Source organism: Thalassobacter sp. HA4-2 (assembly GCF_055693705.1).
Window position 1 is genome coordinate 2,919,904 of the sequence record NZ_JBVFUK010000001.1, and the last position, 56,846, is coordinate 2,976,749.

The window sequence follows — 56,846 nt, forward strand, 5'->3', positions numbered from 1 at the left end:
ATGCCCTCCAGAAAAATGATCACTGGAACCAATCGCAAGAATGCTTGAAAGCCCGGTCTAAACGTGTGCATCTACGGCGCCCTTTAGCTGTGTTTCCTGCACACCAGTGATGCGGGTTTGCACAACCTGCCCCTCGGGCTGGTCGGTGTCAAACACCACCTCGGCGAATTGCGCGGTGCGGCCCATGCGGGGGTTTTCCATCAAGACGTGGTGCGTCTGGCCCAGCTGCGCAGTCAGGTGGCGGGTCACTTGGCGGTCCCCCGCCGCGCGCAGTTGGGCCGCGCGGTCCTTGATCAGGCGGCCATCCACCGGGGGCATCTTGGCGGCGGGCGTGCCCGCGCGCGCGGAATAGGGGAAGACGTGCAGCCATGTCAGATCACATTCCTGCACCAGCGCCAGACTGTCGGCAAAATGCGCCTCCGTCTCGGTCGGGAAGCCCGCGATGATATCGGCCCCAAACGTCATGTCCGGGCGCAGGCGCCGTGCCTCTTGGCAAAAGGCTATGGCGTCCCCGCGCAGGTGTCGCCGCTTCATCCGTTTCAGGATCAGGTCGGCCCCGTGTTGCAGGGACAGATGCAGGTGGGGCATCAGGCGCGGCTGGCCCTCGATGGCCAGCATCAGGTTTTCGTCCACCTCGATGCTGTCGATGGAGCTGATGCGCAGGCGCGGCACATCCGTCAGCTTGAGGATCCGCATGACCAGATCGCCCAGACGCGGGGTGCCGGGCAGATCCGCGCCCCAGCTGGTCAGGTCCACGCCGGTCAGAACGACCTCGTTATAGCCACGTTCCACCAGACGGTTGATCTGATCCACCACCACGCCCGCAGGCACGCTGCGCGAGTTGCCGCGCCCGTAAGGAATGATGCAGAATGTGCAGCGGTGATCGCAGCCGTTTTGCACCTGCACGTAGGCGCGGGACCGGGTGCCAAAGCCGTCGATCAGGTGTCCCGCCGTTTCCGTCACGGACATGATGTCGTCCACCTGCACGGGTTCCGTGCCGCCCGTGGCCAGGCCCCCCCATGTGCCCGCCTGCATCTTTTCGCTGTTGCCGATGACGTGGTCCACCTCTGCCATTTCGGCAAAGCTGTCGGGGTCCGTTTGCGCGGCGCAGCCTGTGACGATGACCCGAGCGTCGGGGTTCTGACGGCGCAGCTTGCGGATGTCCTGGCGGGCCTTGCGCACCGCCTCGGCCGTGACGTTGCAGGTGTTGACCACCACGATGTTGTCCAGGCCTGCGCCTTCGGCCAGTTCCTTCATCGCCTCGGTCTCATAGGCGTTCAGGCGGCAGCCGTGGTTGGAAAAGACGGGCGGTTTATAATTGGCGGTCATAGCCACACCCCGTCGAACACATGGGCCGTGGGGCCGGTCATCCAGACCCCGTCGTCGCGCCAATCAATGTGCAGGGTGCCGCCATCCAGATCAATGCGCACCCGGCGTCCGGTGATCCCACGGCGCGCGGCGGCCACGGCGGTGGCACAGCTGCTGGACCCGGAGGCGAGCGTGACGCCAACCCCCGTTCCCACACCCGCATGCGCAGGTGATCGGGGGCCTTGATGCTGGCGAACTGCACGTTGGTCCGCTCTGGAAACAGGGGGTGGTGTTCGGTGGCGGCGCCGCGCGTGGGCAGGTCGATGGCCTCGGCGTCGGTCACGAAAAAGGTGCAGTGGGGGTTGCCCATGCCCGTGGCCACCGGATCGCCGTCGAGGGGCAGGTGCAGGGTGTCGAGAGGTTCGGTCAGGGGCACATCCGCCCAGTCCAGCAGGGGCTGTCCCATGTTGACGGTGATCTGGTCGTCGTCCGCGCGCAGGGCGTGCAGGACGCCGCGTTCGGTGCGGATGGTCATCGCAGGCGCGGCGTTGTGCCGGAACCAATGCGCCGCGACACAGCGTGTGGCATTGCCGCAGGCCCCTGCCCGGCTGCCGTCGGCGTTCCAGAAATCAAGGCTGATATCCGTATCCGCCCCCGCCCGAATGACCGCCAGCTGGTCAAAGCCCACACCGCGATGCCGGTCCCCCATGGCGCGCGCAAGCCCCGCATCCACGCGCGGACCACAGGCCCGTTCGTCAATAACGACAAAGTCATTGCCCAGCCCGTGCATTTTCATGAAGGGCAGGCCCGTGCGAGTCATTGTGTCCTGCATGGCCCGGATATAGCCGCGCTTGCGACGTTTTGAAAGGTGCCGAGATTTTCCTGCGAATCCGGGTTGACGGGTGGGGGGCCTGACGATACCTACCCGCCCAGTGGGCCGTTAGCTCAGTTGGTAGAGCAACTGACTTTTAATCAGTGGGTCGCAGGTTCGAACCCTGCACGGCTCACCACTAATATCATTATGTCGCACGACAGCAGTTCGTGAGAGTTTGACACAGTTTTCGCACTTTTCGACACTGGGTCGTGAACTTAGGCAGTTTCGAACTGAACCGACCTGGTTCTACCGGAGACTGTTTAGTTGGTATTTCAAGCTGCGATTTTATCTGATTTCAAGGTTTGTTCGTATCGTTCCTCCGCTTCGATTGGCGTGATGTAGCCGAGAGGCTCAAGCAGGCGTTCGCTCTTGAACCAATCGACCCATTGCAGGGTTTCCCATTCGACCTGATCTATGGACCTCCACGGACCCAGCCGATTGATGACTTCGGTTTTGAACAGGCCGATGATTGTTTCGGCCAAGGCGTTGTCATAGATGTCGCCCACGCTGCCGACGGACGGTTCCAGCCCAGCATCGACCAAACGCTCTGTATATTTGATCGGCACGTATTTGGCCGCCGCGATCTGAATGGTGGGACAGTTTCTCAACAGGCCTGCGGGCATGGATTGCTTGTTCCAGTGCATCCAGAACGAACTGTGTGTCCTGCGTCGTCGATGCCTTCCAGCCAACGATGCGGTTGTCCGTATCGGTCTCATGCTGCTTGACCCAAATGCGCAGGCTGTCCCTGCTGCATCCAACCTGTCTCGAGAGATCGACAGGATTGCCGCCGATCTGCTCGCGTAGTCTGTCTCGTGACCCAAAACCAAACGCACCGCTCGCGCGCGCAGTTCATCTGGATAACGTGTTCCGTTCTTTGTCTTTCCCGTGACCCAGTATCCTTGCTTTTGGGTCTCCGGCACACAAGGGGCAGTTCACCCCGTCATAGCCCGTCTTTTTCATACTATTCAGAACGACATGATCCGTGTGTTGGGTGCCAGCATCCGCGCGGCCATCTCGGGTGGCGCGGCGGCTGTTATCCCATCCAGCAAAGCTGTCGGTTCAACGCCTTTGTTTGGCAGGTAGATCGCACATACTTCGACCGTGGCCCCACTTTGCATGATGTTTTGCATCAATCCCTGTGGGCTCATAGCGCGCGGCGCTTGTGGTGCCGTGGCAGAGGCCGGTGCCTCCTTTAGCGCAAGGTCACCAGCTGGTCCGCAAAGTAGGATATGCGCGTTTGATCCCTGCTGCATGGACTGCATGGTGAGCACCATACTCATCAGCTGGGTTTGCGGCTCCCCAGAAGTGAGGATCGTCACGAGGTTCGGGGTATCGTCGGCCTGGGCGACGGAGCTGAGGCCAAGTGCAGTTGTTAATGCGAGTAGAAACGTCTTCATGGGTGTTCTCTCTGATGTAGGGGAAAGGTTGGAGGCGAAACGGCTTAGGCATCGTTGCCGAGGTCCACAGTGCGCAGATACGGGCGGATTTCCTCGAACCCTTGCGGAAACTTCGCCGTCGCCTCTGCATTCGACACAGATGGCGGGATGATCGCGCGGTCGCCGGGCCGCCAATCGGCAGGAAGCGCGACGCCCTTTGCATCACCCGTCTGCAACGCATCGATCACACGCAGGATTTCATCGAAGTTGCGCCCGACACTCATCGGGTAGGTCATCGACAAACGCAGCTTTTTGTGAGGGTCGATGATGAAGACGGACCGAACGGCGGCCGTTTCAGATTCACCGGGATGAAGCATTTCATAAAGCTTCGCGATCTCACAATCCGGGTCTGCAACAATGGGGAACCGCAATGTTGTGTTCTGGGTGTCGTTCACATCCTCGATCCATTTAAGATGCTCACTCACCCCATCAGTGCTGAGGCCAATCGGTTTTACACCGCGTTTGGCAAAGTCTTCGGCCAGTTGTGCTGTACGCCCCATTTCGGTGGTGCAAACGGGCGTAAAATCTGCCGGGTGGCTGAAAAAGAATGCCCAGTCCTCCCCGATCCAGTCGTGAAACGAGATGGGGCCGGTTGTGGTGTCTGCCTTGAAGTCAGGAACAATGTCGCCAAGCAGAAGTGTCATCTTGCTCTCCTTTGGTTGTCTGAGCCTGAATTAGGAGCCGCCCCGCCGGAGTTCAGTGACAATGTCACTCAACGTGCAGAAAGATATACTTACAATATAAGTTTTTGGTAAGGGGATGCTATGAAACTGACGTCTTACACGAATTTCGCCCTGCGGTCCTTGCAGCTGGCCGCACTCAAATCCCCTGAATTGATCCGGGTTGATGATGTCGTCCGCGTCCATGGGTTGGCCCGGCCGCATATCGTCAAGATCGTGCATGAACTCGGCCTTGCGGGCTATGTCGTCACGCAACGGGGCCGCAATGGCGGGTTCCGTCTGGGTAAGCCTGCCGAAGAGATTGTGATTGGCGATGTCGTGCGTTTGACGGAAGGTCCGCTGGACCTTGTTGAGTGCTTCAATCCAGAAAAAAACACCTGTCCGCTGATTGGTGTCTGTAAACTGTCTCGCGCTCTGCAAAAAGCGACACGGGCGTTCATGGACGTCTTGGATGATCTGACGCTCGCCGATATTGCGGCGAACCGGGACGACCTGTTGGGACGCATTGCTCCGCTTGAGGAGGGCATCGTCGCACCGATGCGTAAAGCACGATGATCGCCGATTGGACCGAGCGGTTTCAAGGCACTGCCGCCTTGCCGCGTCCTGTCCGGGATCGACTGTTGAGGGTTGCGCGCACCATCGAAATGCCAAAGGGCGCACAGGTTTTTGGTCCGACGAATATACCAGACAGCCTTTTCTTTCTGTACGATGGCCGCATCCGTGTCTCGCAAAGCTCTGATACGGGCCGGGAGATCGTGCTCTATCGCGTTGACGCCGGTGAAAGTTGCGTTTTGACGACCGCCTGCATGTTGGCCGAAGAGGCATACAACGCGGAGGGCATCGCGGAGACTGATATCACCGCCATCGTTCTGCCAAAGCCCGCGTTTGACAGGCTGGTGGCCGAAGAAGAGGCGTTTCGCAAATTCGTCTTTGCTGCCTATTCCCGGCGGTTGATTGACTTGCTACGTGTCGTGGATGACGTCGCTTTTGGGCATATGGACGTGCGTTTGGCTGAGCGTCTTTTGGATCTGGCGGGCGATTTCAGAGAGATCGCGGCCACACATCAGCAGCTGGCCAGTGAACTGGGCACCGCGCGCGAGGTCATCAGCCGTATCCTGCAGGATTTCCAGAAGCGTGAGATGATCGCGCAATCGCGTGGCCGAATTGCTTTACTGGATAAACCGGCGCTGAAAGAGCTCGCCGCCTCAGCCTGATATTCAGCTTTCTGCATGTTAAGTGACAATGTCACTGAAGCGGAGAAATCAAAGTTATATCTGTTCTTCAAGTTATCAGATTGGAGAATACGATGACCAGCAATGTCGGAACCATTGACCGCATCCTTCGCGCAGGACTTGGCGTTGGATTGCTGTACCTGGCCTTTCTGAGCGGATTGCCCGCTTTTGATGGTGCCATCCTGAAGTATGGCGCAGCGATTGTCGGGGCTGTGATGCTGATCGTTGCAGCAACCCGCGTGTGCCCGATCTACTCGATCTTTGGCTTCAAGACCTGCCGGGCCTAAGACCATGGAAACGGCGTTCACACCTTTCGCGTCCCTGGGGGGCGGCCTGCTCATTGGCCTCGGAGCGGTTCTGCTCATGCTCGGCCTCGGACGTATCTTTGGGGCCACCGGAATCTTGTCTGGTGCAGTATTCGTCGAAAGCCGGGATGAGATGACGTGGCGCTTGGCGTTGATCCTCGGCATGATCCTCGCGCCTGGGCTGATCTTTGCGGTCACGGGCGCGATGCCCGCGCTGACGGTCCCGGTTAGCCCCGCGATGATCATTGTCGGCGGCGTTATTGTCGGCCTTGGCGCAAGCCTGGGATCCGGCTGCACCTCCGGTCATGGGGTCTGCGGCCTATCGCGGCTGTCGCTCCGTTCGCTTGTGGCAGTGCCAACCTTTATGGCGACCGCCGCCATTACCGTTTTGCTGATCCGTCACGTGTTCGGAGCCTAAGATGAAGCACCTTTTTGCACTCCTGACCGGCCTTGTCTTTGGCACAGGCATCGCGATCTCTGGCATGATGGACCCGGCCAAGGTTCTGAACTTCTTTGATATCATCGGGACATGGGACCCCAGCCTGATGTTTGTCATGGGTGGTGCGTTGATCGTGACATTTGTCGGGTATCGGCTGGTTTGGCGCCTGCGCAAACCGCTGTATGGGCAGCGCTTTCAAGTGCCAACTTCGACGCTCATCGACACCAAACTCATCGGCGGATCGGCCCTGTTTGGCATCGGATGGGGCATCGCGGGCTTTTGCCCAGGCGCTGCCATCCCCGCACTTGGGACAGGCCGATGGGAAGTCGCCCTTTTTCTGATTGCCGTGACAGCAGGTTTCTACGTCCGCCGTCTGCTGCCCGCCGCGCCAGACAAGGCCGCGACCTAGACACTAGACTTTGCTTTTGGAGGAAACAGCATGACTTACCCCGTCAATATGGACATCAAGCCAGACGTTCAGGCCTTCTTTGATGAAGCCACGAACACGATCAGCTACATCGTGAAAGACCCATCATCGAACGCCTGCGCCATCGTCGACAGCGTCATGGACATCGACTACGCGGCCGGGCGGATCACCTATGATCATGCAGATGAGCTGATCCGCCGGATCGAGGCGCAGGGCTTGAAGCTGGAATGGATTATCGAGACCCATGTTCACGCCGACCACCTGAGCGCGGCGCCCTACATTCAAGACAAGCTGGGCGGCAAGATTGGCATCGGATCCAAGATCATGGTGGTGCAGGATACCTTCGGCAAAGTCTTCAACGAAGGCACCGAGTTCCAGCGCGACGGTTCCCAATTTGATGCCCTGTTTGAAGACGGTGATACCTATCAGATTGGCAATATGCAGGCCTTCGCGATGTATACGCCCGGCCACACGCCCGCTTGCATGGTACATGTGATGGGTGACGCGGCCTTTGTGGGCGATACCCTGTTTATGCCTGATGGCGGCTCTGCGCGTTGCGACTTCCCAGGTGGCTCAGCAGAAGAGCTTTATGAAAGCATTATGAAAGTCCTGGCATTGCCGGACGAGACACGACTGTTCATGTGCCACGACTACGGCCCCAATGGGCGCGATATCCAGTGGGAGACCACTGTCGGCGATGAGAAAGCGCACAACATCCACGTGGGCGGCGGCAAGACGAAGGAGGAATTCGTTAAGTTCCGCACCGAACGCGATGCGCAGCTGGATATGCCAAAGCTGATCATCCCGTCCTTGCAAGTGAACATGCGCGCGGGCGAGGTGCCGACCGACAAGGACGGCAACCCGATGCTCAAAGTGCCGGTAAACGGACTGTGAGGAGCAGACAGATGGATATCAAGAAAATCACTGACAAGACCTCTGTCTCCCCGCAGATCACAGCTGAGGATATGGCCGAGATCAAGGCTGCAGGATTCCGCGCCATCATTTGCAACCGCCCAGACGGCGAAGGCGCGGATCAGCCAAGTTTCGAAGAAATTGAGGCGGCTGCAAACGCCGCTGGACTCAAAGCGGCATACGTTCCTGTGCAATCGGGGATGGTGCAGGACGCAGATGTCGATGCGTTTGGTACAACGCTTGCCGATCTGCCACGCCCGGTGCTGGCGTATTGCCGGACAGGCACGCGGTCGGCCACGCTTTGGTCCTTTCATGAAAGTAAGAAGCGGCCCATGCCCGAAATCCTCGCGGCGACCAAAGCTGCAGGCTATGACATGAACGGCGTGGCCAGACGGATTGCGAATGGGGGCAAAACCCCAACTGATACCGGCGACGCCCAGTATGACGTGGTGATCGTTGGTGGCGGTGCTGGCGGTGTCTCTGTGGCAGCCAGCCTGCAGTCTCGGAAATCGAACCTGTCGATTGCCATCATCGACCCTGCGGACATTCACTATTACCAGCCTGGCTGGACGATGGTCGGCGGCGGAATCTTTGAGGCGTCTGATACCGCCAAGACCATGGGCTCGCTCATTCCGCGTGGCGTGAAATGGATCAAGTCAGCGGTGGCTGCGTTTGAGCCTGAGAACAACGCGGTCATCCTCGATGGGTGTCGGGTCGTGAAATATGACCGGCTGGTCGTATGCCCTGGTCTAAAGCTCGACTGGGAAGCCGTCGCAGGTCTTGAAGAAACGCTCGGGCGCAATGGCGTGACTTCAAACTATCGCTACGACCTTGCGCCCTACACATGGCAATTGGTGCAAGAGTTGAAAGAAGGCCGTGCGCTCTTCACCCAGCCACCGATGCCTATCAAATGTGCGGGCGCGCCGCAAAAGGCGATGTATCTGTCCGGCGACGCCTGGTTCCGCAACGGGGCGCTTAAAGACATCGACATTCAGTTCATGAATGCCGGCGGCGTGTTGTTTGGTGTGAAAGACTACGTGCCAGCCTTGGAGAAATACGTCGAGAAATACGATGCGACGCTTAACTTTTTCCACAATCTGGTAGCCGTGGATGGCCCTGCAAAAACCGCGACCTTCAAGATCGCCCGGCCGGACACGGATCCCGAGACCGTCACGGTTGATTTCGACATGATGCATGTCTGCCCGCCACAGGTCGCTCCCGACTTCATCCGCGTGTCTCCACTCGCCGATGCAGCAGGTTGGGTTGATGTCGATCAGGCCACGCTGCGCCACAAGAGCTTTGACAACATCTGGTCGCTTGGCGACGTGATGAATGCGCCAAACGCCAAAACAGCTGCTGCGGCGCGCAAGCAGGCACCCACGGTCGCAGACAACATCGTCGCCGACATCGCGGGCCGCTCACCCACAGCTGCCTATGACGGTTACGGGTCCTGCCCGCTGACCGTCGAACGGGGTAAGATCGTGCTGGCGGAGTTTGGCTATGGCGGTGTGCTTAAGCCCAGCTTCCCATCCTTCCTTCTGGACGGAACAAAGCCGACACGATTGGCCTGGTTGCTGAAGGAAAAAATGCTGCCGCCGATCTATTGGAAGGCCATGCTGAAGGGCAAGGAATGGATGGCCAAGCCAGAAAAACTCAAAGTTGCGGCGGAGTAACCCTTGATGACCTGACGCGCGCACGTCCCCTCCCTGTTGCACGCCTCTGGCGGGTGAGCTCATCCGCGAACAGATAAGCTCACCCCCATTTTTTGGATAATACCATGACCCAACTTCTACGCCGCTACATGCCGGTCTTTGACTGGGGGCGCACCTACAACCGCAAAGCGTTTTCCAACGACATGATCGCGGCGGTGATCGTCACGATCATGCTGATTCCGCAAAGCCTCGCCTATGCACTCTTGGCAGGTCTGCCGCCCGAGGCTGGGATCTACGCCTCCATCGCGCCAATCGTGCTCTACGCGCTGTTCGGGACAAGCCGTGCCTTGGCGGTTGGGCCGGTGGCTGTTGTCTCGCTTCTGACGGCTTCGGCCATCGGTCAAGTCGCAGAGCAAGGCACGGCGGGCTATGCGATTGCGGCGCTCACGCTCGCATTTCTATCGGGCGGTTTTCTGGTCTTGATGGGCGTTTTCCGGTTGGGGTTTCTGGCGAATTTCCTCAGCCATCCGGTCATTGCGGGGTTTATCACCGCCTCGGGCATTCTGATCGCGACCAGCCAGTTGAAACACATTCTGGGCGTCTCGGCCCACGGCCACACGCTGCCTGAGATACTGTTGGGCATCGGAACTCACCTGAACGAGGTCAACTGGATTACAGTCATCATTGGTGTGACGGCGACGGCGTTCTTGTTCTGGGTCCGCAAGGGCCTGAAACCGATGCTAAAGCGGCTCGGGGCCTCTGCAACGATGGCTGATATCGCGACCAAGGCGGGGCCTGTGGTCGCCGTCGTTGGCACGACTGTCGCAGTCTGGGCATTCGATCTGGCGGGGCAAGGGGTGAAAATCGTGGGCGAAGTCCCACAAAGCTTGCCGCCCCTGACTTTGCCCGGGTTCTCCCCTGACCTCTTGCAAGCGCTCTTGGTGCCCGCAATCCTGATTTCGATAATCGGCTTTGTTGAATCCGTGTCGGTTGCCCAAACCCTTGCCGCCAAAAAGCGCCAGCGCATCGATCCTGATCAGGAGTTGATTGGTTTGGGGGCTGCGAACCTTGGCGCGGCCTTTACCGGCGGTTACCCAGTGACCGGTGGCTTTGCGCGGTCTGTCGTAAACTTCGACGCAGGTGCGGAAACACCAGCCGCCGGAGCCTTCACCGCCATAGGCCTTGCGATTGCAGCTGTCTCGCTTACACCCTTGGTCTTCTTCCTGCCGAACGCCACACTGGCCGCGACAATCATCGTGGCGGTGCTATCACTGGTCGACCTGTCGATCCTCAAGAAAACATGGGCCTACAGCCGCGCCGATTTTACGGCCGTGGCCGCGACCATCGTGCTGACCCTCACGCTCGGCGTGGAAGTTGGTGTTGCGGCGGGTGTGATTACGTCCGTCCTGCTGCACCTTTACAAGACGTCGCGGCCTCATGTGGCTGAGGTCGGTCGTGTCCCCGGCAGCGAACACTTTCGCAACATTTTGCGCCACGAGGTCGAGACCGACCCGCGCGTGCTTTGCCTGCGGGTGGACGAGAGCCTCTATTTCGTCAATGCGCGTTTTTTGGAAGACCTGATCCAGTCCCGAGTGACCGACGGTTGCGAGATCGATCATGTCGTCCTGATGTTTTCTGCGGTCAATGAGGTGGACTATTCCGCCCTAGAAAGCCTGGAGGCAGTGAACGCGCGCCTTAAGGATATGGATGTCGGCTTGCATCTGTCCGAGGTCAAAGGCCCCGTGATGGATCGTTTGAAGCGGTCGCACCTGATCGATGATCTAAACGGCCAGGTATTCCTGTCACAGAACGACGCATGGACCACCCTGGCAGATCACCCGCGCGCCGCAGCAGAATAGAGCTCAACAAATGACAAAATCATTCGGAGGCCCATTTATGCGCCCTTTCATCCCAAGCAAACTTGAGCATATCGCCTTCGGCTTTCTGTTGTCCTGCTTCATGTCGCTTCTGATTTCTGGCGTGGCAACATTTCTGGCAGTCGGCTTCGCACCAGGTTCTGTAACGAGTTGGCTATCCGCGTGGCTATCATCTTGGGCCATTGCATTTCCTGCAGTCCTCGTTGTCGCACCTATAGTACGACGCATCCTGCGTCGGTTCGTTGTAACGTAAGGTGCTTGATAGAGGGCGAGAGAGTGGCACTTTGCAAGAAGCAAGGCTGTGTGCGGATAAGGTTGATTGGCCCCTCAGTCCGCGTCTGTCTTGATTAAACTGGTTACGGCGAAAACTTAGGTTGGGTTTGGGTGAGGAAGCCCTAGTCGAATGGCAGGTCTGGTGACATGCGCTGAACAGCAGCGATTTGGTTGCCTCAATCGCGAAGAAATACTGCGTCAGCAATAACCGCGCTTGCCCCCGTCCGCTCTTTGGTCATCTAAACAGATGGAACTACGCAGGTGCGACCAATGTCCGCCAATTGCGCTGCAAACGCAGCGATCTGGCACCCAATCGACTGGTCGCTATGGGCCGGACAGAACACCACGATCTGACGGATCTAAGAGGGTGCTGCGACCGATCTAATGGCAGCAACGAGCCCTTGTTGCACTTGTTTGCAAATGCGGCGAATGTCAGGCTTTCTGAGCGCGGGAGATGACGATGACACTGCCACAAGAGATGTCTGGCGTTGTCCTGACGGGTCATGGTGGCTCCGACAGGCTTGAATGGAGAGACGATTTGCCGGTTCCCGTCGCAGGGGACGCGGATGTCATCGTGCGCGTTCGCGCGGCGGGTGTGAACAATACCGACATCAACACACGCACAGCCTGGTATTCGAAAGGGGACGGCGCAGCAGACGACGCGAGCTGGTCTGGTGAGGCGCTGTCCTTTCCGCGCATACAAGGGGCCGATGTTTGCGGAGAAATCATTGCGGTGGGCAAGGCGATTGACGCGGTCCGGATCGGGGAACGCGTTCTGATCGAACCCTGAATACGGGAGGCGGACGGGCGCAGTCTTAAGACACCTTGGTATTTCGGGTCGAAATGTGACGGTGGCTTTGCCCAGTACACACGGGTTGCGGCGCGTCATGCGCACCCGATCAACAGCGGCCTGACGGATATCGAACTCGCATCATTTCCATGTTCCTATTCCACAGCCGAAAATATGCTGACGCGCGCAAATGTCGGTGCGGGCGAGACTGTTCTGGTGACGGGTGCGTCTGGCGGCGTCGGGTCTGCTGCTGTCCAGCTTGCACAGGCGCGCGGTGCGAAAGTCATCGCGCTCACAAGCGCGTCCAAAGCCGAACTACTCAAGGCGTTGGGCGCTGCAAAAACCCTCACGCGGGATGATGACTTTATCGCGGCGTTGGGTGCAAACAGCATCGACGTTGTTGTTGATCTGGTCGCCGGTCCGAAATGGCCGGGACTACTTGATGTGTTGCGCCCGGGCAGGCGGTACTGCGTCGCCGGAGCAATTGGTGGGCCGTTGGTGGAGCTTGATGTTCGCACGCTGTATCTCAAGGATCTGAGCTTTTTCGGCTGTACGGTCTTGGAGCCAGAGGTTTTTTCCAACCTTGTTCAGCGGATTGAGCGTGGAGACATCAAGCCCCTCGTCGCTGCAACATATCCTTTGGCTGATATCGCCGCGGCACAGGAGGCCTTTGGCAATAAAAGCCACGTCGGGAAAATTGTGCTCGAATTGAATTGACCTTCGCGCGTTCAGCAAACCCAACAGCTGACCTTTAGATAAAGGCCCGTAACGGCAACACTGTCCCGCACTGTGTGAATTCGTCGACGCCGTGATTGCGTAGTTGCGGTAAATGGCGGCAAGGGGGCTGCGGACGCCGCATCAAGACTGCATGACCAACGGCGGCACGGCGGCCTTTTACTAACTGAACCTATGAATTGGAGCGCTCCCCATCTGACCAGTGCTTGTTTTAAAGTAGTTTCTTTGCCCGTTTCGCCATTTCGTCAAAAGATACCGGCATCAAGTCCCATTGATCCACGCCAACATTGACCACGTTCCGCGACCCTTTCCACCTATCATGGATATGCCCAAACATCTGCAGGCTACCCTTTCGAGCGCCGTTCCAAGTGATCATTGGATCGTGACAAAGCGTATGCATAAATCCATCTTTGCCGTCCTTGACTTGCGAAATCTCCGCAATGCTGTCCCACGGCAGTGCTTGGGTATGCGCGAAACACGGAAATAGACCGCGATTAGGTACGCTTCTCATAGGCAGCACGTCTATCGCCCACCAGCCCCGCAAAACCATCGTCCAGAATGACCAAAGGCCAATCATCCACTAACAATCAAACCGGCCCACTCAGGTGGGGCTGATGTGTTGGTGTTGGGGCAGCATTTGGCCTTGGACGGACAGGCCTGACAATCGGATTTGAGAGCGCTATCGTTTCGGGCTTTCATGCCAACTGTGTTCCGGGCGGGGGCAGAATAATTGCGCCGGGTATGACCGAGCTCTTTACCTTCGGGACAGATGTATCAGTCATCGTCTTCGTCCCATGTGAAATCAGCGCGAGAGCATGTGCCGTCCTTGCGTTCTGAATTGTCAAAGACAGGAATGAAGGGGAGGATTTGCCGCTTAGCTGTCAACCAAACGAGGTTGTCAGATGACCCGTATACGGTATCGGCAGCGATCCAGTCTGGTTTGATGCCAAAGCACTCTTCTGTACGATCAATCCTTTTGCGCATTGCACGCACGTCTGCCTGCCGGATCGACCTCGAGGCATCCACATCCGCGATGATCCCGTGATCTATGTCGATGAGATAGTTATCCGAATAGGCAAAGAACGCAGGCGCTGTGCGCGCCGCAGACCACTGGCTGGCCGGATCAGCATGGGCGGTAGATTCAGATATGACCTCACTTGCTGCGCCAAAAGCCTCACCATCCAGAGCGTCGAGATACTCACGGGCCGCGCGTGGTGCGTCATTGGGTCTGTATCACGGGCCGCCCAGTCGTCACGGTTGCGCGAATTCTGCTTCTGAACAGCTGCGCTGACCAAACTGGCATCCGAAGGGCGACCGGTGTGGCTGTTAAAAACGGTCAGATGCTGCTCAGATCGACAAACCGATCAATCGACCGCAGCAGGTGCAATAGACGAATTTCGCGAACGGGTGCCTCACAAAACAGCATGCATGCGATCCTTCTGAAAGGCGAGCAGCTCTCAAGCGCGAGTCAGCGTAAACGGATCACTCAGAGCGCAAGGGCGTCCAAGAGGGCGTCCCGTTGGGCTTGCGCCTTGGGGATCGATTTCGTGATCTGCCCGCGTTGCATGATGTGGAAATGGTCGGCGTTACTGTAGGCGAATTCGAAGTTTTGTTCGACAAGTATGATAGCCAGATCGCCCCGGTCGCGCAGGAGGCGAATGGTCCGGCCAATCATCTGGATGATGTTGGGCTGAATTCCCTCGGTCGGTTCATCCAAAAGCAGCACCTTGGGGCGAGCGATGAGAGCGCGGGCAATGGAAAGCTGTTGCTGTTGGCCGCCAGACAAATCACCGCCGCGGCGGGTTTTCATTTCGGCGAGGACAGGGAAAAGGTCGAATATGTCATCGGGAATTTTGTGTTCCGATTTGGGCAGGCAGGCAAAGCCGGTTTCGAGGTTTTCTTCAACGGTCATCAGCGGGAAGATTTCCCGTCCCTGCGGCACATATCCGACACCCGCTTTGGCCGCCAATGCCGCACGGCCCGACGGCAACGCGACGCCGTCAAGCGTGATCGTCCCCCCCGAGAAGGGGTGGCGCCCGGCGATGGCTTTCAGCAGGCTTGTTTTGCCGACCCCGTTTGTGCCCGTCACGCAGGTGACCTGGCCCACAGGCGCGTTCAGGGTGATCCCGTGCAGGATCTGAGATTGCCCGTATTTCAGGTTTAGGTTCTCAATCTCCAGCATCGGTGCGCCCCAAGTATACGTCCACAACAGTTTGGTTCTTGGTAACATGATCCAGCGACCCTTCGGCCAGCACCGATCCTTCGTGGAGCACCGTCACCTTGCAGTTCAGTCGCCGCACGAATTCCATGTCATGTTCCACCACTATCACCGCGCGGGTCTCGGCGGCTTTCTTGAGGATGTCAGTGGTGTGCTCACGTTCATGTGCGGTCATGCCCGCAGCGGGTTCGTCGACCAACAACAAGCGGGGCGATTGCGCGAGCAGCATCCCGATTTCGAGCCATTGTTTCTGCCCATGGCTCAGCTCTCCGGCGGGGCGGGTCAGATGGTCGGTCAGGTTGATTTCGTCGGCAATCTGTTCAATTTGCGCGGCACCTTCGGTGTTCTTGCGATAGAACAGGACCGAGAAGGCACCGCGCGGGTTTTTGAGTGCCATGGCGAGGTTTTCGCGCACGGTTTGCGCCTCGAACACGGTTGGTTTCTGGAACTTGCGCCCGATCCCAAGCATGGCGATCTGGCTTTCTGACATGCCAATAAGAGAGCGGCTATCATCGCCAAACAATATGTAGCCTTCATCCGGTTTTGTCTTACCGGTGATGATGTCCATGAAGGTCGTTTTGCCCGCACCGTTGGGGCCGATCACGGCGCGCAATTCAGGTTCGCCGATCTGTAGGCTGAGGTTCTTGATCGCCTGAAATCCGTCAAAAGACTTGGAGATTCCGGACATTTCCAAAAGCGTACTCATGATTTGCGCACCAGTTTGTCAAAGAGGCCACCGATGCCTTTGGGGGCAAAGAGTGTGACCAGAACGAAGGTCAGGCCAAGCAGCACCAGCCACCAGTCGACCCAGTGGACCGTGTAAAAACCAAGGTTGATACTGGGTGCGCCGCCGCCTGTGAACCAGCTGGATAGAAGCGATACCACTGCCGCACCGATGACTGCGCCGTAAAGCCGACCGCGCCCCCCAATGGCGACCCAGACCGCCAGATAGATCGACGCGATGGGGGCAATTTCGGCCGGATTGATGATGCCCGCTTGTGGGTAATACAGCGCACCTGCGATGCCTGCGACAATAGCCGTGATGGTGAAGACGAAGAGTTTGTAGCTTTCGACATGGTAGCCGAGAAAACGCACGCGGGATTCATCGTCGCGGATGGCTTGGATGATGTTGCCGAGCTTGCTGTCGGTGATCCAGGCAAACAGAAGATACCCCAACGCGAGAGCGAGGGCAGAGCCGAGGAAGAACACGATCGAGATCACATCCTGCCCGCTGTCCGCAAAGCCCGGAATGTTTTGCAAGCCCGAAAGCCCGTTGTTGCCGCGCAGCCCGCTGTCGTTCTGGAACAGGTAAAGGGCGAGGGCCAGCGTCATGGCTTGGGTCAGGATCGACAGATAAACACCCGTGACACGACTGCGAAAGGCCAGCCAGCCAAAGACCAGTGCCAGCAGGCCGGGAATAACAACAACGAAAGCCATTTGGATAAACAGGTTGTCTGCGAAGGACCAGATCAGCGGGAACTCTGACGAGCCAACAACGCCGAATATCTGGTTACCGATGGCGTCGGACACTTCTTGCGGAGTTGGGGGGATGACCTGATTGGCGAGGCTTTGTGTCACGATGATTTCGGTGCGCGCATACATCAGCCACATCCCGATGGCGTAGCCTCCAATGCCGAAGAAGGCGAAGTGACCAAGGCTTAGGATGCCGCAATAGCCCCAGACGACATCCATCGCGATGGCGATCAGACACAGGCACAGGGTCTTGCCCAGCGTCTTAATGAACGAGGTTGAGATCAGGCCTGCGCCAGCCGCTTCGGACATGATCGTGACGACGGCGGTGAACAAGCCCAATGCTGCGAGAAAGTAGAGGACAGACGGATTGCGCCCGATGAATGATTTTCGCTGGCTGTGCGTCTGGGTCATGGATCAATCCGCCGCTGCCCGGCCCTTGGGGGCGACGATGCCCTTTGGCCGGAATTGAATGAACAGGATGATAAAGAGGATCATATAGGTCTGCGCCGCGAGCGTGTTGGACGGGTTCAGCCATTCGATGCCCTTTTGCAGGAACCCGATAAGGCCCGCGCCTGCCAAGGTGCCGAAAACCGAGCCGACACCACCGACCACGACGGTCATGAAACTTTGCACGATGTAATTCGCGCCCATCTCGGACGTTACCTGCGCATAAAGGCCGATGCCCACGCCCGCGACCCCCGCAATGCCGGAGCCCAGACCAAAGGTCATCATGTTGATGCGGTCAGGGTTGATCCCCATTGAGGCGGCCATACCGGGGTTTTGCGTCACCGCGCGGACTTCCAGCCCAAGGCGGGTGCGCTTGAGGATATAGAGCAGCGCAAAGAGGAAGAGGAGCGCCAGCACGAAGATCGCGATGCGGATATAGCTGATCTGGATCACATCAGAGATCACCAGCGCGCCGCCGAGCCACTCCGGTGAGGTCAGCGGGCGGGCTTGCGTGCCAAAGATGTTCTTGGCGATCTGTTGCAGCGCAATCGAGATGCCGAAGGTGGCCAGTAAGGTCTCAAGCGGGCGGTGATAGAGATGCCTGATCACCAACCGCTCCATCGCAACACCCGCACCGAAAGCTATCGCAAAGGCGAGCGGTAGTGCGACAAGCAGCGACACCGTGTAGTCGGGGATGATGAGCTGCACCACGTAGCCTGTGTAGGCGCCCATCATGATGAATTCGCCATGGGCCATGTTGATGACGCCCATTTGCCCGAACGTGATTGCAAGCCCAATCGCCGCGAGAAAATAGATCGAGGCGAGAGACAGCCCGTCGAGCGTTAGATCCACCGTCTGCGCCCAGCCCACCCGCGTTTGAACCGCGTCAAGCGTGGCACGGGCAGCGCTGGTGATGGCGGCGTTATCCTCGTCATAAAGTTCATAGAACACAGCGTTTTGCAGCGCGGTTGCGACGTCATCTTCTGTCACCAGCGGCGGTACGGTGCCATCGCGGGCAAGGGCGCGATAGGCGTCGTCGCGCATGTCTTGGCGGCTCAATTGCGCCAAAGGGATACCGCCGACGCGGCCATCGACGATATTGGCTTCAAGAGCGGCGCGGACCTCATTGGCGGGTACGATCGCGGGGGCAAGACCGGCTTCGACGAGTTTCTCGTAGTTCGCGATCGTGTCGTCCATTGGGTCAAGGATGCGGGCGATGTTGCCCTCCGGCTGGTCGGACGCCACGCCGGTGGTAACGGTAAGAATCTGGTTCAGCACCGCGCGGGCCTCAACGGATGTGTCGGCGGACAGGCTTTCAATCGCGAGGATACGCTCTTCAGGGACATCGCCAAATCGAGCGGTGAGGAAATTGATCAGTTGGACCTTCTGAGCGCGTAGGACTGGGTCGTCTTCGCCTTCAAGCGAGGCCATCAGCGGCTCAAGCTGGCTGGCGTCACTGCGCCGCGCGATACTATCGAGCGCAGCTTGGCGGCGAACAGGATCGGGGTCGGTCAATTGGAACTGCACCAGTGCCGTGCCGATGACGCGCCGCACGCCACCATTGGGCCGAAGTTGGGTGAAACCGTCGGATGACGCGGTGGAATCTTCTCCGGTATCAAAGTCGCGCAAGGACAGCGTGTCTTCATCTTCGGTCGCGATGTAGAACAGGCCGGTTGCGTCGTTCTGCCAGACGCTCCGTTCTATCCATTTCTCAAGAAAATCAGGTACTTGCGGCAGGCCGGAGGCGATCAGGTCGTCCAGCACGACGCTGACAGAATTGCGCGAGGGCTTTGCCACCTCGTCGGCGTGGTTCTGCAAGATCGACTGAAGGTCTTGGGCTGTGGCGAGGCTGACAGACGCCAGCAGCCACATCAGGCTGAGAAGAACACGAACCATAACGAGTGAGGCTTTCGGGCTGGAGGAGTATTCAGAACGATGTCGGGCGCGCACAACGCCGCGCCCGACAATTGGTCTTAGTAGTTCGAGGTCAGCTGAACGCAGGTCTTGGTTTCGGTGTTGTACATACCGCACTCGAGGTCTTTCCAGTCAGAGACCAGCACAGCAGATCCCGGCAGGAAGTCTGTCCAAGCATCGCCCGGGACTTCTTCGGTCTGGCTGATGATATCGAACTGACCTTCGGCGGTGATTTCACCGATCAGCACAGGCTTGGCGAGGTGGTGGTTGGGCAACATGACGGCCGTACCGCCTGTGAGGTTCGGGTATTCCTGCCCGTACATCGCTGCGCGTACCGCATCCACGTCCGTGGTGCCTGCTTCGGTGACCGCGTTCACCCACATGTTGAAGCCAATGTAGTGGGCTTCCATCGGGTCATTGGTCACACGGTCTTCGCCCATGGCTTCTTTCCAGGCGGCGACCCATTCGTCGTTCAACTCGGATTCAGCTGACTGGAAATAGTTCCATGCAGCGAGGTGACCGACGAGGTCGGAGGTATCAAGACCGGAGAGTTCTTCCTCACCAACCGAGAACGCCACGACGGGAATGTCGTCAGCTGAGATACCAGCGGCGGCAAGCTCTTTGTAGAAGCCGATGTTTGCGTCGCCGTTGATGGTCGAAATGACGCCCACCTGAGAGCCGTCTGCGCCCAGCTCAACCACGTCCGCCACAATTGTTGACCAGTCGGAATGACCGAACGGCGTATAGTTGACGAAGATGTTTTCCTGCGGAATGCCCGCATCAAGCAAGTACTGCTCGAGGATGTTGTTGGTGGTTCTGGGGTAGACATAGTCCGTGCCGAGCAGCGCAAATTTCTCGACGCCCAGTTCTTCGAGGAAATAGTCCGTCGCAGGGATTGCCTGCTGGTTTGGGGCGGCGCCAGTGTAGAATACGTTGCGCGAGCTTTCTTCGCCTTCATACTGAACCGGGTAGAACATCAGGCCGTTCAATTCTTCCAGAACCGGCAGCGCGGATTTGCGCGACACGGACGTCCAGGCCCCGAAGATCACGTCCACCTCGGACACGGTCAGCAGCTCACGCGCCTTTTCTGCGAACAAGGGCCAGTCGGACGCGGGATCAACAACAACCGCTTCGATTTCACAACCCAACAGGCCACCGGCGGCATTCTGTTGTGCGATCAGCAGTTCCATCGTGTCCTTCAACGTCGTCTCAGAAATGGCCATCGTGCCGGACAGAGAGTGCAGAACGCCAACCTTGATCGGGTCCCCGCATTCCGCGCTGGCGGCTGAACCAGCGATCATAAGGGCAGCGGCCGCAGTAAGTGTTGTTCTGTTAGAAAATTTCATTTGGGTATCCCCGTTGGGTGTGCGGGAGAGCGGGGCCGACTTGACGAAAGATGTCAAAGGACCAATGCTTTTCCACACAGCGTTTGCTGTAGCTGCGGACGGGTCGGGTTCTGCAAGACTATCCCGTTCGCGGCGCTCCATGCCGAAGCAGCTACAGCCTCAAATTTGAATGACGGACGAACAAGTGCAGAGCTGTGTGAAAATTCCGCATTGCAGCAAATGTGCTTTAAAGATGTGCAATTCGTAGCCTAAACTTTAAAAATTAAGCACTAGACGCAGAAAACATGCTGCGTTCGTATGCTGCAATGCAGCGTTAGCCCCGATTATTTATGTTGGCTTTGGAACCGAAAGACACGTGTCTTCATAGCTTGACCGCTAGAGGACTGCGCCGCCTGCGAGGTTGGTCCTACGACTTCGTGCATTGCCGGACTGACGACTGAAAGGCGTTCCGTACGCTCAACATCATCGATGAAAACAGCCTGGAATGTTTGGCCATCTGTGTGGATCGCAAGCTGAACTCTGGCAACGTCATCGACGTCTTGAGCGATCTGTTCATCCTGCGCGGCGTGCCGTCGTTCATACGATCCGATAACGACCCTGAGTTTGGTGCGAAGGCCGTCTAGGACTGGATCAGGGCCATTGGGGCGAAGACGGCGTACATCGAACCCGGCAGCCCGTGGGAGAACGGGGACTGCAGAAAGCTGCAATGCAAGGATCCGAAATCAGTTCCTGAATGGAGAGATCTTCTACAGCCTGCGCCAAGCCCAAATCTTGATCAAAGCATGGTCCCTCTCGGGACATTGCTGGCGCAATGCCCTGCCGGGCAGTGGGAAACACTACAACACGAAACGCCCCCGCAGTGCTCTGTGCTATCGCCCACCAGCCCCGGAAACCATCGTCCAGATGGGCGAAAGGCCAATCATGCACTAACAATCAAACTGGACCACTCAGGTGCCATATCTGACCAGATGTCACCTTCCTGAACGAGGTCGCGCATAGCCTCGCCAATCCGGGACAGTTCGGCGACACTGAGAAAGCGTTCGCGATTGCGCTCCTTGTTTTTCTTCACATAGCGACAAGGGTTCGTTCCTTGGTCTCGCCACTCCCACATTTCAGCCAGGGTCATTAGCTTGGAAAGCAACGCAACGGCTCGGTTTGCCCGAAATGGCGTCTTGGCTAGTGCACGATGGAAGGCGTCAACGTCTGCGCGAGTTATCTCGGCAATCGGCTTCGTGCCGAGTTTCGGGCCGATCAGGTTCTCATAGTTTGAACAGTAATCGCGGATCGTAAGTGGTTTCTTCTCCTTCAGTTCACCGGCAGCGAACCTCTCCCAAGCATCGTTTAGTAAAGGGGCTTTTCTGAGCGCGAACCGTTGGCCTTGAGGGTCTTCCCCGCGCTTCACGGCGGCAAGTATCTGCTGCGCATGATCCTGAACCTTTTCAAGCCGTATTTCGCCATGGGTGCCAAGTGTGATCCAGCGTTAGGTCACCGATCGCCCCCCACCGTAGGCTCTGTATTTGACGACGTATCGCTTCTTTCCAGAGGGTAGCACTTTGACCCCGAAGCCTGCGAGAGTCTGGTCCCATAAGTAGTAGGGCTTGCCGGCATGTGGCTCGGCCACATCAATTCGTGTCTTCGACAGTTTCATCGAAAGATCCTCATCTTAGTTTTTGGATAGCAACCACGCAGCACCCAACCTGTGTGCTTTTGCATGCTGCTACATAGTAAAACAGTTAGTGAGGAACTTCTAAAATGATATTATTTACAATATCTTATAGGGCCTCTTAGCGTTGTATGGAATAGTGTAGAAATACCCGAAGAACTTACTTTTAATCAGTGGGTCGCAGGTTCGAACCCCGCACGGCTCACCACTGACACCTAGATGACCATTCGCATCACCGGTCGTCGTCCAGAACATCCCAAAATCCGGTGGCATGTCGTGCATCAGTTCGGCGGCGCGGTCGTCCAGCCAATCCAGCTGTTCGTCCCGGGTCCACGTGGTGACGCCTGGCTCAGACGGCAGCTCTCGCTTGGCGCGCTGCATCGCGTGGCGGTACTTGAGCTGGTCGATGGGTGCGTCGGGGATAATCGCATAGACAAACCGACCGCCCATGGCTTTGGCGATATTCTCCATTTGTTTGAGCGACACCGCCCCCTCCAACTCGCTGCGTTCGGCTTGGTAGATGGCGTGGCGGGTCACGCCCTTGCGGCGGGCCACGTGTTCTGCGGACATGCCCATGGCGGTGCGCATCGCAGCGATCCAGCCCTTTTCAGGGATGGTGATCCCGGCCAAGGTCTCGGCGCTGCGGTCCAGCAGGCGGGCGCGTTGTCGTTGGGTCTTAAAGTCCGGCATATGGGTCCTAGGCCAGAGGTTTCGTAAGATATAAATACACATGATTGCGTTTTTGTATATAAATAACTTCACAAATATGTTATCCTGCTTATGTATTACTTGAAAGGACGTCCATGATCGAACTCTTCCTCGCACCTCAATCCCTGCCGTTTGCCGCAGCCCTTGCGGTGACAGGGGTGCTTTTCGTGCTGGAAATCGCCTCTGCCCTGTTGGGGGCAACGGTTTTGGGGTTGGGTGGCGAAGGGCCGGATATCGACGTGGATGCAGATTTCGACCTGACGGGGGACCTGGACCTGGGCGCCTCGGACGTCACCATGGATGCGGCCGAGGCACCCACGGGCGTGCTGTCGTGGATCGGGGCGCGGGATGTGCCATTTCTGATCTGGCTGGTGTCCTTTTTGACCCTGTTCGGCCTTGCGGGCCTGATCCTGCAATCGGTGGCTTCGGGTGCCTTCGGGGCACCCCTGCCGATGCTGGCCGCCAGCCTCGCCGCGATGATTCCCGCCCTTGCCGTCACCCGGGTGATCGCCAATTGGGTCGCCCTGATCATGCCCAAAACAGAAACCAGCGCCATGCGCACCCGGTTTCTGGGCGGCCATTCGGGCACCATCACCCAAGGGTCCGCCCGGCGCGGCAAGCCAGCCGAGGTCAAGATCAAGGACCGCCACGGCAACACCCACTACCTGCGGGTGGAACCCCTGTCCGACGACGCCGTCTTTGACCAAGGCGCGACCGTCACCGTCATTCGCAAACGGGGCGACAAGTTCTTTGTCATCTAGGCCTCTTCCGCTTTTCAAACCAACCAAGGAGTCTCAATGACCTTTACCCCCCTTCTGACCATCGTCGCGATTATCGTCGGCCTTATCCTGTTCATCGGCCTGATCATGGCGCGGCTGTACAAACGGGCCACCCGGGAAACCAGCCTTGTCAAAACAGGCTCGGGTGGGCGCAAGGTGATCATGGACGGCGGTACGATCGTCGTGCCGTTCCTGCATGAAATCGCCCCCGTGAACATGAAGACCCTGCGCCTTGAAGTGGCCCGCGTGAACGAGCAATCCTTGATCACCAAGGACCGGATGCGCGTGGACGTGGGCGTGGAATTCTACGTCTCGGTCAATGCCACGGACGAGGGGATTTCCCGCGCGGCCCAGACCCTTGGGGATCGCACGTTCCATGTGGATCAACTGCGCGAGATGATCGAAGGCAAACTGGTGGACGGTCTGCGCGCCGTGGCGGCACAGATGACCATGGACGAGTTGCATGAGAACCGCGCCAGCTTTGTTCAAGAGGTGCAGAACGCAATCTCCGAGGATCTGTTGAAAAACGGGCTGGAGTTGGAGGCCGTGTCCCTGACCGCGCTGGACCAGACGCCGTTCGAAAGTCTTGACGAGAACAACGCCTTCAACGCCGTGGGTATGCAGAAACTGGCCGCCGTGATCGCCACCTCGCGCAAGCAGCGGGCCGAGATCACCGCCGAGGCCGATGTGTCCGTGGCCCAATCGGAGATGGAGGCGGAAAAGCGCAAGTACCAGATCGAGCGCGAGCAGAAGCAGGCCGAGATCAAGCAGGTGGAAGAAATCCAGACCCTGCAAGCCCAGCAAGAGGCGCAGATCGCCCGCAATCAGGAAGCCTCGGACCGGGCCAAGAACGAGGCGCGGATCGAGCGGGAGCGGGCCGTGCGCGCCGCCGAGATCGAACGCGAGCGGGCCATCCGCGAAGCCGAGATCGCCAAGGAGCGGGAGTTGGAGGTCGCCGATCAGGAACGCCAAATCATCATCGCCCGCAAGTCCGAAGAGGAAAGCCAAGCGCGTGCCTCAGCCGACACCGCCCGGGCCGAAGCCAAGAAAGCCGCAGAGGCGATTGAAACCGCCCGCGCCGTGGCCGAGGCAGAGCGGGCCAAGCAGATCGCCCTGATCGAGGCCGAGAAAGAGGCAGAGCGTCAGGCCACCGCCATCCGCCTGTCCGCCCAAGCCGAGAAGGAGGCCGCCAGCGACCGCGCCGCCGCCCTGCTGGAAGAGGCGCAGGCCGACGCCAACGCGATCACCATCCGCGCCGAGGCGAAAAAGGCCGACTTGCTGGCCACCGCCGAAGGTCAGACCGCCATCGCCAATTCCGAAAACGAGTTGAGCGCCGAAATCATCGCCATGAAGGTCCGCCTTGCGGGGCTAGAGGCGATGCCCGCCATCATTGCCGAAATGGTGAAACCTGCGGAAAAGATCGACTCGATCAAGATCCATCAGGTGACGGGCATGGGCGGCGGCGCACCCGGGTCCTCTGGCGGGGACGGCGGGACACCTGTGAACCAAGCACTGGATTCCGTTTTGGGCATGGCCTTGCAGATGCCCGCGATGCAGGCCTTGGGCAAGGAGTTGGGCATCAGTCTGGAAAACGGTGTGGCGTCCATCGCGGACAATGTCATTGCGGCGGACCCGCCGAAGGTGACGGACCCGTCAGACCAGACCACCCCCAAGGCGTAGGTCGAATTACGATCCCAAGGGCGGCGCCAAACTCTGGCGCCGCTTTATTTCTGTCTGAACCTCGACGCTGGCCACGTCCGTCGCGCCCCCCACGACCTGAACAAGGGTTTGCGCCGCCTTGCGCCCCATGTCCCAGTGCGGCACGGCCACGGTCGTCAGGGCGGGATCGGCCAAGGTCGCCAGTTCCATGTCGTCGAACCCGGTGATCGACACGTCCTGCGGCACGCGCAGGCCCATGTCCTTGGCCGCCCGGATCGCCCCGACGGCCAGCACGTCATTGCCGCATAGCACAACGGTGGGCGGCGTCTCGCCCTGCATGATCTGCCGAAAGGCCCGCGCGCCGGTGTCGATGCCATAGGCCGTCTCGACCAGCACCATATCCGACGGCCCCAGACCCGCGTCCGACATGGCCATGCGCACGCCGTCAATCCGGTCGCGCGCCCGGTCGTTGTTGTCACTGTCCGCCGAGATATAACCCACCCGCCGGTGCCCCATGTCCAGCGCCAGGCGCGCTAGGCCTGCCATGGCGGCCTTGTTGTTGAACCCCACCGACAGGTGCGGCGATCCCGCGTCATAGGCCCAAGAGACCAGCGTGGGGATCTTGCGCTTTTGCAGGAAGGCATAAACCTCGGGCGCGCGGTGATAGCCGATCAGCAACAGGGCATCAGCCCCCCGCGCGGCCAGGGTGTGGATCTGCGCCAGCTCCAGATCCTCGCGGTAGGAAGAGCTTGCGATCAGCAGAGTCAAACCGTGCAGGCCCAACTCCTCCTGAAAGGCTTGGATGCCACGGGCGAAAATCGCATTGTCCATGGTGGGGATGATCGCACCGATTGTGTTGGTGCGCTTGGCCGCAAGGGCCTGGGCGTTGAAATTGGGTGCGTATCCAAGGTCGGTGACGGCGGCCATGACGCGCTTGCGCGTACCTTCGACCACTTGGCCCGGGGAGTTCAGACACCGCGAGACGGTCGCCGTCGAGACGCCCGCGCGACGCGCCACATCGGCCAAGGTTGGAACAGGGGGCAAATCGGTCATGGCCCCTTATAGCGCTGCGGTGCGGCGAATGTAAGCGCTTGCGTGATCAAATGTAAGCGCTTACACCTAATCTCGAATCGCTGTGACAGGCGACGGGAGGACATCGCGAGAAACCGCTGTGCAGGCCTTTGGGTCCTCTCGACACGTGTTTTTGATCGATAGGATAGCGCCCGATGACCAGAGAATACCTGAAGAAAGCCTCTCTTACCCCATCCAGCGGATCGTCCGATGTCCACGACATCGTGCAAGGCATCCTCACCGATATCGAGGCGGGCGGCGACGCCAAGGCGATGGAATACGCGGCCAAGTTCGATCAGTACGACGGCAACGTGATCCTGACGGACGCTGAAATTCAGGCCGCCATCGCGCAGGTCCCCGAAAAGATCAAACGCGACATCGAATTCAGCCACGACAACGTCAAACGCTTTGCCGAGGCGCAGAAGGCCACGTTGGCTCCGGTCGAGGTGGAACTGGTCCCCGGCATGGTGTGCGGCCAAAAGGTGATGCCTGTGAACGCCGCGGGCTGCTACGTGCCCGGCGGGCGCTACAGCCACATCGCCTCCGCGATCATGACAGTGACCACCGCCAAGGTCGCCGGCGTGAACCACATCGTCGCCTGTTCACCCCCCGCCCCGGTGTGGGCGTGCCACCCGCCATCGTCTATGCCGCGCACATCTGCGGCGCGGACAAGATCATGGCTATGGGCGGTGTGCAGGGTGTCGCCGCCATGACCTATGGCCTGTTCGGCCTGCCTGAGGCGAACATCCTTGTGGGTCCCGGCAACCAGTTCGTGGCCGAGGCCAAGCGCATCCTGTTCGGACGGGTCGGCATCGACATGTTCGCAGGCCCCACGGACAGCCTGATCCTTGCGGACGGCACCGCCGACCCGATGATCGTGGCCGCCGACCTCGTGGGACAGGCAGAGCACGGCTACAACTCGCCGGTCTGGCTGGTCACGGATGACCGTGAACTGGCCCAAGAGGTGATGAGCATCGTGCCCACCCTGATTGACGCCCTGCCAGAGTTGAATCGCGACAACGCCGCCGCCGCTTGGCGCGACTATGCCGAGGTGATCGTTTGCGCGGACCGCGAAGAAATGGCCGCAACGTCCGACGAATATGCGCCCGAACACCTGACCGTGCAGGCCGAGGATCTGGATTGGTGGCTGGATCGGTTGTCTTGCTACGGGTCCCTGTTCTTGGGCGAAGAAACGACGGTGGCCTTTGGCGACAAGGCATCGGGCACCAACCACGTTCTGCCCACCAGCCGTGCGGCGACCTACACGGGCGGTCTGTCCGTGCACAAATACATGAAGATCGTCACATGGCAGCGGTCCACACGCGAAGGGGCCAAGCCGATTGCCGAGGCGACGGCGCGCATTTCCCGTCTTGAAGGGATGGAGGGTCACGCCCGCACTGCAGACATCCGATTGGCCAAATACTTCCCCGGCGAAAACTTCGACCTCAGCGCGGAAGAGGGGTGATCCGTGACCACGTGGCAGCCAGATTTGACCGGCCACGTGGCCTTGGTCACGGGGGCCAGTTCTGGCCTTGGGCGGCGCGCGGCGCTGGTGCTGTCGCAATGCGGGGCCTCGGTGGTGGGTGTGGCGCGGCGCACCAAACCCCTCGCCTCCCTGATGAGCGAGGCACCCAGCCCCATGCATGCCCTGCCGTGGGACCTGTCGGATCGCACCGGTCTGACCGATCTTGCGACCCAAGCAGCCGAGCCCTTTGGCGCGCCGGACATCGTAGTCCACGCCGCCGGCATCAACACCCGCGAAATGGCCGACGACATCACACCGGACGGCTGGGACATCACCCTGAACCTCAACCTCGCTGTGCCGTTCTTCCTGTCCCAAGCCCTTGTGCCCGGTATGCGCGCAAAAGGGTGGGGCCGGATCGTCAACTTCGCTTCCCTCCAATCGCACCGCGCCTTCCCGGGCGGATTGTCCTATGGCGCGTCCAAGGGTGGGGTGGCCCAGATGACCCGCGCCATGGCGGAGGCGTGGTCCAAAGACGGGATCATGGTCAACGCCATAGGCCCGGGGTTCTTTCGCACCGAACTGACGGCGGCCGTGTTCAACGACCCAGACCGCGCCGCCCGCAACGCCGCGCAAACCTGCATCGGGCGGAATGGAGAGCCCGAGGACATCGACGGCCCGGTCCTGTTCTTTTGCTCGGACGCTAGCCAATATGTCACTGGCCAGACCTTGATGGTCGACGGGGGGTTTACTGCGAAATGAAGGCACTTGTTTACACCGGGCCCGAGGGTCTTGACTATCGCGACACTGATGACCCTGTGGTGGGCGACCAGCACCTTGTCCGCATCGACAGCGTCGGGATTTGCGGGTCCGACATGCACGCCTATCTGGGCCATGACGACCGCCGCCCCGCCCCCCTGATCCTGGGGCACGAGGCTGCGGGCACAATCGAGGGCGGCCCAAGGGATGGGGAGCGTGTGACGATCAACCCGCTGGTGTCTTGCGGGGTTTGTGACGGCTGCACGTCCGGGCGGGACAACCTGTGCCGCACGCGCCAGATCATCTCGATGCCGCCGCGCCAAGGGGCCTTTGCCCAATACGTGGCCATGCCGGGGTCGAACCTGATCACGGTGCCCGATGGGTTCAGCCTTGAGAAGGCGAGCCTTGCAGAACCCGTGGCCGTCAGTTGGCACGCGATCCGGCTAGGCCTTGCGTCCATGGCCGACGCCCGCCGCGACAGGGCCCTTGTGATCGGGGGCGGGGCCATCGGGGTGGCGGCCGCCGTGTCCCTTATCGCCCAAGGTGTGATGGACGTGACGCTGGTGGAACCCAACGACACCCGCCGCGCCTACCTTGCCCGCACCGCGACCTATAAAGTCGTGGCCGAGGCGCAGGGCGAATTCGACATCACCGTGGATTGCGTGGGATACGATGCCACCCGCGCCACCGCATCAGCCCACACCCGTCCCGGCGGGGTCCTGCTGCACATCGGGTTGGGCGGCGGGACTGCGGGCCTCGATATCCGCCGCATCACCTTGCAGGAAATCACCGTAATCGGCACCTACACCTACACAATGCAGGACTTCAAAGACACCTGTGCGGCCATGTACGCAGGCACCCTTGGCCCGCTGGACTGGACCGACACCCGCGCCCTATCCGACGGTGCGCAGACCTTTGCAGACATCCGGGCGGGCCGCGTGGCCAGCCCCAAGATCATTCTAAAACCATGAACCCGGAGGAGACATCCATGTCCGAAATTCCACACCTGTTGGTCCACGAAAAAGGGGACAACGTCGGCGTTGTCGTCGTAGAGGGGCTGAAAGCGGGCACCGATATGCTGTGCTGCATCACCCATGACAATTCCACGTTCCGCCTGACCGCCAAGCACGACGTGCCCATCGGCCACAAGGTTGCGCTGGTGGACCTGAAGGACGGGGACACGGCCATGAAATACGGCGAAGACATCGGCAAGATCATTGCTGACATCGGCCAAGGCGAACACGTCCACACGCACAACTGCAAAACGAAACGCTGGTAGGGAATTAGACCAATGGGAAATCTGTCCAACATCACCATCCACGGCTACCGTCGTGAAAATGGCCGCGTCGGCGTTCGGAACCACGTTCTGATCCTGCCTGTAGACGACATCTCCAACGCGGCCTGCGAGGCTGTGGCGAACAACGTCAAGGGCACCATGGCGATCCCCCACGCCTATGGCCGCTTGCAGTTTGGCGAAGATCTGGAGCTGCACTTCCGCACCATGATCGGCACCGGGGCCAACCCCAACGTGCACTCGGTCGTTGTGATCGGGATCGAACCCGGCTGGACCAAGCGCATCGCCGACGGCATCCGCAAGACCGGCAAGCAGGTCGCGGAATTCTCGATCGAACAGAAGGGCGATTTTGAAACCATCCGCGCCGCATCTTGGGCCGCCAAGGACTTTGTCCACCAAGCCACCGAAGTGCAGCGCGAGGAATGTTCGATCAACGAGCTGTGGATTTCCACCAAATGCGGCGAGAGCGACACGACCACCGGCCTCGGCTCCTGCCCCACGGTCGGCAACATGTACGACAAGCTGCTGCCCGAAGGGATCACCGGCTTCTTCGGTGAAACCTCCGAGATCACGGGTGCCGAGCACATCTGCCAGAAGCGCGCGATCAACGAAGAGGTCGGCGAGCGTTGGTACAAGATGTGGAAGGCGTATCAGGACGATGTGATCTTCGCGCACCAGACGGATGACTTGTCCGACAGCCAGCCCACCAAGGGCAACATCGAAGGCGGCCTGACCACCATCGAGGAGAAGGCCCTTGGCAACCTCGAAAAGATCGGGCGCACGTCCCGGTACATCGACATTCTGGAACCGGCGGAAATGCCATCCTCGGGCAAGGGTCTGTACTTCATGGACTCGTCTTCGGCGGCTGCGGAATGTGTGACCTTGATGGCCGCTGGTGGCGCCGTGATCCACACCTTCCCCACGGGGCAAGGCAACGTGGTCGGCAACCCCATCGTGCCCGTGATCAAGATCACCGCGAACCCGCGCACCGTGCGCACCATGGGCGAGCATGTGGACGTGGACGTGTCCGGCATCCTGCGGCGCGAGCAGACGATTGACGAGGCAGGCGACGCCCTGATCGAAATGATCCGCCGCACGGCCAACGGGCGCAACACCGCCGCCGAGGCTTTGGGCCACCGGGAATTCTCGATGACCAAGCTCTACCGCTCCGCCTAAGGTGCGGGTAAACCGATTGGGCGTCCCCACGGGGACGCCCTTTTTATGTGCGGGGGATGATGCACCATGACCACCACGAACATCAGCCTGACTGACGCCACCGACCTGATCGCAGCTGCCCTGCGGGCGGGCGGCGTGTCCGAGGCGCAGGCCCGCGCCACCGCCACAGCCCTCGTCGCCGCCGAAGCCGAGGGTCAGGTGGGCCATGGTTTCAGCCGCGTGGCCGATTACGTGGCCCAGGCCAAGTCGGGCAAGGTCAACTCCGCAGCACGGATCACGGTCACGGAACGGGGCCCCGCGTCCCTGTTGATCGACGCCGATTGCGGGTTCGCATATCCAGCGCTGGACGCCGCATTGGACGCGGGCATCCCGCTGGCCCATGCCCAGGGCATCGCCGTAATGGCCATCACGAACTCTCACCATTGCGGGGCGCTGTCGGTACAAGTGGACCGTATCGCGCGGGCCGGTCTGATGGCCCTGATGGTCGCCAACACGCCCAAGGCCATCGCCCCATGGGGGGCTGCTACGCCCGTGTTCGGGACCAACCCCATCGCCTTTGCCGCCCCCCGCGACGGCGACCCGCTGGTCATTGACCTAAGCCTGTCCAAGGTCGCGCGCGGCAAGGTGATGAACGCGAAAAAGTCCGGCAAATCAATACCAGAGGGCTGGGCGCTAGACGCCGACGGCAAGCCGACCACCGATCCAGAGGCAGCCCTTGCCGGCACCATGACCCCCATCGGTGACGCCAAGGGCACCTCGCTGGCCTTGATCGTGGAAATCCTCGCCAGCGTGTTCACAGGGGCCGCCCACAGCCACGAGGCCACGTCCTTCTTTGCCGCCGACGGGGCCGCCCCTCGCGTCGGCCAGACCATCATCGCCATCCGTCCCCACGGGGACAGCGGCGCGCGGCTGGAAGGACTGCTGGGCCTGATCGAAGGGCTGGAGGGCGCGCGCCTGCCCGGCACCCGCCGCCTGTCCGCCATGGCCCGCGCCAAGGCGCAGGGCCTCGACGTGCCCACCGCCTACATCGAACAGGTCAAGGCCTTGGCGGGCGGCTGACTTCGCCCTACCTTCCAGAAAACACTGGGAGAAGACCATGACCTACACACCCCCCAAAGTCTGGACTTGGGATGACGCATCGGGGGGCAGTGGGCCTCCATCAACCGGCCCATTTCCGGGGCGACCCACGACCGGGACCTGCCTGTGGGCGACCACCCGATCCAGCTGTACTCCTTGGGCACGCCCAACGGCCAAAAGGTCACTATCCTATTGGAAGAACTACTAGAATCCGGTGTGACCGAGGCCGAGTACGATGCGTGGTTCGTCAACATCGGGGAAGGCGAACAGTTCGGGTCCGGCTTTGTGGACGTCAACCCAAACTCCAAGATCCCGGCCATGGTGGACCGGTCCGGCGACACCCCCGTGCGCATATTCGAATCCGCCGCCATGATGATGCATCTGGGCGAGCGGTTCGACATGTTCATGGACGGCGGCGCGGGCCGGGCCGAGATGCTGTCGTGGCTGTTCTGGCAGATGGGCAGCGCGCCGTTCGTGGGCGGCGGCTTTGGCCACTTCTTCACCTATGCGCCGGAAAAGTTTGAATACCCCATCAACCGCTATGCCATGGAAACCAAACGACAATTGCACGTTCTGGACGTGCGTCTGGGGCAGTCGGAATATGTGGCGGGACCGAACTATACCATCGCGGATATGGCGATCTGGCCGTGGTACGGGCGCTTCGTTCTGGGCCGGGCCTACCCGGAGTCGGACGTGTTTCTAAGCGTCCATGAATACCAAAACGTGCTGCGATGGGCCGAACAAATGGACGCCCGCCCGGCGGTCAAACGGGGCCAGATCGTGAACCGCAAGGGCGAGGGCCTGCTGCAAGAGCGCCACGCCGCCAGCGATTTCGACGGCCTGATCTAGCCCCCGCGACTCGTGCACGATCCCGCACGAGTCGCCCCAAACCCGTGCAAGGTCCGGCGCAGGTGGGGGTTCAAGCCCGCGCGCGCGACCCCTTCGCAGGCATGGCCAGAAGCAGACCCGTTCGCGCTATGACCAAGCCGGGAAATGTGGTTGGGTGATGGGATGTTTGGTTTAGATTTTACCGATCCAACGACGCTTGGCATCGCGGCCGTCACTGCGGCTGCCGCCGCCGTTCTCGGTCTCTTTCGCGAGACGATCAAAGACGCAGCGGGTGGCTTTCGCGCGCGGCGCAAAAAACGCCATGACAAAATAGCCGCCGAGGAGGCCGCGAAATCCAAACCCCTCCCCGCGTCCGCGCCTTTGGCGGAGGGCGAAGTGCTGGGGCGGGACAAGGCCCTTTCGGACCTGAGCCAAGCCCTCGGCGGGTCCAAGGGGCGCGCCGTGATCCAAGGCCAAGCGGTGGTGTCGGGGACCGGAGGGCTGGGCAAGACGACCCTCGCGCGCGCCTTCATGGCGACGGCCACGGGCTATGACCAGACCCTTTGGATCGACGCGGCACAATCGACCTCTGCCCATGAAGATCTACACGCCGCCGGACGCACGGCCTTTGGCCTGACCATCCCCGAGGGCGCGGGGAAGGACATGGCGCGCCATGTTGCACACGCCATCAGCACCGATACGAACCGCCGCTGGCTGTTGGTCTATGACAACGTGTGGGACGCCTCGGTGCTGGAACACATCATCCCCACAGGCGCGCATGTCGACATCATCCTGACCACCCGGAAGGACGGGTGGCCGGGCTATGCCCCCGTGCCCATCGGCCCCCTGCCCACGCAGGACAGGGACAGCGCGGGGGTGCAACTGCTGTTGCGAGAGGCGGGGGCGCCCGATGACGGGTCCGCCGTGGCCCTTGCGCAGGACCTGGGCGGCCTGCCCCTTGCGCTGAAAATCGCAGGGGCGTTGATCAGGGATACCGGCCGGTCCTATGGCGATTATCGCAGCCGGATGGGACAGATCATCGCCGAAAAAATGCCCATAGGCTATAGAGACTCGCTTGCCGAGGCGGTCAGCCTGTCTTGGGAGGCGCTCGACGAGGACGCCCGCCGCGTGGTGGAAATCTGCGCGTGGTGGGCGGCAGAGGGGTTGGTGCCCGCCTTGATCAGCGACGCGCCGGGGGGCCAATGGTGGGACAAACATGCGGGCGATATCCCGGCAGAGGTCGCGGCCTTGGCACAGGATGCGGCACGGGTCGAAATGGCCTTCGTCGCGGCGCGAAGGTTGAACCTGCTGACGAAAGACGCGGCGGGGGGCTATGCCATGCACCGGATGACCGCCGCAGTGCTTCGCAAAGGCAAGGCGGCAAAGGTTGGATGCGTGGCCGCGGCGATTTTGATGGCGCAGTATCCGGGTGGCAAGAAAAGCGTAACCTTGAGCCAGCAATGGCCAACCTGCCGTCTGCTGACGCCCCATGTCCGCGCCCTGTGGGCTACGGACAACGCGCCACGGACAGAGGCGATGGGGTCTCTGTTGAACCAATCAGGTGCCTTCATGGGATCGCAGGATGATAAGGAAGGGGCCTTGGAGTGCTTGCGTGGCAGTTGGAACGTGAAGCGCGCGCTTCATCGAGAGCATGACCGAGAGTTTGCCCTAGGTGCCGGGAATCTTGGTCAACGGCTTGCAATCGCTGGGGAAGTGGAGGAGGCCATTTCCTTGGTTGCGCAAGCGGTGTGGCTGGACCGCAAGCATCGCCCGGACGGCGAAGACTATCCCACGCGCCTGATGCAGGCGGCGCAGGTGCGGATAGGGCAGGCAGAGCGCGGGGTGCAGGCGGCGTGGCCCAAGGCGGCGCTGCTGATCCGTGTGGCGCAGAAGTTGCGCATCGACCTTTTGCCCGAGGGGCATGCGGGTATCGCCCGTTCTTGGTATGTTGGCGCCTATGTCGCGGGGCAGATGGGGGATGTGACGGGCGAATTGCGCGGGCTTGCAGAGGCCTTGCGTATTTGGCGCGTGGCGATTCCGGGGCAGCGGGAATTGGTGATCTCGCTTTTTGGGTTGGGGGGCCGGTATCTGCGCGTGGGGGCGATGGACCGGGCGCTTCCCCTGTTGGAAGAGGCGCATAGCCTTGCCGCAGATCTGTTCCATGATAATCCGAACCATGAGACACGCCGCAACGCCGCAGACTGGTTGATCAGCGCCTATTTCATTCAAGCTCGGACAACCGGCAACACCGGCCTGTGGGAGGCGAAGGCGATCACGCTGTGCAACGCCTATGGGATCGACGTAGACGCGCGGCGGGACCTCGCCGAAACCTTCCCCACCGCCCCGTTGATGGACCTGTCGGACATCCCCATCGTCTGAGCCAAAAAACTTTCAGATTTCCGGCCCCGGCCCCTTGCGACTCGGGCCCCCCGGGGGTAGGTGACACCCATTGGCGCGGGATGGAGCAGCTTGGTAGCTCGTCAGGCTCATAACCTGAAGGTCGTAGGTTCAAATCCTACTCCCGCAACCAATTCAACAAACGCCCCGTAGTGAAAACTGCGGGGCTTTGTTTGTTTTCAGCCGCCATATCCTTGATCAGCTTGCAGGTGCGGGCCGTTCCCCCGCCAGCGGCCCTGCCTGATGGTGTGACTTGAGCCGACCGTTTGTGCATGGTGCACTCTGTCCCAATGTCTGACTAATTTTGTCAGATTGACATTTCCGACAACTTCACTCAGATTTATGGCACGTCAAGCCACCCGAGTCCACGTTGGGAAGCCCGACAGTACTCATGCGAGGACGTGCCGATGCAGCCGAACCAAGACCCCCGGGGGCGACCCACCGATACAGGCGCGCCACTGCCGACTGCGCGCATTATGCAGGCAGACAGGTTCGAGATTTTGGCCGCGGCGACACAAGCGGAGGACATCTTCTGCGCGTTGTGGCTTGCGGACTGTTTGTGCGAACCGGACCGGGTGTCGCCATGACCGTTCACGCGATGCCGCCCATCCAGACACCCGCGCCCACGACCCGTGCCGCGCGGGATCGCGCGCGATGAGCGCCAAGGGTCATAAATCCGGCGGCGCACCTGTCGGTCTTATCACCGAACTGGAGGGGATCGAGGCTGCATCGGTCCTCTATCTGCGTCTTTGGACCGACGGCCCGGAGGCTCAGGCACAGGTTTGGAATGATTTTGCAACCTGCCTTGGCCCGGATCGGGGGCGAAAGGCGCTGAAGTCGTTTGAGGACCTGTGTTCCCTATGCGCGCGCCATGGGCGTCGTCCGTTGATGCGGCATTCGGTTCGGTGCCGGTGCCTCGGCGCTGACGAGTCCTGCTTTGCCCACTTCATCGCCACGGCGGCAACGGGGCCGCGCGAAGACGCCATGTTGATCGCGACGCTGCTTGTGCGCCCCGACGTGGCCCCGCTGATCGCATCCCTCGCCGCCGATGTCGGCCACGCCTTCATGCGGATGCGGGCAAAGGCCCCCAGAGGCCCCGCAACACGTTCACACGAAACACCAAAAACACTTCACTAAAGGGGCAGACCCATGAAAACCTACCTTCTTACCACGGCCATTGCGCTTGGCCTTGCGGCACCTGCATTGGCGGTTGAAACGACGGACGTGCTGGGCACCTATGCCGACATCGCCACCGCCAACTATGGCGACAGCCTGATCACGGCCCAGCGGTTGCAGGCCGCCGTAAACGCGTTGGTCGCGGACCCCTCCGCCCAGAACCTGACCGCCGCCCGCGCCGCGTGGCTGGCCGCCCGCGTGCCCTATCAACAGACCGAGGTGTTCCGGTTCGGCAATGCCATCGTCGATGACTGGGAAGGCAAGGTGAACGCATGGCCGCTGGATGAGGGGCTGATCGACTACGTCGATGCCTCCTACGGTGGCCCGTCCGACGAAAACGCCTTTGCCGCGCTGAACGTGATCGCCAACCCCACCTTCACACTGTCGGGACAAGAGATCGACGCGACGACCATCACGCCCGCATTGCTGGAAGACACCCTGCAAGAGGCCGATGGCGTCGAAGCCAATGTGGCCACAGGCTACCACGCGATTGAATTCCTGCTGTGGGGCCAGGACCTGAACGGCCACGGCACCGGTGCGGGGGATCGTCCCTGGACCGACTACGCCGTGGGGGACGCCTGTACGAACGGCAATTGTGACCGCCGTGGGGAATACCTGACCGCCGCCACGGACCTGCTGATCTCCGACCTGGAATACATGGCGGGTGCCTGGGCGATCGGCGGCGAGGCCCGCGCCGAACTGATGTCCGACGCCGATGCCGGTCTGTCCGCCATCCTGACGGGCATGGGATCCCTGTCCTATGGGGAAACGGCGGGTGAGCGGATGCGCCTAGGCGTGATGCTGAACGATCCTGAGGAAGAACATTCCTGCTTTGCCGACAACACCCATAACGACCACTATTACAACGGCGTGGGCATCCAGAATGTCTACCTGGGTGAATACATCCGCGTGGACGGCACACTGGTGACGGGGCCGTCCCTGTCTGACCTTGTGGCCAAAACCGACGCGGCCCTGGACACCGAGATGCAAGACAAGCTGGCCGACGCCGTGATGGCCTTGGGCCGTATCAAGATCGCGGCAGAGGCGGGCTTTGCCTATGACCAGATGCTGGAACGGGGCAATGCCGCGGGCGAGGCGCTGATCATGGGCGGCGTCAACGGCTTGATCGACCAGACCCGGTCCATCGAGCGGGTGATTGCCGCCCTTGGCGTGGACGGGGTCGGGATCGAAGGGTCCGATTCCCTCGATGATCCGGACGCCGTCTTCCAATAGGGCCCGGTCGCCAAAAGGGTGCGGCCATCGGCCAAGGCCGCATCCGACCTGAAACCTGATAGGCCCCGGTCCAAAGGGGCTTATTGCCTTGTTAAACACTATTCGAAAGCCGTTGCCATGGCCTCCAAGCCCCTTCTGATCGGTCTTGTCGCCACCACCTGCGCCGTCTCATTTGCCGGTCTTGCGGATACGGCGGACCCGTGGGCGCATCTGTCTGACCCACACCTGAACGTGGTCCCCCGCACAGCCGCAGAGGCCGAACGCATCGCACGCGTGACGGCCCCCACCACCGACTTCGGTCAGGCCCAACGGTTCGAAGAACGCTCTGCCGGGGCGGCAACGGTGCGAGCCCGGCCAGACGCCAACGCCTTTTCGCTGCCCTCTGGCAACATCACGTTCGAGGACGAGTTGGAGTTCAAACTGGGCAACGGGTTGTTCCGCAAACTCTGGGTGTCGTCGCCGTCATCGACCATGGCCTCGGACGGTCTGGGGCCGCTGTTCAACGCCCGGTCCTGCCAGCGGTGCCATATCAAGGACGGACGGGGCCACCCGCCCGAAAACGCCGAGGACAACGCGATTTCCATGTTCCTGCGCGTGTCGATCATGGATCCCGACGGTGTGCCCGATGACGCAAGGCTTGCCGAGATCGCAGACTACATCGCCACCCTGCCCGACCCGACCTATGGTGCGCAATTGCAGGACTTTGCCGTGCAGGGCCATGCGTCCGAATATGCGCTAGGGGTGACCTACGAGGAAGAGGTCGTGACGCTGGCCGATGGCACCGAAGTGTCCCTGCGCCACCCGACCTTTACCGCCGACAGCCTCGGCTATGGCCCCTTGGCCGACGGCGCGATGCTGTCCCCAAGGGTGGCCCCCCAGATGATCGGCCTTGGCCTGCTGGAGGCGATCCCGGCCGCCGATATCCTTGCGGGCGCGGACCCTGATGATCTGGATGGCGACGGCATATCGGGTCGCCCCAACGTCGTCTGGTCCGTCGAATTCGATCAGCCCATGCTGGGCCGCTTTGGCCTGAAGGCGGGCAATCCCACCGTGATGCAGCAATCGGCTGGCGCCTTTGCGGGGGATATCGGTATTTCCAACCCCTTGTTCCCTGCGGGCGCTGGCGAATGCACGGCCAATCAAACCCTGTGTCAGGACGCGATCCACGGAAATGATAAGCCCCGGGGCACCGAGATCGACGCCGTGGGCATGGACCTTGTGACCTTCTACAGCCGCAACCTTGGGGTGCCCGCGCGGCGCGATGTGGATGATCCCCAAGTGCTGCGCGGCAAAGAGGTGTTCTATTCCACAGGCTGCACCGCCTGCCACACGCCCAGTTTCGTCACCCACCGTCTTGAGGATCAGCCCGAACAGAGTTTTCAACTAATCTGGCCCTACACCGACATGCTGTTGCACGACATGGGACCGGGACTGGCCGACAACCGCCCCGAGGCACGGGCCACGGGCCGCGAATGGCGCACCCCGCCCCTGTGGGGCATCGGCCTGACCGAACAGGTCAGCGGCCATACCTATTTCCTGCATGACGGGCGCGCACGGTCCCTGTTGGAGGCGGTGTTGTGGCATGGGGGCGAGGCACAGGCGCAGCGCGACGCGGTGGTGAACATGCCCACCACGGACCGCGCAGCCCTGCTGAAATTCTTGGAGAGCCTATGAGACGTTTCCTACTGGCCCTCACGGTCGCCTGTGCCCCCTGTGCCGCCCTTGCAAACCCGTCCATCCCGGACATCATCGACGGCCATATCCTGCCCCGGTTCGAGGCGCTGGCCTCGACGTCTCAGGCACTTTCGCAAGCAGCGGGGCAGAACTGTGATCCAACCTCCGCAGACCTGCGCACCGCCTATGGTCTGGCCTTCGATGCCTGGGTGTCCGCATCGCACCTGCGATTCGGCCCGACGGAAGTGGAAGATCGCGCCTTCGCCCTCGCCTTCTGGCCCGACAGTCGCGGGGCCACGCCACGGGCGCTGGCCGGGTTGATCGCTGACAAAGACCCCATCGGCCTTGACCCGCAAGCCTACGGCGAAGTGTCCATCGCGGCCCGTGGGTTCCATGCGCTGGAATTCCTGCTGTACGATGATGCATTGATGCAGCCCGGGGCGTACCACTGCGCCCTTGTGCGCACCGTCACCGCCGACATCGCCGCCACGTCCGGGGCGATCCGCGCGGACTGGGACACCTACGCGGACGTCCTGTTGTCCGCAGGCCCGGGCGCCACCTACCGCAGTGACGCCGAAGTCCTGCAAGAGATGCTGCGTGCCTTGACCGCAGGGCTGCAATTCACCCAGGACAGCCGCCTTGGCCGCCCCCTTGGCACCTATGACCGGCCCCGACCCACCCGGGCCGAGGCCCGCAGGTCCGGGCGGTCCCTGCGTCATGTCGCGCTGAGCCTTGGGTCCTTGCAGGACTTGGCAGCGCATCTTGCGGTGGCCGATGCCGCATTGTCAGAAACCCTTGATCGGCAATTCCTAGACGCCCTCGGCAAGCTGGAGGCCCTGGGCGACCCGGTCTTTGCGGGCGTTGCGGACCCACAGGCCCGCCTCCGGGTCGAGGTCATCGGCCAGGCCATTGGGACCATCCGCACCACGGTTCAGACACAGCTTGGCCCGACACTCGGTGTCGCGGCGGGCTTCAATGCACTGGACGGGGACTAAGATGCAGGCGGGGCGACGTCGGTTCATGGCGGGTCTGCTGGCCGCGGGTCTGATCCCCCAACCGACTTGGGCGGATGCCGGATCACCGGCGTTCCTGTCCGCCGCCGCCCTGCCGGATCGCACCTATGTCCTGTGCGGCATTGATGCGAACCTGACTGTCACATTCCAACGCCCCCTTCCCGCCCGTGGCCATGCCGCCGCCGCCCATCCGCACAAGCCCGAAGCGGTGGCCTTTGCCCGGCGGCCGGGCACATTCGCCGTGGTCATCGACTGCGCAACGGGCATTCAAAAGGCGACCCTCGCCGCACCCGCTGGCCGCCACTTCTACGGCCACGGCGCATTCTCTGCGGAGGGTGGCCTGCTCTACACGACCGAGAACGACTACGAGGCAGGGCGCGGACGGATCGGTGTCTGGGACGTCGCGGCAGGCTACCGTCGGATTGACGAGTGGGACAGCGGCGGCATCGGCCCCCATGACATCAAACGCCTGCCAAACTCTGACGTTCTGGTCGTGGCAAACGGTGGCATCGACACGCACCCCGACACGGGCCGCACCAAGCTGAACATCCCCACGATGAAACCGAACCTGTCTTATGTCCAAGATGGCGCTGTCATCGAGGCGGTCGAACTGCCCCCCGAGATGCACAAGAACTCGATTCGGCATCTGGCCGTCTCGCCGGGCGGCGACGTCGCCTTCGGGATGCAGTGGCAGGGGGACGGCGTTGCCCCGGCCCTTGTCGGCCAACATCGCCGTGGGGGCAGGCTCGCCCTGGTGAAAGCCAGCCCAGACCAGTCGCGCGATATGCAGGGATACGTGGGCAGTATTGCTTACGTGGCCGCCGGCAAGGCCATTGCCGTGACATCCCCGCGGGGCGGTCGCGTGCAACTCTATGATGCGACGTCCCGACAAATCACGCAGGAGCGCCGGATCAGGGACGTGTGCGGTGTCGCCGCAACCCGCGACGGGTTCGTGCTGACCTCGGGGACAGGTGGACTGGAGTCCATCACAGGCGCGGCCCCACCCCGCCTGCGCACTGCACCCGTGCAATGGGACAACCACCTCGTGCCTGTTTCGGGTCACGGCTGACAGCCAGTCGACGACACGTGCGGCGATACCGCGTCGGCCATAGCCCCAGTCGCGCGGGTCTGCGTCCTTCACACAATGGACCCTCGGGCGGTGCGCCGCAGGGCGGGGCTAGCCCTTGGTGGTCGTGACCGCCTGCGTCATGGCCGCCATCAAAAGATTGAAATCATTGTTCGGGGTGACAAGATCGAAGCCTTCGTGCAACCGCTGTTTGGCCAGCGCGGCGTTGCCGCAGAAGATACCTGTCGGCACGTTTGCGGCCTTGGCACGGGCAAGGATATGGGCGATCGCGTTTGATGTGGGCCCGGGCGTGATCTCGGCCCCCGGTGCCTGCCCCAGATCCAGCGCCAGATCGTTCGGGCCCACATAGATCATATCGACTCCATCCACCGAGAGGATGTCGTCGATGTTCCCCAGCGCCTCGGCTGTTTCGATCATGGGGATCGCCATGATTTCCCCATTGGCCTTTTCGAAGTAGTCGTTGCCGCCATAAAGCTTGCCGCGCGCCGGGCCAAAGGAGCGGTTGCCATGGGGCGGATAGCGGCAGGCGGCGACCAGGCGTTCGGCCTGGGCACGGGTCGAGATCATCGGGCAGATCACGCCGTAGGCCCCCGCATCCAGAAGGTGCATGATGCCCTCGGGCCCGTCCGAGGGGGCGCGCACCAAGGGCACCGCAGGCGTGGCCGAGATCGCTTGGAACATTGTGACGGCTGTCTCAAACCCGATCATGCCGTGCTGCAAATCAACCGTGACGGCGTCAAACCCCTGATGTCCCGCGCCCTCTGCCAGATAGGGGGACGGGATCGACAGCCACGCATTTACGATAGGCTTTTGCTGCGCCAGCAGGGTGCGTAGTGGGTTGGGTCGCATGGGGTCCTCCGGTGACATGGTCTGTGAATACCTATTCATAACCGTTGAATACGTATTCACAATGGGTATACTCGAATCAGATTCGTGCTTGATCGGGAGGAAAACATGCACAAACGGACATTTTTGGCCGCGACCGCGGCTGCGGCAGCCTTGGCGCTTACGCCCATGGCCGCCACGGCGGACGGACACACCATCGATTACAACCTGCTGCCGGGCAAACCCTTTGAGGGCACAACCCTAAACATCCTGAGCGTTGTGACACCCCAGTTCGACGGGCTGATGCTGCGCGATCAGGAATTCACGGACCTGACCGGGATCGAGACCGAGTGGACGTTCATCCCCTTTGGATCGCTGCAGGAAAAGATCAACGCCGAAGGGATCGCCGCCAATGGCACCTTTGACGTGATCAACTACCTCGACAGCTGGGGCCCGCCCAACGCCCACTGGATCAAGCGTATCGACGATCTGATGGCGCGCGATGGCATTTCCATGGACCGCTATCCGGCTGCCTTCGCGCGGTCTGCGCAGTACGAGGGCGAGACGCTCGGTTTCCCGCTGCGCGCGCACCCGCAGTTGATGTTCTACCGTGCAGACCTGATCGACGAGGCGCCCAAGACGTGGGATGACGTGATCCGCATCGGCAAGGAGTTGAAGGAAACCAACCCTGACGTTGCCCCGCTGGCGCTGTACTACAACAACGACGGCAACCGTCAGAACCTGTTCATCTGGCTGAACTTCCTGTGGGCCGCAGGTGCGGAAATCTTCAACGAAGATGGCACCGCCGCCTGGGCCAAGCCCGAGGGGATTCAGGCCACCAAGGACTATATCGAATTGCACACTGTGCATCAGGTGACCAACCCCAACTCCCTGGCCTTTGTCGAACAGGACGCGCGCCAGTCGTTCATGCAGGGCAATTCCGCGATGATGCCTGTGTGGTGGTGGGCCTATTCGGGCTTCTTCAACCCCGACAGCAGCACGCTGACCAAGGATCAGGTCGCGTTCACTGGCATGCCGTCCTACAATGGCGTGACCAAGACCTACGCGATTTCCATGCCCTTCTCGATCTCGGAGTATTCCCAGAACCAGGACGCGGCTTGGGAATTCCTGAAGTGGCTGTCCAACCCCGAAATGGACAAGGCCAACGCGATCGAGCGTGAAGTGGGCGGCAAGACCATCGTCAACAACGTGGTCACGCATATCTCGTCCCTGCAGGACCCGGATGTGAACGCGGCCAACGATGGTATCCAATCCGCTGCTTGGGACTCGCTGCGGGAATCTGACATCATGCCTCAGATCCCCGAATGGCCCGAGGTCGGTGACCTTCTGTCCGCTGCCATCGCCGAAGCCGCCGCAGGTGGTGACGTCGAAGAGCTGATGACAGCCGCCGCTGATCGCGCGAACCGCGTTCTGCGCCGCGCAGGTCGGATCGAGTAACCACTCCCCCGTCGGGCGCGCGCGCTGTGCGCCCGACACCCCCTTTGCCTGCATATCCCGGAGCCGCGTCATGCGTGACAATACGCTGAAATACGTGTTGGTTTTGCCTGCCATTCTGGTGGTGTTCATGACCGCCATCTGGCCCCTGGCCGAAGCCTTCCGCATGTCCTTTACCGTGGGCCGGTTGAACCGCCCCGGGTCGCTGGATCAATACCTTGGCTGGGAAAACTACGCCTGGGCCATTTTCGATGAGCCCGCCTTTTGGAATTCTGTCTATGTGACGGCGATGTATACGCTGGTCACGGTGGCTTTGACGACGATCCTCGCGCTTGGTCTGGCGCTGTTGTTGGCCCCCGGGGGGCGGCTGCGGTCCGGCGCGCAGGCGCTGTTGATCCTGCCCTTCGCCATGAGCCCCGCGCTGATCGGGGTGTCGTTCCGGTTCATGTTCAACCCCGAGTTTGGCCTGTTCGACGCCTTTTTCGGCGTGATCTTTCCGCCCTTGGCCGATGTCAGCTGGCTGGCCGACCCGCAACTGGCCTTTGCGGTCGTGGTGATGGCGGATGTCTGGGGCTGGATCCCGTTCCTGACGCTGGTGCTGATCGGCGGCCTTGCCTCCGTGCCGCAAGACACGATCGAGGCCGCGCAGGTGGATGGTGCCAGCGGGTGGCGGGTGTTCAAGGACATCACCCTGCCGCAACTGGCCCCTGTGCTGGCCGTGGTCATCATCCTGAAATCCATCTTCAGCCTGAAAACATTTGACCAAGTCTTCATGCTGACCAACGGCGGGCCGGGCACCGCGACCCAGACCCTGTCGCATTACATCTATTTCAACGGGATGAAATACGGGCAGATCGGCTACTCGGCCTCGGTGGCGTGGCTGATGGTGATCCCGATGATCTTTCTGACCTTCGCCTATGCAAAATTCGTCTTTCGGAAGAACACACAATGACCGGCAAGCAAAAAAAGCAACTCTGGGGCGCGCTCCACGTCGTCCTGATCCTACTGGCGATCTTTGTGATGCTGGTCCCGATCATCTGGATCTTTCTGGCGGCATTCAAAGACCTTGTGGACGTCTATCAGTTGAAACTGTTCTTTACGCCCACGCTGGAAAACTTCGTCACCGTGTTCCAGTCGCCCTACAACCTGGGCGACAAACTGTGGAATTCCACCATCGTGGCCTTTGTGACCGTGGCCTTTGCGATCCCGATTGCCACGCTGGCCGCCTATTCATTCAGCCGCTTCACCTTGCGCGGGGAAACCACGATGCTGGTGATCATTCTGGCTACGCAATTCGTGCCGGCGGTGGTGATCATTCTGCCCTTCTTTGTGATGTTCCGCGATCTGGGCCTGTTGGACACGCGCCTTGGCCTGATCCTTGTGAACCTTGCCATCGTGATGCCCTTTGCGATCTGGATGATCAAAGGGTTCATCGACGGCATCCCCCTTGATACCGAAGAGGCCGCGATGGTCGACGGGTCGTCCCGCGTGCAGGTGATCAAGAACATCGTCCTGCCCATGGCGGCGCCCGGCCTTCTGACCTCTGGCATCTTTTGTTTCATCATCGCGTGGAATGAATTCCTGTTCGCGCTGATCCTGACCAACAAGGACGCCGTGACCCTGCCCATCGGCCTTGCGCTGTTCAAGGCCGAGGAAGGGGACCTTTGGAACCTGTTGTCGGCGGCAGGCATCATCATCATGGCCCCGATGTTCGTGCTGGCCCTGATGATCCGCAAATACTTCGTACAAGGCATGACAATGGGAGCTGTTCGATGACATCTAACACTTTGCGCACCTTTGGTGCGACGGAAGCGGTGCGCTAATGGCCGAGATCAAGCTCAACAATCTGACCAAACGCTGGGGCGATTTCGTCGGGGTCAACAACCAATCCCTGCATATCAAGGACGAGGAATTCCTTGTCCTGCTAGGTCCCTCGGGCTGTGGCAAAACCACGACCATGCGCATGATCGCGGGGCTCGAAGACCCCACCGAAGGCGAGATCTGGATCGGCGACCGCATGGTCAACGACGACCTGCCCAAGGACCGCGACATCGCCATGGTGTTCCAGAACTACGGCCTGTACCCGCATATGACGATCTTTGAGAACATCGCCTATCCTTTGCGGGTGCGCGGCGTGCCCAGGGACGAGATTCCCGCCCGCGTCGAAAAAGCCGCCGAGCAGGTGGAACTGACCGAGTTCCTGCACCGCAAGCCCAAGGCCCTGTCGGGCGGCCAACGTCAGCGTGTGGCCCTGGCCCGCGCCATCGTGCGCACACCCAAGGTGTTCTTGATGGATGAGCCGCTGTCCAATCTGGACGCCAAGCTGCGCGTGACCATGCGCGCGGAACTCAAACACCTCAGCCGCGAACTACAGATCACCACCGTCTATGTGACCCACGACCAGATCGAGGCGATGACGCTGGCCGACCGGGTCGCGGTGATGAAACACGGGGTGATCCAGCAGCTGGGCACGCCGGACGAAATCTACAACGATCCGGCGAACCTGTTTGTCGCGGGCTTTATCGGCAGCCCGGCCATGAACCTGATCAACGGGTCGGTGCAGGGTGGCATGTTTGTGACCACGGGCGGCACGCAGCTGGTCAAGGTCAACAGCCCCGACCGCGCCAAGGCAATCCTTGGGGTGCGCGCCGACGACATGTCCGTGCACGAGGCCGGGCAAGGCGACATCGACGTCAAGATCTATGCCTTCGAGAACACCGGCGAGGCGACCCTTTTGACGGTGCAATGGGGCAAGCAGCGCGTGATCGCCAAGGGCGACCGCCACCTGCGGAAGGAACAGGATGATATCGTAGGCATCAAGCTGAACGCAGATCACCTGTATCTGTTCGACCCAGAAACCGAGAACCGCATCAGGATGTGATGGATGACCCCCGCCGCCCCGCCCTATAGACGCGCCTAAGCCATGAGCGCCCCCCGTGTCACCGCCAGCGATGTTGCCCGCGCGGCCGGCGTCAGCCAGCCCACGGTCAGCCGCGTGTTCAACCGTTCGGCTTCGGTGGATCCGGTGAAGGCTGCGCGGGTGCGGGCCGTGGCGCAGGAATTGGGCTATGTGCCGAACTCCGTCGCGCGGTCCTTGAACTCGGGGCGTTCGCACCGGGTGGGGATCGTGCTGGCCTATCTGAAAAACGCCTTCTTCAGCGAGGCGTTGCAACGGTTGTCCAAGGCGCTGAATGCGCAAGGGTATTCGGCCACGGTCTATTTCGCGGGCAATTCCGCGGACGAAGTGGATGCGATCATCAACGATCTGAAGGCGGACCGGGTGGACGGGATCATCGTTGTGTCCACCAGCCTGTCCAACGAATTGGTCAGCCGTGTGCGCGCCTCGGACATCCCTTGCGTGTTGTTCAATCGCGGGCAAATGGACCCGGGCGCTGCCATGGTCACTGCCGCCAATATCGAGGGCGCGCGGGTCGCCACTGAATTCCTGATCGCGGGCGGCCACACCCGGATTGCGCACCTTGCAGGCTGGCGCATGGCGTTGAACGGGTTGGAACGACAGACCGGCTTCCTGACCGCGATGGAGGCTGCGGGACTGGAACCCGTGGCCTGCGTGGATTGCCATTTCCGCCGCAACGTGGCCATGGACGAGACCCGCAAATTGTTCGCGGGCGCTGGCCCCAAACCGGATGCGATCTTTGTGGCCAACGATCACATGGCCTTTGGCGTCATGGAGGCGCTGCGCGAAGAACTGGGCCTGCGCGTGCCGCAGGACGTGTCGGTGGTAGGCTATGATGACGTGCCCATGGCTGCGTGGCGCACCTTTGACCTGACCACGGTGCGGCAACCCTTGGCGCGGATGATCGAGGCCACCATCACCCTTTTGCTGGCCGAAATCGACGACCCGGCCCGCCCGCCTGAGAAAATTGAAATTGCGGGCGAATTGATCGTGCGCGGCTCTGCCCGCCGACCCACCGCCCAGACCTGAGAGGACCGCATCATGACCCAGATCACCCAAGCCCAAGCCGACGCCCGCCATGTGCAGCGCAGCGACTACACCTCCTGCACGGTGGCGTTTATCGACTGCAAAAAACCCGGCTCGCACCTGAAACAGAACTATTCGATCATCGGCCCCGGTGTGACCTCCTCGTCAGAACAGGTCATCAACCTGCCCGAGGCGCATGGGTTTAACATCGGGGCCGCCGCCATGCCCACGGGCATCACCAACAACCTGCACATCCATTTCACCGCCGAGGTGTTCATGGTCTATGACGGGACCTACACCTTCCGCTGGGGGTCGAACGGCGAAAACGAGTTCACCGCAGGTCCCGGAGATATCCTGTCCCTGCCCACTTGGATTTTCCGCGGCTTCACCAATACCGGCGAGGGCGAGGGCTGGGTCTTTACCACGCTGGGCGGGGACAACACCGGGGGCGTGATCTTCCACCCCGATATCATCCGCGAGGCGGCGGACTACGGTCTTTATATCTCCAAAAGCAACATGCTGATCGACACCTCCAAAGGCGATCCCGAACCGACCGAGGATCAATGCATCGCCCCCATGGCCGATGCCGATGTCGCCAAACTGCGCAACTATTCCATGGACGAGATGCGCCAAAGGGTCGTGACCACCGCGGACCGCGATTACCAGCCTGCCTTTGTAGACCGCGATCTGCCCGGCTGCGGGGCCGAGGTTGCCCCTGTGATCGGCTATGGCATCAGCCAGAACCGCAACCACATGGCCGCCATCCGCAACCCCCATGGGTTCTCAATGGATTGGCTGCGCCTGCAGCCGGGGCAAAAAGTGTCTGCCTTCACGCTGGCCGAGAAAATGGTCCTCATCCCGCGCGAGGGCGGCGTGCGCCTGTCCATGAACGACGAGGCCGATGTGACGATTGATCTGGGCGCATGGGACACCTATTCGGTGCCCGCCGATGTGGTGCGCAGCTTTGAGAACACCGGCGATGCGCCGGTCGAGATGCTGGTCATCATCTCTGGCGATCACCAAAAGCGCCCCCAATTCCGCGCCCATGTGATCGAGGCCGCCTATGCCAGCGGTTGGGCGCTGGACGCGCAGGGCTATGCGGCGGATGCCCATCTGGTCCCAAACTACGGCATGGTCGCCGAATAGACGGAGCCTGCGATGCCCGACCTGTCCTCCTCTCGCTGGGCTCTGGTGCCCGGGACCTTGTGCACGCAAGATGTGTTCACACCGATGCTGGGTCACTTGGGTGTGCCCCAAGATCAGCGCCATGTGATCATGCCCGACGCGCCCTGTGTCACGGATTACGACGCGGCCCTGCGCGACGCGGTGCAGGGCGGCGAGATTGTCTGCGGGTTCAGCCTTGGTGCGCTGGTTCTGGCCCATAACCTTGGGGCCTTGGCGCAGGCGCGGGCGGTTGTCCTGTTGGCCAGCAATCCCTTGCCCGATCCGGCTGAGAATCGTGCGCGTCGCGAAGCGGTGCGCGACCGCGTTTTGTCAGGGGCCGCAGGGGATTGGGTGACCGAAAACTGGGCCGCCATGTCCACCGATGACAGTCCCGCGTTGCGCGAACGGGTCATCGCCATGGCCCGGGCCACAACGCCCCTGATACCAGCGCAAACCGAACTGGCGGCCTCGCGCCCCGGTGCGCAGGACGATCTGGAACGCAGCGCGCTGCCCTTGGTGTTTGTCACCGGGGCAGAGGATCGCCTGACGCCGCCCCATCTTGTGGCCGGTATCGCCGACCGCGCCCCCCGCGCGACGCTGCAGGTTCTGGAAGGCTTAGGACACTTTGCACTGCTTGAACAACCGGGTCGGGTCGCGGCGGCGATCCGGTCGGGCTTGGCTGCGGTATTGGACCCCCCTCAGACAAAGGCCATCGCATGACCCTTCAGACGATTCCCGACACCCTGTTGGCCCTGCTGCAATCGGTGGACACGCCCACGGTGTGCAACGCCATCGAGGTTGCGCAGGGCAAGCGTGGGTTCAACCGATTTACCCGGGGCACCATGTTCCATTCGCGCCCCGGCACGCCTGCGATGGTGGGCCGGGCGCGCACCGCGCAGATTGCCGGTCTGGCCCCCCCGACCGAAAGCGATGCGGTGATCAAGGCCCGCCGTCTGGAGTATTTCCGCGCCGTAGCCCGTGGTCCCGGTCCCACCGTCACCGTGGTCGAGGACGTGGACTACCCCAATTGCATCGCCGGATGGTGGGGCGAGGTCCATGTCGCCGTGCACAAGGGGCTGGGGATCGCAGGTGCGCTGACCAATGGTGTGATGCGGGATCTGGACGTGATTGACGACGGCTTTCCCATTTTGGCTGGATCCATCGGGCCCAGCCACGGGTTCGTCCACGTGCGCACCTTGGGCGAGCGGGTGACGATCAAGGGCCTGCAGGTCTACGAGGATGACCTTGTCCATGCCGACCGCCATGGCGCCGTTGTTGTGCCAGAGGATGTGATCCCCGATCTGGAAGCCTCCATCGCGACAGTTGTGGCGAATGAAAACCTGATCCTTGGCCCTGCGCGCGCGCCGGGTTTTGACATCGAAAAGCTCGAAGCCGCCTGGGCCAATTTCGAAGCGCGGCGCACCTGATGTCGCTTGGGGCCGGCGTCGCCCGCTGTCGTCAGACCTCGCGTGTTCACCCGCAACCCGCTTGGACCCTGTTTAGGCGGCACGTCCCTTGATCACCGCGCGCGCCTCGCGGAAGGTCAACAGGCGCTTGCTGCCCTCGTCCCACAGGTGCAGGCGGGCGCATTCGATGCTTTCACGGATGGTCATGCGGTTCATTTCGGCCAGCTCACCATTCTCGCGTAGGACCTCGGGCAGGCGGTAGAACGGGATGCGGCTGTACAGGTGGTGCACATGGTGGATGCCGATGTTGCCCGACAGCCACTGCAACACGGGGTGCATGACGTAGTGCGAAGACCCGTGCAGGGCGGCGTCATGGATATCCCACGTCTCTTCCCCCTCCCAAGTGGTGTCTTCGAACTGGTGCTGGACGTAGAACAGCCACATGCCAGCTGTCGCCGCCAGCAGGGTCGAGGGCAAGAAAATCAGCAGGATCGGCATCGCCCCGCCGAAGTAGTAGATCGTCGCCAGCGCCATGAAGATCATCGCATTGGTGCCCATGGAACTGACCCAATAGCGCGCGGCGTGGGTCAGGCCCAAGGGCAGGCGGTTTTGCAAAAAGAACAGGTAGCCCGGCCCAAGGCCGAACAGAACCAACGGGTGGCGGTACAGGCGATACATCAGGCGTTTGAACGGCGTCAGCGCGTGGTATTCGGCCACGGTCAAGGTGTGCACATCGCCAATACCGCGCCGCCCCAAGTGGCCAGAGCTGCTGTGGTGGATCGCGTGGGACCGTTTCCAAACGTCGTATGGCGTCAGGGTAAACACCCCCAGAACCCGGCCCAACCAATCGCTTAACACCCTGTTCTTCAGGAAGGCCGCGTGGCCGCAATCGTGTTGAATGATAAACAGGCGCAGCAGGAACGCGGCGTTCACGACCGACAAGGCCAGCGTCAGCAGCGCGCTGATGGACAGCGCATACCACGCCAGCGCCCAGAGCGTGACAAAGGCCCCAAGGGTCACGCCCAACTCAAAGCTGGAGCGCAGAGTGCTGGGGTCACGATACTTGGACAGGGTTTTGATCCAGTCCCGGGCGGGCGCGCGCGTTTGATCCGTCATGAATAATCCGATGGTCGTTTTCGGGGACCGTGCCACGGGCACAGTTAAGAACGTGCTTACAATCGAAATTGTCCTTAGGGCAGTGTGACAAAAGCAACCAAAAGGCAAGTCACGGATCGGCGATCAGCCGCGTGGCACCCGCGCTGTCCAGTCCTTGGTGAAAACCTGTGCCTCTCCCTCGAATGCGGTCAGGTGGGCGCTGATGACGAAATCCGGCCCTTCGCCCCGTTGCGTCACTTGGGCTTCGGTGCGGATGTGCCAGTCGCCGCGCCCCATGGTGCGGGTCCATGCAAAGGTGACATGGGCCGCGCCGGGGTCGTCGTCGGGGATCACAAAGGTCTCTGTGTTGTGGATGGACAGGGTCAGGCCCGTCTCGGGGTTCAGGACCTTGCCCGTGTCCCCTTCGATCACGGTGGTCAGGGTCCGGGCCGTCAGGTCGCGCAGGATGCGCTTACCCTCGGTCCCGGGGGTCAGCTGTTGCTCTTGCAGGGGCGGGGCGCTGCGGGGCGGATCAAAATCGGCCGCAGGGGTGCCGTCCCACAGGGGCAGATCGAGGCTGCCCGCAGTGACGCGCAGGGTGACAGGGTTGGCGGACGGAAAGGCAAAGGGCCAATAGCTGGGGCTGATGGCCACGCGCAGGCGGTGCCCTGCGGGCAGACGATAGGCGATATCGTCCAGCGTGACTGTGACCTGCATCCCCTGCCCCGGCACCACGTCGCGCGGGCTGTCGTGCCCGTCCCGGTGGCGCAGGTTCAACAGCCCCGTGCTGATATGGGCCGAGGTGCCGTCTGGCCGCAGGTCGCACAGACGCACAATGACTTGGGCGTGGGTCTGGTCGGCGGACAGGGACAGGCGCACGGTGGACGCACCGCTGATCACCGTCTCTGCCAGCGGCGCACTGTCAAAGCACAGCGACAGGGCATCATCGGCGCGCTGGTCGTCCGGGAACTCTCCGGGTCCGAAACCGAAAGGGAAGTACTCGCCCGTCCCCTGCCCGCAGGCGGCCTCGGTCCGGGCGGTGCGGTCAAAGGCGCTTGGGGCATCGGCCAGCCCGGTGTCCGTAAACTGTAGGGTGCGGCGCAGCGCACCGCCCGCCGCGGCCCACTGGCCCGGGCGTTCGGTGAAATGCACCGCCGGAGGGACACTGTCCATCATCCAGACGCGCATGGGCGGGTCGTCCATGACCCCCCGGTCAATCCCCTTCAGCCAGTGATCCCACCAGCGCAGCATCTCGCCCAGAAAATCGATGCGCGGTTCAGGCCACGCGAAATGGGGATACTTGTGAACCCAAGGCCCCACGATGGCGCGGCACGGCGCGGTCAGGTTGCGCACAAGGTGCCCGGGCGTGTTGCGATAGCCGTCGTGCCACCCGCCGACGGCCAGAACGGCGGCCTTGATCGCGCCGTAATCCTCGGACACGGAACCGTGGCGCCAGTAGGCGTCCTTGTGGCTGTGGGCCGCCCACCGGTGGGCCAGAAAGGGCGTGCTGTCCAGCCGATCCAACCACGCCTTGCGCCAGCCTTCGCCATAGATTTCAGGGTCAGGGGGAAGGGAAAACCACGACAACACCGTGGCGGCCCACCCCGGGTTTTCACCCAGCATCACGCCCCCCTTGTAGTGGATGTCGTCCGCGAACCGGTCCACGGTGGAACAGATCGACACCACGGCCCTTAGGGGTTCGGGCTGCATCGCGGCCAATTGCAGGCCGTTGAACCCGCCCCAGCTGATCCCCATCATGCCCACGTTGCCATCGCACCAATCCTGCGCGGCCAGCCATTCGATGACCGCGACACCATCCGCCAGTTCGGTTGGGCTGTATTCGTCGTCAAACAGCCCCTCGCTGTCGCCCGTGCCCCGGATATCGACGCGCACGCAGGCATAGCCGTGGCCCGCCATGTAAGGATGGGTCAGGGCGTCGCGCACATGGGTGCCGTCGCGCTTGCGGTAGGGCAGGTATTCAAGGATCGCAGGCACTGGCCCCGCGCCTTCGGGCCGCCACATGCGGGCAGACAGACGGGTGCCGTCCGGAATTGGAATGACCACATGCGCATCCTCGCGCACTTCGAACGGGAAATCAGTGACGGTGTCCATACCACCCCTTTCAAACACGAAGGGCGGCGAGGTTTCCCCCGCCGCCCCGATTGACTGTCAGATGTGGGCGCCTATGCGAACCACCAACGCTCGCCCAGCTTGTTGCCGTCGTTTTCCCAGTTCGCGGCAATGTTGCCGTCGTTGGTCAGGGTCTTGGCATGGGCGCCGATGAAGTTGGCCCACATCGCCACAATGGCACCGCCATCGTCTTGCAACAGTCGCTGCGCCTCCCAATACAGGTCCTTGCGCTGCGTCTGGTCGGTTTCGGCGCGGGCGGCCACGACCACTTCGTTGAAGCGCTGCGCAGCTTCGGTGTCTTTCCAGGCTGTGTCGTTCCATTCCGTATCCGCCGTGTAGGCCGCGGAATACATCCAGTCCTGGGTCGGGCGACCGCCCCAGTAGCAGGCACACCAGCCCTTTTTGTTCCACACGTTGGACCAGTACCCATCGGACGGCTCGCGCACGACCTCGATCTCGATCCCTGCCTCTGCGGCGGAGGCTTGGATCAACTGGGCCGCATCCACGGCACCGGCAAAGGCAGCATCAGAGGCGGACAACTGGATCGGGCCGGAATGGCCGGACTTTTCGTAGTGGAAGCGCGCGCGATCTGCGTCGAACTCGTGCTGCGGCAGCTCGGTGTTCAGGAACGGCATGGCCGAGGACACGGGCACGTCGTTGCCTGCCACGCCGTGGCCCAACAGGATCTTGTCCACCAGCTCCTGCCGTTTGATCGCCAGTTTCAGCGCCATCCGCAGGTCGTAGTTGCCAAAGGGCTCAACATTCAGACGCATGGGGAAGGTGTAGTGCTGGGTGCCCGTCACCTCCAGAATGTTCAGGGTCGGCACGCGGGCCATCAGGGACACGGTTTTCGGGTCAAGGCTGTCCACATAATCCACAGCCCCGGTGATGGCCGCATTCTGGCGCGCGGTGGGGTCGGTGATCGACAGCATTTCGATAGCGTCGAAATGGGCGCGGCCCTCTTTCCAGTAGTTGGGGTTGCGCGTCAGGCTGGCCTTCACGCCGGGCTCGAACTCATTGAGGACATAGCCGCCAGTGCCGATGGGGCTTTGCGGGTCAATTGCGCCGTTTTCGGACGCCATGATCATCAGGTGATAATCGGACAGGATGAACGGGAAGTCGGCATTGCCGCCCTCAAGCTCGAAAATCACGTTGTCACCGTCCACGCGCAGGTCCGTCACAGCAGTCAAAAGGCCTTTGGCTGCCGACTTGGAGTCCTCGCCCCGGTGGTGGTTGATCGAAGCGACGATGTCTTCGGGGGTCAGGGTCTTGCCGTTGTGGAATTCGACGCCCTGACGGACCTTGAACACCCAACGGGTGGCATTGTTGTCTGCCTCGAAACTTTCGGCCAGTTCCGGGATCAGTTCACCGGTCGAGGACACCTCGGTCAGGTGGTTGCCGCGATTGTACAGCAGCGCCTGCGTGTACCCATTTTCGGACGTGCCGGGGTCAAGGTTATCGGTGGTGGATCCGTGGCCGTAGCCCACGCGCAGGGTGCCCCCCATCTTGGGCGTGGCCGCTTCGGCGCGGGTCGCAAGGCTCATGGCGGCGGGCAGGGCAACGCCTGCGGCCAGCGCGGACATGATGAACGAGCGGCGGTCAATCTGGCGTTCTGTCAGCTGTTTTGCTTTTTGCGCGATGAATTTGTCTTTTTGAGATCTCACGGTCTTCTCCCTGAAGTCGGTCGTGTGCGTGTCGGATTCGTGCCCAACACAGTCTGTTTACGACGACAGCCTAGCAGACGATCCGCGCCTGTGAACACATTTCTTGAAGGACCCGATGATTTAAGCGGGTTTACAAACGGGTCAAGTGCCGCCCATGATATTTGTAAGGCCCGAAGATACGGGACAATTCAGGGGGACGTTGCACCGTGCATCCAGTCGTATCGACGATTTTGAAACGCCTTGGCTTGGGGCTTATGACCCTTTTTGTGGTGTCTGCCATCATCTTCAGCTCGATCTCTATGCTGCCCGGTGATTTCAGCGAGGCTGTCTTGGGACAAGCCGCGACAGAGGAAACAACAGCGGCCTTTCGCAAAGAGCTTGGCTTGGATGAACCCGCCGTAACCCGCTACTTCCAATGGTTGGGCGCGGTGGCGACGGGCGATCTGGGCACGTCGTTTTCGGGGCGGGCCGCGTCGGGGCAGGACCGATCCCGCCCTGTTGCCGACCTTGTCGCGCCGCGATTGTGGAACACGTTATTTCTGGCTGGGGTGACAGCGATGATCGCGGTTCCCTTGGCCCTGATCCTTGGGCTGACGGCGGCGTTGTACCGAAATTCTTTCTACGACCGCGCCGTGAACGTGACGACCCTGACAACGATCGCAACGCCAGAGTTCTTTGTCGCCTATATCCTGATCCTGCTGTTGGCGGCGATCAATCCGGTCTTTCCAGCCTTGGCAAATGTGGATGCGAGCACACCCTTTGGGGATCGCTTGTATGCCGTCGCCCTGCCAGCCATGACCCTGACGCTGGTGATCGTGGCGCATATGATGCGGATGACGCGGGCGGCGATTATCAACTTGCTGGCCTCGCCCTACATCGAAATGGCCCGCCTCAAGGGAGCGTCCCCCCGCGAGGTCATCCTGAAACATGCCCTGCCCAACGCGTGGGCGCCCATCGCCACCGTCATCGCCTTTAACCTGGCCTATCTTGTGGTCGGGGTCGTCGTGGTCGAGGTGGTGTTCGTCTACCCCGGGATCGGCCAGTTGATGGTCGACAGCGTGACGGCCCGTGACATCCCCGTGGTGCAGGCCTGCGCCCTGATCTTTGCCGCGACTTATATTCTACTGAACCTGATTGCCGACATCATCGGCATCATCACCAACCCAAGGCTGTTGCACCCCAGATGAGCGATCAAGACGGATATTCCGCCACCGCAGAGGTGGGTGCAGTGCGCATGCGCCGGTCTCGTTGGCAGCGCACAAAAATTGCCCTCGGCAAGGCCCCTGTTTCGGCATGGTTCGGGATGGTGGTTCTGGCCTTCTACTTTGTCATCGCCGTCGGAGCGCCCGTGATCGCGCCCTATGGTGAGGCCGAGATTTTTGCCCAGCCCTTCGCGCCATGGTCGTCCGAGCACTGGTTCGGAACCGACCAGATCGGGCGCGATGTGCTGTCCCGCTTGATCTACGGTGCGCGCAACACCATCGGGATTGCGCTTGCGACCACGATCCTTGCCTTTGTCATCGGTGGCGGGCTTGGACTGGTGGCCGCAATCAACCGCAGCTGGATTGATCAAGGTCTGTCCCGTTTTGTCGATGTTTTGATGGCCATCCCCTCGCTGATTTTCGCGCTGATGCTGCTGTCGATCTTTGGATCCAACGTGATCAACCTGATCATCATCATCGCAGCACTGGACAGCACGCGGGTGTTCCGTTTGACTCGGTCAGTGGCGGTCAACGTCGTGGTCATGGATTATGTCGAGGCCGCGCGCCT

General features: G+C 61.2%; 50 protein-coding genes, 2 tRNA genes and 7 pseudogenes (2 of these 59 only partly in view). 40 read left to right on the forward strand and 19 right to left on the reverse strand.

Features of this window, described 5'->3' with window-relative positions; all coding sequences use genetic code 11:
- From ACZ1G0_RS14875 to dapF, 3 genes and pseudogenes are all read right to left on the reverse strand, one after another.
- On the reverse strand, positions 1 to 23 hold the 5' end (the start) of the coding sequence (locus tag ACZ1G0_RS14875) for a hypothetical protein (protein ID WP_472737655.1). 622 nt of this gene lie to the left of the window's left edge; only the first 23 of its 645 coding nucleotides appear in the window; its start codon is at positions 21 to 23; the stop codon falls past the left edge of the window.
- Between the two features lie 34 nt (positions 24 to 57).
- The gene (mtaB, locus tag ACZ1G0_RS14880) at positions 58 to 1,329 is read right to left on the reverse strand and encodes a tRNA (N(6)-L-threonylcarbamoyladenosine(37)-C(2))-methylthiotransferase MtaB (protein ID WP_472737656.1); all 1,272 of its coding nucleotides are present in this window, start codon (positions 1,327 to 1,329) and stop codon (positions 58 to 60) included.
- Positions 1,326 to 2,140: pseudogene (gene dapF / locus ACZ1G0_RS14885) on the reverse strand (diaminopimelate epimerase). The gene mtaB and the pseudogene dapF overlap by 4 nt, the downstream one beginning before the upstream one ends.
- Positions 2,141 to 2,242: 102 nt before the next feature.
- On the opposite strand from dapF, the gene ACZ1G0_RS14890 reads away from it, so the two are divergent.
- Positions 2,243 to 2,318 (forward strand) — tRNA-Lys (locus tag ACZ1G0_RS14890).
- Positions 2,319 to 2,454: 136 nt separating this feature from the next.
- On the opposite strand, the pseudogene ACZ1G0_RS14895 reads toward ACZ1G0_RS14890, so the two are convergent.
- A pseudogene (locus tag ACZ1G0_RS14895) lies at positions 2,455 to 2,878 on the reverse strand (DDE-type integrase/transposase/recombinase); the annotation flags it as partial.
- Between ACZ1G0_RS14895 and ACZ1G0_RS14900 the strand changes: the two are divergent.
- Complete coding sequence (locus tag ACZ1G0_RS14900; RefSeq protein ID WP_472737657.1) at positions 2,774 to 2,986, forward strand: hypothetical protein; 213 nt, start codon at positions 2,774 to 2,776, stop codon at positions 2,984 to 2,986. The pseudogene ACZ1G0_RS14895 and the gene ACZ1G0_RS14900 overlap by 105 nt on opposite strands.
- A gap of 161 nt (positions 2,987 to 3,147) precedes the next feature.
- Here the strand turns inward: ACZ1G0_RS14900 and ACZ1G0_RS14905 are convergent, their stop codons facing one another.
- Positions 3,148 to 3,579 (reverse strand): DsrE family protein, encoded by a 432-nt coding sequence (locus ACZ1G0_RS14905; RefSeq protein WP_472737658.1) that lies wholly within the window; start codon positions 3,577 to 3,579, stop codon positions 3,148 to 3,150.
- A gap of 44 nt (positions 3,580 to 3,623) precedes the next feature.
- Positions 3,624 to 4,262, reverse strand: a complete 639-nt coding sequence (locus tag ACZ1G0_RS14910) for a peroxiredoxin (RefSeq protein ID WP_472737659.1) — start codon at positions 4,260 to 4,262, stop codon at positions 3,624 to 3,626.
- Between the two features lie 120 nt (positions 4,263 to 4,382).
- On the opposite strand from ACZ1G0_RS14910, the gene ACZ1G0_RS14915 reads away from it, so the two are divergent.
- The 11 genes from ACZ1G0_RS14915 to ACZ1G0_RS14965 all read left to right on the forward strand — a co-directional run bounded on the left by ACZ1G0_RS14915 (position 4,383) and on the right by ACZ1G0_RS14965 (position 12,922).
- Positions 4,383 to 4,853, forward strand: a complete 471-nt coding sequence (locus ACZ1G0_RS14915) for an Rrf2 family transcriptional regulator (protein ID WP_472737660.1) — start codon at positions 4,383 to 4,385, stop codon at positions 4,851 to 4,853.
- Positions 4,850 to 5,512, forward strand: a complete 663-nt coding sequence (locus ACZ1G0_RS14920) for a Crp/Fnr family transcriptional regulator (protein ID WP_472737661.1) — start codon at positions 4,850 to 4,852, stop codon at positions 5,510 to 5,512. Before ACZ1G0_RS14915 ends, ACZ1G0_RS14920 begins: the two co-directional genes overlap by 4 nt.
- Positions 5,513 to 5,604: 92 nt before the next feature.
- Positions 5,605 to 5,817: a YgaP family membrane protein gene (locus ACZ1G0_RS14925; RefSeq protein ID WP_472737662.1), complete on the forward strand. Its 213-nt coding sequence runs from the start codon at positions 5,605 to 5,607 to the stop codon at positions 5,815 to 5,817.
- A 4-nt stretch (positions 5,818 to 5,821) separates the two neighbouring features.
- Positions 5,822 to 6,253, forward strand: coding sequence for a YeeE/YedE family protein (locus ACZ1G0_RS14930; protein ID WP_472737663.1), 432 nt, complete (start codon positions 5,822 to 5,824; stop codon positions 6,251 to 6,253).
- Between the two features lies 1 nt (position 6,254).
- Positions 6,255 to 6,683, forward strand: coding sequence for a DUF6691 family protein (locus ACZ1G0_RS14935; protein ID WP_472737664.1), 429 nt, complete (start codon positions 6,255 to 6,257; stop codon positions 6,681 to 6,683).
- Between the two features lie 30 nt (positions 6,684 to 6,713).
- Positions 6,714 to 7,595 (forward strand): MBL fold metallo-hydrolase, encoded by an 882-nt coding sequence (locus ACZ1G0_RS14940; RefSeq protein WP_472737665.1) that lies wholly within the window; start codon positions 6,714 to 6,716, stop codon positions 7,593 to 7,595.
- Between the two features lie 11 nt (positions 7,596 to 7,606).
- Positions 7,607 to 9,286 carry a bifunctional protein tyrosine phosphatase family protein/NAD(P)/FAD-dependent oxidoreductase gene (locus tag ACZ1G0_RS14945; RefSeq protein WP_472737666.1) on the forward strand — a complete coding sequence of 560 codons (1,680 nt, stop codon included), beginning with the start codon at positions 7,607 to 7,609 and terminating at the stop codon, positions 9,284 to 9,286.
- A 104-nt stretch (positions 9,287 to 9,390) separates the two neighbouring features.
- A complete protein-coding gene (locus ACZ1G0_RS14950) occupies positions 9,391 to 11,124 on the forward strand; it encodes a SulP family inorganic anion transporter (RefSeq protein WP_472737667.1) in 1,734 nt (577 codons plus the stop codon).
- A 37-nt stretch (positions 11,125 to 11,161) separates the two neighbouring features.
- A complete protein-coding gene (locus ACZ1G0_RS14955; protein WP_472737832.1) occupies positions 11,162 to 11,395 on the forward strand; it encodes a DUF2798 domain-containing protein in 234 nt (77 codons plus the stop codon).
- A 480-nt stretch (positions 11,396 to 11,875) separates the two neighbouring features.
- Complete coding sequence (locus ACZ1G0_RS14960; RefSeq protein WP_472737668.1) at positions 11,876 to 12,205, forward strand: alcohol dehydrogenase catalytic domain-containing protein; 330 nt, start codon at positions 11,876 to 11,878, stop codon at positions 12,203 to 12,205.
- Positions 12,206 to 12,379: 174 nt separating this feature from the next.
- A complete protein-coding gene (locus ACZ1G0_RS14965; protein ID WP_472737669.1) occupies positions 12,380 to 12,922 on the forward strand; it encodes a zinc-binding dehydrogenase in 543 nt (180 codons plus the stop codon).
- A 795-nt stretch (positions 12,923 to 13,717) separates the two neighbouring features.
- Here ACZ1G0_RS14965 and ACZ1G0_RS14970 read toward each other — a convergent pair.
- The 6 genes and pseudogenes from ACZ1G0_RS14970 to urtA all read right to left on the reverse strand — a co-directional run.
- Positions 13,718 to 14,244, reverse strand: a pseudogene (locus ACZ1G0_RS14970) (transposase); the annotation flags it as partial.
- A 182-nt stretch (positions 14,245 to 14,426) separates the two neighbouring features.
- Positions 14,427 to 15,122, reverse strand: coding sequence for an urea ABC transporter ATP-binding subunit UrtE (gene urtE, locus ACZ1G0_RS14975; protein ID WP_472737670.1), 696 nt, complete (start codon positions 15,120 to 15,122; stop codon positions 14,427 to 14,429).
- Complete coding sequence (gene urtD / locus ACZ1G0_RS14980) at positions 15,109 to 15,864, reverse strand: urea ABC transporter ATP-binding protein UrtD (protein WP_472737671.1); 756 nt, start codon at positions 15,862 to 15,864, stop codon at positions 15,109 to 15,111. Before urtD ends, urtE begins: the two co-directional genes overlap by 14 nt.
- Positions 15,861 to 17,042 (reverse strand): urea ABC transporter permease subunit UrtC, encoded by a 1,182-nt coding sequence (gene urtC / locus ACZ1G0_RS14985; RefSeq protein ID WP_472737672.1) that lies wholly within the window; start codon positions 17,040 to 17,042, stop codon positions 15,861 to 15,863. The genes urtD and urtC overlap by 4 nt, the downstream gene beginning before the upstream one ends.
- Positions 17,043 to 17,045: 3 nt before the next feature.
- Positions 17,046 to 18,974, reverse strand: a complete 1,929-nt coding sequence (gene urtB / locus ACZ1G0_RS14990; protein WP_472737673.1) for an urea ABC transporter permease subunit UrtB — start codon at positions 18,972 to 18,974, stop codon at positions 17,046 to 17,048.
- A gap of 77 nt (positions 18,975 to 19,051) precedes the next feature.
- Positions 19,052 to 20,293, reverse strand: coding sequence for an urea ABC transporter substrate-binding protein (gene urtA / locus ACZ1G0_RS14995; RefSeq protein WP_472737833.1), 1,242 nt, complete (start codon positions 20,291 to 20,293; stop codon positions 19,052 to 19,054).
- 446 nt (positions 20,294 to 20,739) lie between these two features.
- Between urtA and ACZ1G0_RS15000 the strand changes: the two are divergent.
- Positions 20,740 to 21,268: pseudogene (locus tag ACZ1G0_RS15000) on the forward strand (integrase core domain-containing protein); the annotation flags it as partial.
- On the opposite strand, the gene ACZ1G0_RS15005 reads toward ACZ1G0_RS15000, so the two are convergent.
- Positions 21,258 to 21,740 (reverse strand): hypothetical protein, encoded by a 483-nt coding sequence (locus ACZ1G0_RS15005; protein WP_472737674.1) that lies wholly within the window; start codon positions 21,738 to 21,740, stop codon positions 21,258 to 21,260. The pseudogene ACZ1G0_RS15000 and the gene ACZ1G0_RS15005 overlap by 11 nt on opposite strands.
- Positions 21,741 to 22,100: 360 nt before the next feature.
- Positions 22,101 to 22,691: a helix-turn-helix domain-containing protein gene (locus ACZ1G0_RS15010; RefSeq protein WP_472737675.1), complete on the reverse strand. Its 591-nt coding sequence runs from the start codon at positions 22,689 to 22,691 to the stop codon at positions 22,101 to 22,103.
- A 113-nt stretch (positions 22,692 to 22,804) separates the two neighbouring features.
- On the opposite strand from ACZ1G0_RS15010, the gene ACZ1G0_RS15015 reads away from it, so the two are divergent.
- Positions 22,805 to 23,470, forward strand: a complete 666-nt coding sequence (locus ACZ1G0_RS15015; protein ID WP_472737676.1) for a YqiJ family protein — start codon at positions 22,805 to 22,807, stop codon at positions 23,468 to 23,470.
- Between the two features lie 36 nt (positions 23,471 to 23,506).
- A complete protein-coding gene (locus tag ACZ1G0_RS15020; RefSeq protein ID WP_472737677.1) occupies positions 23,507 to 25,168 on the forward strand; it encodes a flotillin family protein in 1,662 nt (553 codons plus the stop codon).
- Positions 25,169 to 25,174: 6 nt separating this feature from the next.
- On the opposite strand, the gene ACZ1G0_RS15025 is transcribed toward ACZ1G0_RS15020, so the two are convergent.
- A complete protein-coding gene (locus tag ACZ1G0_RS15025; protein ID WP_472737678.1) occupies positions 25,175 to 26,200 on the reverse strand; it encodes a LacI family DNA-binding transcriptional regulator in 1,026 nt (341 codons plus the stop codon).
- A 173-nt stretch (positions 26,201 to 26,373) separates the two neighbouring features.
- Here ACZ1G0_RS15025 and hisD point away from each other — a divergent pair.
- The 14 genes and pseudogenes from hisD (at position 26,374) to ACZ1G0_RS15095 (ending at position 41,376) form a co-directional block, all read left to right on the forward strand.
- A pseudogene (hisD, locus tag ACZ1G0_RS15030) lies at positions 26,374 to 27,683 on the forward strand (histidinol dehydrogenase).
- Between the two features lie 3 nt (positions 27,684 to 27,686).
- Positions 27,687 to 28,442, forward strand: a complete 756-nt coding sequence (locus ACZ1G0_RS15035) for an SDR family NAD(P)-dependent oxidoreductase (protein WP_472737679.1) — start codon at positions 27,687 to 27,689, stop codon at positions 28,440 to 28,442.
- Entirely contained in the window at positions 28,439 to 29,410 is a 972-nt protein-coding gene (locus tag ACZ1G0_RS15040) for an alcohol dehydrogenase catalytic domain-containing protein (RefSeq protein ID WP_472737680.1), read from the forward strand. Before ACZ1G0_RS15035 ends, ACZ1G0_RS15040 begins: the two co-directional genes overlap by 4 nt.
- A 17-nt stretch (positions 29,411 to 29,427) precedes the next feature.
- Positions 29,428 to 29,718: a UxaA family hydrolase gene (locus tag ACZ1G0_RS15045; protein ID WP_472737681.1), complete on the forward strand. Its 291-nt coding sequence runs from the start codon at positions 29,428 to 29,430 to the stop codon at positions 29,716 to 29,718.
- A gap of 12 nt (positions 29,719 to 29,730) precedes the next feature.
- Entirely contained in the window at positions 29,731 to 30,909 is a 1,179-nt protein-coding gene (locus ACZ1G0_RS15050) for a UxaA family hydrolase (protein ID WP_472737682.1), read from the forward strand.
- A 66-nt stretch (positions 30,910 to 30,975) separates the two neighbouring features.
- A complete protein-coding gene (locus ACZ1G0_RS15055) occupies positions 30,976 to 31,968 on the forward strand; it encodes an Ldh family oxidoreductase (RefSeq protein ID WP_472737683.1) in 993 nt (330 codons plus the stop codon).
- A 37-nt stretch (positions 31,969 to 32,005) separates the two neighbouring features.
- Positions 32,006 to 32,835: pseudogene (gene yghU, locus ACZ1G0_RS15060) on the forward strand (glutathione-dependent disulfide-bond oxidoreductase).
- Between the two features lie 162 nt (positions 32,836 to 32,997).
- Positions 32,998 to 35,193 carry an NB-ARC domain-containing protein gene (locus tag ACZ1G0_RS15065; RefSeq protein WP_472737684.1) on the forward strand — a complete coding sequence of 732 codons (2,196 nt, stop codon included), beginning with the start codon at positions 32,998 to 33,000 and terminating at the stop codon, positions 35,191 to 35,193.
- Positions 35,194 to 35,267: 74 nt separating this feature from the next.
- Positions 35,268 to 35,344: transfer RNA gene (locus ACZ1G0_RS15070), tRNA-Met, on the forward strand.
- A gap of 521 nt (positions 35,345 to 35,865) precedes the next feature.
- Positions 35,866 to 36,348 (forward strand): hypothetical protein, encoded by a 483-nt coding sequence (locus tag ACZ1G0_RS15075; protein ID WP_472737685.1) that lies wholly within the window; start codon positions 35,866 to 35,868, stop codon positions 36,346 to 36,348.
- Positions 36,349 to 36,360: 12 nt separating this feature from the next.
- Entirely contained in the window at positions 36,361 to 37,620 is a 1,260-nt protein-coding gene (locus tag ACZ1G0_RS15080; protein WP_472737686.1) for an imelysin family protein, read from the forward strand.
- 117 nt (positions 37,621 to 37,737) lie between these two features.
- A complete protein-coding gene (locus tag ACZ1G0_RS15085) occupies positions 37,738 to 39,294 on the forward strand; it encodes a di-heme oxidoreductase family protein (RefSeq protein WP_472737687.1) in 1,557 nt (518 codons plus the stop codon).
- Positions 39,291 to 40,289: an imelysin family protein gene (locus ACZ1G0_RS15090; protein WP_472737688.1), complete on the forward strand. Its 999-nt coding sequence runs from the start codon at positions 39,291 to 39,293 to the stop codon at positions 40,287 to 40,289. The genes ACZ1G0_RS15085 and ACZ1G0_RS15090 overlap by 4 nt, the downstream gene beginning before the upstream one ends.
- Position 40,290: 1 nt before the next feature.
- Complete coding sequence (locus ACZ1G0_RS15095; RefSeq protein WP_472737689.1) at positions 40,291 to 41,376, forward strand: DUF1513 domain-containing protein; 1,086 nt, start codon at positions 40,291 to 40,293, stop codon at positions 41,374 to 41,376.
- A 108-nt stretch (positions 41,377 to 41,484) separates the two neighbouring features.
- Here the strand turns inward: ACZ1G0_RS15095 and ACZ1G0_RS15100 are convergent, their stop codons facing one another.
- A complete protein-coding gene (locus ACZ1G0_RS15100; RefSeq protein ID WP_472737690.1) occupies positions 41,485 to 42,243 on the reverse strand; it encodes an HpcH/HpaI aldolase family protein in 759 nt (252 codons plus the stop codon).
- A gap of 105 nt (positions 42,244 to 42,348) precedes the next feature.
- Here ACZ1G0_RS15100 and ACZ1G0_RS15105 point away from each other — a divergent pair, with 105 nt between their 5' ends.
- The 8 genes from ACZ1G0_RS15105 (at position 42,349) to ACZ1G0_RS15140 (ending at position 50,208) form a co-directional block, all read left to right on the forward strand.
- Entirely contained in the window at positions 42,349 to 43,677 is a 1,329-nt protein-coding gene (locus ACZ1G0_RS15105) for an ABC transporter substrate-binding protein (RefSeq protein ID WP_472737691.1), read from the forward strand.
- A gap of 70 nt (positions 43,678 to 43,747) precedes the next feature.
- On the forward strand, positions 43,748 to 44,626 hold the full coding sequence (locus ACZ1G0_RS15110) for a carbohydrate ABC transporter permease (protein ID WP_472737692.1): 879 nt from the start codon (positions 43,748 to 43,750) through the stop codon (positions 44,624 to 44,626).
- A complete protein-coding gene (locus tag ACZ1G0_RS15115; RefSeq protein WP_472737693.1) occupies positions 44,623 to 45,450 on the forward strand; it encodes a carbohydrate ABC transporter permease in 828 nt (275 codons plus the stop codon). The genes ACZ1G0_RS15110 and ACZ1G0_RS15115 overlap by 4 nt, the downstream gene beginning before the upstream one ends.
- A 46-nt stretch (positions 45,451 to 45,496) precedes the next feature.
- Positions 45,497 to 46,555 (forward strand): ABC transporter ATP-binding protein, encoded by a 1,059-nt coding sequence (locus ACZ1G0_RS15120; protein WP_472737694.1) that lies wholly within the window; start codon positions 45,497 to 45,499, stop codon positions 46,553 to 46,555.
- A gap of 42 nt (positions 46,556 to 46,597) precedes the next feature.
- Positions 46,598 to 47,620 (forward strand): LacI family DNA-binding transcriptional regulator, encoded by a 1,023-nt coding sequence (locus tag ACZ1G0_RS15125; RefSeq protein WP_472737695.1) that lies wholly within the window; start codon positions 46,598 to 46,600, stop codon positions 47,618 to 47,620.
- Positions 47,621 to 47,632: 12 nt separating this feature from the next.
- Positions 47,633 to 48,763 carry a cupin domain-containing protein gene (locus tag ACZ1G0_RS15130; protein ID WP_472737696.1) on the forward strand — a complete coding sequence of 377 codons (1,131 nt, stop codon included), beginning with the start codon at positions 47,633 to 47,635 and terminating at the stop codon, positions 48,761 to 48,763.
- Between the two features lie 12 nt (positions 48,764 to 48,775).
- Complete coding sequence (locus ACZ1G0_RS15135; RefSeq protein ID WP_472737697.1) at positions 48,776 to 49,501, forward strand: alpha/beta fold hydrolase; 726 nt, start codon at positions 48,776 to 48,778, stop codon at positions 49,499 to 49,501.
- On the forward strand, positions 49,498 to 50,208 hold the full coding sequence (locus tag ACZ1G0_RS15140; protein WP_472737698.1) for an RraA family protein: 711 nt from the start codon (positions 49,498 to 49,500) through the stop codon (positions 50,206 to 50,208). The genes ACZ1G0_RS15135 and ACZ1G0_RS15140 overlap by 4 nt, the downstream gene beginning before the upstream one ends.
- Before the next feature lie 72 nt (positions 50,209 to 50,280).
- Here ACZ1G0_RS15140 and ACZ1G0_RS15145 read toward each other — a convergent pair whose 3' ends face one another.
- The 3 genes from ACZ1G0_RS15145 to ACZ1G0_RS15155 form a co-directional block, all read right to left on the reverse strand.
- Positions 50,281 to 51,303, reverse strand: a complete 1,023-nt coding sequence (locus ACZ1G0_RS15145) for a fatty acid desaturase (RefSeq protein WP_472737699.1) — start codon at positions 51,301 to 51,303, stop codon at positions 50,281 to 50,283.
- 123 nt (positions 51,304 to 51,426) lie between these two features.
- Positions 51,427 to 53,394 carry a CocE/NonD family hydrolase gene (locus ACZ1G0_RS15150; protein ID WP_472737700.1) on the reverse strand — a complete coding sequence of 656 codons (1,968 nt, stop codon included), beginning with the start codon at positions 53,392 to 53,394 and terminating at the stop codon, positions 51,427 to 51,429.
- 71 nt (positions 53,395 to 53,465) lie between these two features.
- Positions 53,466 to 55,076: an ABC transporter substrate-binding protein gene (locus ACZ1G0_RS15155; protein ID WP_472737701.1), complete on the reverse strand. Its 1,611-nt coding sequence runs from the start codon at positions 55,074 to 55,076 to the stop codon at positions 53,466 to 53,468.
- 206 nt (positions 55,077 to 55,282) lie between these two features.
- Between ACZ1G0_RS15155 and ACZ1G0_RS15160 the strand changes: the two genes are divergently transcribed.
- Entirely contained in the window at positions 55,283 to 56,263 is a 981-nt protein-coding gene (locus tag ACZ1G0_RS15160) for an ABC transporter permease (protein WP_472737702.1), read from the forward strand.
- A 47-nt stretch (positions 56,264 to 56,310) separates the two neighbouring features.
- A pseudogene (locus tag ACZ1G0_RS15165) lies at positions 56,311 to 56,846 on the forward strand (ABC transporter permease); it runs 330 nt beyond the window's last position.

Bases quoted from the DNA above. Each gene is read 5' to 3' on its own strand.
- ACZ1G0_RS14920 (WP_472737661.1), top strand. From the start codon at position 4,850: ATGATCGCCGATTGGACCGAGCGGTTTCAAGGCACTGCCGCCTTGCCG.
- ACZ1G0_RS14930 (WP_472737663.1), top strand. From the start codon at position 5,822: ATGGAAACGGCGTTCACACCTTTCGCGTCCCTGGGGGGCGGCCTGCTC.
- ACZ1G0_RS15110 (WP_472737692.1), top strand. From the start codon at position 43,748: ATGCGTGACAATACGCTGAAATACGTGTTGGTTTTGCCTGCCATTCTG.
- ACZ1G0_RS15100 (WP_472737690.1), bottom strand. From the start codon at position 42,243: ATGCGACCCAACCCACTACGCACCCTGCTGGCGCAGCAAAAGCCTATC.
- ACZ1G0_RS15115 (WP_472737693.1), top strand. From the start codon at position 44,623: ATGACCGGCAAGCAAAAAAAGCAACTCTGGGGCGCGCTCCACGTCGTC.
- ACZ1G0_RS15130 (WP_472737696.1), top strand. From the start codon at position 47,633: ATGACCCAGATCACCCAAGCCCAAGCCGACGCCCGCCATGTGCAGCGC.
- ACZ1G0_RS15055 (WP_472737683.1), top strand. From the start codon at position 30,976: ATGACCACCACGAACATCAGCCTGACTGACGCCACCGACCTGATCGCA.
- ACZ1G0_RS15105 (WP_472737691.1), top strand. From the start codon at position 42,349: ATGCACAAACGGACATTTTTGGCCGCGACCGCGGCTGCGGCAGCCTTG.
- urtA (WP_472737833.1), bottom strand. From the start codon at position 20,293: ATGATCGCTGGTTCAGCCGCCAGCGCGGAATGCGGGGACCCGATCAAG.
- ACZ1G0_RS15120 (WP_472737694.1), top strand. From the start codon at position 45,497: ATGGCCGAGATCAAGCTCAACAATCTGACCAAACGCTGGGGCGATTTC.
- ACZ1G0_RS15135 (WP_472737697.1), top strand. From the start codon at position 48,776: ATGCCCGACCTGTCCTCCTCTCGCTGGGCTCTGGTGCCCGGGACCTTG.
- ACZ1G0_RS14910 (WP_472737659.1), bottom strand. From the start codon at position 4,262: ATGACACTTCTGCTTGGCGACATTGTTCCTGACTTCAAGGCAGACACC.
- ACZ1G0_RS15125 (WP_472737695.1), top strand. From the start codon at position 46,598: ATGAGCGCCCCCCGTGTCACCGCCAGCGATGTTGCCCGCGCGGCCGGC.
- ACZ1G0_RS15010 (WP_472737675.1), bottom strand. From the start codon at position 22,691: ATGCCGGACTTTAAGACCCAACGACAACGCGCCCGCCTGCTGGACCGC.
- ACZ1G0_RS14945 (WP_472737666.1), top strand. From the start codon at position 7,607: ATGGATATCAAGAAAATCACTGACAAGACCTCTGTCTCCCCGCAGATC.
- ACZ1G0_RS15075 (WP_472737685.1), top strand. From the start codon at position 35,866: ATGAGCGCCAAGGGTCATAAATCCGGCGGCGCACCTGTCGGTCTTATC.
- urtE (WP_472737670.1), bottom strand. From the start codon at position 15,122: ATGCTGGAGATTGAGAACCTAAACCTGAAATACGGGCAATCTCAGATC.
- ACZ1G0_RS14960 (WP_472737668.1), top strand. From the start codon at position 11,876: ATGACACTGCCACAAGAGATGTCTGGCGTTGTCCTGACGGGTCATGGT.
- ACZ1G0_RS15090 (WP_472737688.1), top strand. From the start codon at position 39,291: ATGAGACGTTTCCTACTGGCCCTCACGGTCGCCTGTGCCCCCTGTGCC.
- urtB (WP_472737673.1), bottom strand. From the start codon at position 18,974: ATGGTTCGTGTTCTTCTCAGCCTGATGTGGCTGCTGGCGTCTGTCAGC.
- ACZ1G0_RS15080 (WP_472737686.1), top strand. From the start codon at position 36,361: ATGAAAACCTACCTTCTTACCACGGCCATTGCGCTTGGCCTTGCGGCA.
- ACZ1G0_RS14935 (WP_472737664.1), top strand. From the start codon at position 6,255: ATGAAGCACCTTTTTGCACTCCTGACCGGCCTTGTCTTTGGCACAGGC.
- urtC (WP_472737672.1), bottom strand. From the start codon at position 17,042: ATGACCCAGACGCACAGCCAGCGAAAATCATTCATCGGGCGCAATCCG.
- ACZ1G0_RS14950 (WP_472737667.1), top strand. From the start codon at position 9,391: ATGACCCAACTTCTACGCCGCTACATGCCGGTCTTTGACTGGGGGCGC.
- ACZ1G0_RS15025 (WP_472737678.1), bottom strand. From the start codon at position 26,200: ATGACCGATTTGCCCCCTGTTCCAACCTTGGCCGATGTGGCGCGTCGC.
- ACZ1G0_RS15140 (WP_472737698.1), top strand. From the start codon at position 49,498: ATGACCCTTCAGACGATTCCCGACACCCTGTTGGCCCTGCTGCAATCG.
- ACZ1G0_RS15095 (WP_472737689.1), top strand. From the start codon at position 40,291: ATGCAGGCGGGGCGACGTCGGTTCATGGCGGGTCTGCTGGCCGCGGGT.
- ACZ1G0_RS15145 (WP_472737699.1), bottom strand. From the start codon at position 51,303: ATGACGGATCAAACGCGCGCGCCCGCCCGGGACTGGATCAAAACCCTG.
- ACZ1G0_RS14925 (WP_472737662.1), top strand. From the start codon at position 5,605: ATGACCAGCAATGTCGGAACCATTGACCGCATCCTTCGCGCAGGACTT.
- ACZ1G0_RS14915 (WP_472737660.1), top strand. From the start codon at position 4,383: ATGAAACTGACGTCTTACACGAATTTCGCCCTGCGGTCCTTGCAGCTG.
- ACZ1G0_RS15015 (WP_472737676.1), top strand. From the start codon at position 22,805: ATGATCGAACTCTTCCTCGCACCTCAATCCCTGCCGTTTGCCGCAGCC.
- ACZ1G0_RS14955 (WP_472737832.1), top strand. From the start codon at position 11,162: ATGCGCCCTTTCATCCCAAGCAAACTTGAGCATATCGCCTTCGGCTTT.
- ACZ1G0_RS15150 (WP_472737700.1), bottom strand. From the start codon at position 53,394: ATGGACACCGTCACTGATTTCCCGTTCGAAGTGCGCGAGGATGCGCAT.
- mtaB (WP_472737656.1), bottom strand. From the start codon at position 1,329: ATGACCGCCAATTATAAACCGCCCGTCTTTTCCAACCACGGCTGCCGC.
- urtD (WP_472737671.1), bottom strand. From the start codon at position 15,864: ATGAGTACGCTTTTGGAAATGTCCGGAATCTCCAAGTCTTTTGACGGA.
- ACZ1G0_RS15045 (WP_472737681.1), top strand. From the start codon at position 29,428: ATGTCCGAAATTCCACACCTGTTGGTCCACGAAAAAGGGGACAACGTC.
- ACZ1G0_RS15085 (WP_472737687.1), top strand. From the start codon at position 37,738: ATGGCCTCCAAGCCCCTTCTGATCGGTCTTGTCGCCACCACCTGCGCC.
- ACZ1G0_RS14965 (WP_472737669.1), top strand. From the start codon at position 12,380: ATGCTGACGCGCGCAAATGTCGGTGCGGGCGAGACTGTTCTGGTGACG.
- ACZ1G0_RS15040 (WP_472737680.1), top strand. From the start codon at position 28,439: ATGAAGGCACTTGTTTACACCGGGCCCGAGGGTCTTGACTATCGCGAC.
- ACZ1G0_RS14905 (WP_472737658.1), bottom strand. From the start codon at position 3,579: ATGAAGACGTTTCTACTCGCATTAACAACTGCACTTGGCCTCAGCTCC.
- ACZ1G0_RS14940 (WP_472737665.1), top strand. From the start codon at position 6,714: ATGACTTACCCCGTCAATATGGACATCAAGCCAGACGTTCAGGCCTTC.
- ACZ1G0_RS15050 (WP_472737682.1), top strand. From the start codon at position 29,731: ATGGGAAATCTGTCCAACATCACCATCCACGGCTACCGTCGTGAAAAT.
- ACZ1G0_RS15065 (WP_472737684.1), top strand. From the start codon at position 32,998: ATGTTTGGTTTAGATTTTACCGATCCAACGACGCTTGGCATCGCGGCC.
- ACZ1G0_RS15020 (WP_472737677.1), top strand. From the start codon at position 23,507: ATGACCTTTACCCCCCTTCTGACCATCGTCGCGATTATCGTCGGCCTT.